This window comes from Stakelama sediminis (assembly GCF_014199335.1).
Lineage (GTDB): Bacteria > Pseudomonadota > Alphaproteobacteria > Sphingomonadales > Sphingomonadaceae > Sphingomonas > Sphingomonas sediminis.
Genome location: NZ_JACIJI010000001.1, coordinates 675302 through 731178, shown reverse-complemented (window position 1 = coordinate 731178; position 55877 = coordinate 675302). Strand labels below are relative to the sequence as shown.

Annotated in this window: 59 protein-coding genes (2 of these 59 running past the window's edge); 33 read left to right on the top strand and 26 right to left on the bottom strand. The window is 62.4% G+C overall.

Annotation, left to right across the window (positions count from 1 at the left end; genetic code table 11):
• Positions 1 to 312: the 5' portion of a JAB domain-containing protein gene (locus tag FHR23_RS03760; protein ID WP_184001564.1), read on the bottom strand. It extends 78 nt beyond the left edge of the window; the window shows 312 of its 390 coding nt (coding positions 1-312); it begins with the start codon at positions 310 to 312; the stop codon falls past the left edge of the window.
• 130 nt (positions 313 to 442) lie between these two features.
• On the opposite strand from FHR23_RS03760, the gene FHR23_RS03755 reads away from it, so the two are divergent.
• The 5 genes from FHR23_RS03755 to FHR23_RS03735 all read left to right on the top strand — a co-directional run bounded on the left by FHR23_RS03755 (position 443) and on the right by FHR23_RS03735 (position 7476).
• Positions 443 to 1237: a thymidylate synthase gene (locus tag FHR23_RS03755; protein ID WP_184002160.1), complete on the top strand. Its 795-nt coding sequence runs from the start codon at positions 443 to 445 to the stop codon at positions 1235 to 1237.
• Between the two features lie 58 nt (positions 1238 to 1295).
• Positions 1296 to 1718, top strand: a complete 423-nt coding sequence (locus tag FHR23_RS03750) for a DUF2946 family protein (protein ID WP_184001563.1) — start codon at positions 1296 to 1298, stop codon at positions 1716 to 1718.
• Between the two features lie 88 nt (positions 1719 to 1806).
• Complete coding sequence (locus FHR23_RS03745; protein ID WP_184001562.1) at positions 1807 to 3975, top strand: TonB-dependent receptor; 2169 nt, start codon at positions 1807 to 1809, stop codon at positions 3973 to 3975.
• Positions 3976 to 3994: 19 nt separating this feature from the next.
• Positions 3995 to 4657: an energy transducer TonB family protein gene (locus FHR23_RS03740; protein ID WP_246359672.1), complete on the top strand. Its 663-nt coding sequence runs from the start codon at positions 3995 to 3997 to the stop codon at positions 4655 to 4657.
• A gap of 92 nt (positions 4658 to 4749) precedes the next feature.
• Entirely contained in the window at positions 4750 to 7476 is a 2727-nt protein-coding gene (locus FHR23_RS03735) for a M16 family metallopeptidase (RefSeq protein WP_184001561.1), read from the top strand.
• A gap of 39 nt (positions 7477 to 7515) precedes the next feature.
• Here the strand turns inward: FHR23_RS03735 and FHR23_RS03730 are convergent, their stop codons facing one another.
• The gene (locus FHR23_RS03730) at positions 7516 to 8598 is read right to left on the bottom strand and encodes a helix-turn-helix transcriptional regulator (protein ID WP_184001560.1); all 1083 of its coding nucleotides are present in this window, start codon (positions 8596 to 8598) and stop codon (positions 7516 to 7518) included.
• A 101-nt stretch (positions 8599 to 8699) separates the two neighbouring features.
• On the opposite strand from FHR23_RS03730, the gene cysD reads away from it, so the two are divergent.
• The 9 genes from cysD to FHR23_RS03685 all read left to right on the top strand — a co-directional run bounded on the left by cysD (position 8700) and on the right by FHR23_RS03685 (position 19031).
• Positions 8700 to 9614, top strand: a complete 915-nt coding sequence (gene cysD, locus FHR23_RS03725; protein WP_184001559.1) for a sulfate adenylyltransferase subunit CysD — start codon at positions 8700 to 8702, stop codon at positions 9612 to 9614.
• Positions 9614 to 11554 (top strand): sulfate adenylyltransferase subunit CysN, encoded by a 1941-nt coding sequence (cysN, locus tag FHR23_RS03720; protein WP_184001558.1) that lies wholly within the window; start codon positions 9614 to 9616, stop codon positions 11552 to 11554. The genes cysD and cysN overlap by 1 nt, the downstream gene beginning before the upstream one ends.
• Positions 11551 to 12303 carry an inositol monophosphatase family protein gene (locus tag FHR23_RS03715; RefSeq protein WP_184001557.1) on the top strand — a complete coding sequence of 251 codons (753 nt, stop codon included), beginning with the start codon at positions 11551 to 11553 and terminating at the stop codon, positions 12301 to 12303. The genes cysN and FHR23_RS03715 overlap by 4 nt, the downstream gene beginning before the upstream one ends.
• Positions 12304 to 12394: 91 nt before the next feature.
• Positions 12395 to 13498 carry an NAD(P)/FAD-dependent oxidoreductase gene (locus tag FHR23_RS03710; RefSeq protein WP_184001556.1) on the top strand — a complete coding sequence of 368 codons (1104 nt, stop codon included), beginning with the start codon at positions 12395 to 12397 and terminating at the stop codon, positions 13496 to 13498.
• 75 nt (positions 13499 to 13573) lie between these two features.
• Positions 13574 to 14065, top strand: a complete 492-nt coding sequence (locus tag FHR23_RS03705) for a dihydrofolate reductase (protein ID WP_184001555.1) — start codon at positions 13574 to 13576, stop codon at positions 14063 to 14065.
• Between the two features lie 36 nt (positions 14066 to 14101).
• Positions 14102 to 15034 carry a bifunctional riboflavin kinase/FAD synthetase gene (locus FHR23_RS03700; RefSeq protein WP_184001554.1) on the top strand — a complete coding sequence of 311 codons (933 nt, stop codon included), beginning with the start codon at positions 14102 to 14104 and terminating at the stop codon, positions 15032 to 15034.
• Between the two features lie 142 nt (positions 15035 to 15176).
• Positions 15177 to 18104, top strand: a complete 2928-nt coding sequence (gene ileS, locus FHR23_RS03695; protein WP_184001553.1) for an isoleucine--tRNA ligase — start codon at positions 15177 to 15179, stop codon at positions 18102 to 18104.
• Complete coding sequence (gene lspA, locus FHR23_RS03690; protein ID WP_184001552.1) at positions 18101 to 18616, top strand: signal peptidase II; 516 nt, start codon at positions 18101 to 18103, stop codon at positions 18614 to 18616. The genes ileS and lspA overlap by 4 nt, the downstream gene beginning before the upstream one ends.
• Positions 18609 to 19031, top strand: coding sequence for a DUF3035 domain-containing protein (locus tag FHR23_RS03685; protein WP_184001551.1), 423 nt, complete (start codon positions 18609 to 18611; stop codon positions 19029 to 19031). The genes lspA and FHR23_RS03685 overlap by 8 nt, the downstream gene beginning before the upstream one ends.
• 278 nt (positions 19032 to 19309) lie before the next feature.
• Here FHR23_RS03685 and FHR23_RS03680 read toward each other — a convergent pair whose 3' ends face one another.
• From FHR23_RS03680 to FHR23_RS03665, 4 genes are all read right to left on the bottom strand, one after another.
• The gene (locus FHR23_RS03680; protein WP_184001550.1) at positions 19310 to 20101 is read right to left on the bottom strand and encodes a TorF family putative porin; all 792 of its coding nucleotides are present in this window, start codon (positions 20099 to 20101) and stop codon (positions 19310 to 19312) included.
• A gap of 203 nt (positions 20102 to 20304) precedes the next feature.
• Positions 20305 to 20766 (bottom strand): RidA family protein, encoded by a 462-nt coding sequence (locus tag FHR23_RS03675; protein WP_184001549.1) that lies wholly within the window; start codon positions 20764 to 20766, stop codon positions 20305 to 20307.
• Positions 20759 to 21421 carry an HAD family hydrolase gene (locus FHR23_RS03670; protein WP_184001548.1) on the bottom strand — a complete coding sequence of 221 codons (663 nt, stop codon included), beginning with the start codon at positions 21419 to 21421 and terminating at the stop codon, positions 20759 to 20761. Before FHR23_RS03670 ends, FHR23_RS03675 begins: the two co-directional genes overlap by 8 nt.
• The gene (locus tag FHR23_RS03665; RefSeq protein ID WP_184001547.1) at positions 21406 to 21693 is read right to left on the bottom strand and encodes a DUF3572 family protein; all 288 of its coding nucleotides are present in this window, start codon (positions 21691 to 21693) and stop codon (positions 21406 to 21408) included. The genes FHR23_RS03670 and FHR23_RS03665 overlap by 16 nt, the downstream gene beginning before the upstream one ends.
• 42 nt (positions 21694 to 21735) lie before the next feature.
• On the opposite strand from FHR23_RS03665, the gene FHR23_RS03660 reads away from it, so the two are divergent.
• A complete protein-coding gene (locus FHR23_RS03660) occupies positions 21736 to 22098 on the top strand; it encodes a response regulator (RefSeq protein ID WP_184002158.1) in 363 nt (120 codons plus the stop codon).
• A 120-nt stretch (positions 22099 to 22218) separates the two neighbouring features.
• Here the strand turns inward: FHR23_RS03660 and rpmG are convergent, their stop codons facing one another.
• A complete protein-coding gene (rpmG, locus tag FHR23_RS03655; RefSeq protein ID WP_184001546.1) occupies positions 22219 to 22386 on the bottom strand; it encodes a 50S ribosomal protein L33 in 168 nt (55 codons plus the stop codon).
• 180 nt (positions 22387 to 22566) lie between these two features.
• Between rpmG and FHR23_RS03650 the strand changes: the two genes are divergently transcribed.
• The 4 genes from FHR23_RS03650 (at position 22567) to FHR23_RS03635 (ending at position 24374) form a co-directional block, all read left to right on the top strand.
• Complete coding sequence (locus FHR23_RS03650; protein WP_184001545.1) at positions 22567 to 22887, top strand: hypothetical protein; 321 nt, start codon at positions 22567 to 22569, stop codon at positions 22885 to 22887.
• Between the two features lie 9 nt (positions 22888 to 22896).
• On the top strand, positions 22897 to 23463 hold the full coding sequence (locus tag FHR23_RS03645; RefSeq protein ID WP_184001544.1) for a TMEM165/GDT1 family protein: 567 nt from the start codon (positions 22897 to 22899) through the stop codon (positions 23461 to 23463).
• A 102-nt stretch (positions 23464 to 23565) separates the two neighbouring features.
• Positions 23566 to 24063 (top strand): Dps family protein, encoded by a 498-nt coding sequence (locus FHR23_RS03640; RefSeq protein ID WP_184001543.1) that lies wholly within the window; start codon positions 23566 to 23568, stop codon positions 24061 to 24063.
• A 125-nt stretch (positions 24064 to 24188) separates the two neighbouring features.
• Positions 24189 to 24374, top strand: coding sequence for a DUF1328 domain-containing protein (locus FHR23_RS03635; RefSeq protein ID WP_184001542.1), 186 nt, complete (start codon positions 24189 to 24191; stop codon positions 24372 to 24374).
• A gap of 278 nt (positions 24375 to 24652) precedes the next feature.
• Here FHR23_RS03635 and FHR23_RS03630 read toward each other — a convergent pair whose 3' ends face one another.
• Positions 24653 to 25351, bottom strand: coding sequence for a DUF4396 domain-containing protein (locus FHR23_RS03630; RefSeq protein WP_184001541.1), 699 nt, complete (start codon positions 25349 to 25351; stop codon positions 24653 to 24655).
• 77 nt (positions 25352 to 25428) lie between these two features.
• Between FHR23_RS03630 and FHR23_RS03625 the strand changes: the two genes are divergently transcribed.
• The gene (locus FHR23_RS03625) at positions 25429 to 26076 is read left to right on the top strand and encodes a hypothetical protein (RefSeq protein WP_184001540.1); all 648 of its coding nucleotides are present in this window, start codon (positions 25429 to 25431) and stop codon (positions 26074 to 26076) included.
• 94 nt (positions 26077 to 26170) lie between these two features.
• The gene (gene topA / locus FHR23_RS03620; RefSeq protein ID WP_184001539.1) at positions 26171 to 28714 is read left to right on the top strand and encodes a type I DNA topoisomerase; all 2544 of its coding nucleotides are present in this window, start codon (positions 26171 to 26173) and stop codon (positions 28712 to 28714) included.
• A gap of 131 nt (positions 28715 to 28845) precedes the next feature.
• On the opposite strand, the gene FHR23_RS03615 is transcribed toward topA, so the two are convergent.
• Together FHR23_RS03615 and panC are read right to left on the bottom strand one after the other, a co-directional pair.
• A complete protein-coding gene (locus FHR23_RS03615; protein WP_184001538.1) occupies positions 28846 to 29142 on the bottom strand; it encodes an SEL1-like repeat protein in 297 nt (98 codons plus the stop codon).
• 87 nt (positions 29143 to 29229) lie between these two features.
• Positions 29230 to 30078 carry a pantoate--beta-alanine ligase gene (gene panC, locus FHR23_RS03610; RefSeq protein WP_184001537.1) on the bottom strand — a complete coding sequence of 283 codons (849 nt, stop codon included), beginning with the start codon at positions 30076 to 30078 and terminating at the stop codon, positions 29230 to 29232.
• 115 nt (positions 30079 to 30193) lie between these two features.
• Between panC and FHR23_RS03605 the strand changes: the two genes are divergently transcribed.
• The 6 genes from FHR23_RS03605 (at position 30194) to FHR23_RS03580 (ending at position 35644) form a co-directional block, all read left to right on the top strand.
• On the top strand, positions 30194 to 30958 hold the full coding sequence (locus FHR23_RS03605; protein WP_343042973.1) for a division plane positioning ATPase MipZ: 765 nt from the start codon (positions 30194 to 30196) through the stop codon (positions 30956 to 30958).
• A 1-nt stretch (position 30959) separates the two neighbouring features.
• Positions 30960 to 31205: a J domain-containing protein gene (locus FHR23_RS03600; RefSeq protein WP_184001535.1), complete on the top strand. Its 246-nt coding sequence runs from the start codon at positions 30960 to 30962 to the stop codon at positions 31203 to 31205.
• A gap of 386 nt (positions 31206 to 31591) precedes the next feature.
• Positions 31592 to 32980, top strand: coding sequence for a phosphoglucomutase/phosphomannomutase PgmG (gene pgmG / locus FHR23_RS03595; protein WP_184001534.1), 1389 nt, complete (start codon positions 31592 to 31594; stop codon positions 32978 to 32980).
• A gap of 355 nt (positions 32981 to 33335) precedes the next feature.
• Positions 33336 to 34091 carry a 3'-5' exonuclease gene (locus tag FHR23_RS03590; RefSeq protein ID WP_184001533.1) on the top strand — a complete coding sequence of 252 codons (756 nt, stop codon included), beginning with the start codon at positions 33336 to 33338 and terminating at the stop codon, positions 34089 to 34091.
• 14 nt (positions 34092 to 34105) lie between these two features.
• Positions 34106 to 34555, top strand: coding sequence for an OsmC family protein (locus tag FHR23_RS03585; RefSeq protein WP_184001532.1), 450 nt, complete (start codon positions 34106 to 34108; stop codon positions 34553 to 34555).
• 78 nt (positions 34556 to 34633) lie between these two features.
• On the top strand, positions 34634 to 35644 hold the full coding sequence (locus tag FHR23_RS03580; protein ID WP_184001531.1) for an asparaginase: 1011 nt from the start codon (positions 34634 to 34636) through the stop codon (positions 35642 to 35644).
• A 134-nt stretch (positions 35645 to 35778) separates the two neighbouring features.
• Here the strand turns inward: FHR23_RS03580 and FHR23_RS03575 are convergent, their stop codons facing one another.
• Positions 35779 to 37089: a cystathionine gamma-synthase family protein gene (locus FHR23_RS03575; RefSeq protein WP_184001530.1), complete on the bottom strand. Its 1311-nt coding sequence runs from the start codon at positions 37087 to 37089 to the stop codon at positions 35779 to 35781.
• Between the two features lie 251 nt (positions 37090 to 37340).
• On the opposite strand from FHR23_RS03575, the gene FHR23_RS03570 reads away from it, so the two are divergent.
• Positions 37341 to 37631 (top strand): hypothetical protein, encoded by a 291-nt coding sequence (locus FHR23_RS03570; RefSeq protein WP_184001529.1) that lies wholly within the window; start codon positions 37341 to 37343, stop codon positions 37629 to 37631.
• A gap of 30 nt (positions 37632 to 37661) precedes the next feature.
• Here FHR23_RS03570 and pgeF read toward each other — a convergent pair whose 3' ends face one another.
• Genes pgeF through lgt form a run of 4 tightly spaced genes read right to left on the bottom strand, consistent with a single transcriptional unit; the run spans position 37662 to position 40924 of the window.
• Positions 37662 to 38429 (bottom strand): peptidoglycan editing factor PgeF, encoded by a 768-nt coding sequence (pgeF, locus tag FHR23_RS03565; RefSeq protein WP_184001528.1) that lies wholly within the window; start codon positions 38427 to 38429, stop codon positions 37662 to 37664.
• On the bottom strand, positions 38426 to 38932 hold the full coding sequence (locus tag FHR23_RS03560) for a GNAT family N-acetyltransferase (protein ID WP_184001527.1): 507 nt from the start codon (positions 38930 to 38932) through the stop codon (positions 38426 to 38428). Before FHR23_RS03560 ends, pgeF begins: the two co-directional genes overlap by 4 nt.
• Complete coding sequence (locus FHR23_RS03555; RefSeq protein WP_343042971.1) at positions 38929 to 39996, bottom strand: class I SAM-dependent methyltransferase; 1068 nt, start codon at positions 39994 to 39996, stop codon at positions 38929 to 38931. The genes FHR23_RS03560 and FHR23_RS03555 overlap by 4 nt, the downstream gene beginning before the upstream one ends.
• 19 nt (positions 39997 to 40015) lie before the next feature.
• Positions 40016 to 40924, bottom strand: a complete 909-nt coding sequence (gene lgt, locus FHR23_RS03550) for a prolipoprotein diacylglyceryl transferase (RefSeq protein WP_343042970.1) — start codon at positions 40922 to 40924, stop codon at positions 40016 to 40018.
• A gap of 126 nt (positions 40925 to 41050) precedes the next feature.
• Between lgt and FHR23_RS03545 the strand changes: the two genes are divergently transcribed.
• The 4 genes from FHR23_RS03545 (at position 41051) to FHR23_RS03530 (ending at position 46273) form a co-directional block, all read left to right on the top strand.
• Positions 41051 to 43303, top strand: a complete 2253-nt coding sequence (locus FHR23_RS03545; RefSeq protein ID WP_184001525.1) for a xanthine dehydrogenase family protein molybdopterin-binding subunit — start codon at positions 41051 to 41053, stop codon at positions 43301 to 43303.
• Positions 43300 to 44307: a ferrochelatase gene (hemH, locus tag FHR23_RS03540; protein WP_184001524.1), complete on the top strand. Its 1008-nt coding sequence runs from the start codon at positions 43300 to 43302 to the stop codon at positions 44305 to 44307. Before FHR23_RS03545 ends, hemH begins: the two co-directional genes overlap by 4 nt.
• 39 nt (positions 44308 to 44346) lie before the next feature.
• The gene (phbB, locus tag FHR23_RS03535) at positions 44347 to 45069 is read left to right on the top strand and encodes an acetoacetyl-CoA reductase (protein WP_184001523.1); all 723 of its coding nucleotides are present in this window, start codon (positions 44347 to 44349) and stop codon (positions 45067 to 45069) included.
• A 202-nt stretch (positions 45070 to 45271) separates the two neighbouring features.
• A complete protein-coding gene (locus FHR23_RS03530) occupies positions 45272 to 46273 on the top strand; it encodes an esterase-like activity of phytase family protein (protein WP_184001522.1) in 1002 nt (333 codons plus the stop codon).
• A gap of 2 nt (positions 46274 to 46275) precedes the next feature.
• Here the strand turns inward: FHR23_RS03530 and rpmB are convergent, their stop codons facing one another.
• Entirely contained in the window at positions 46276 to 46572 is a 297-nt protein-coding gene (gene rpmB, locus FHR23_RS03525) for a 50S ribosomal protein L28 (RefSeq protein ID WP_184001521.1), read from the bottom strand.
• 147 nt (positions 46573 to 46719) lie between these two features.
• Here rpmB and FHR23_RS03520 point away from each other — a divergent pair, with 147 nt between their 5' ends.
• Complete coding sequence (locus FHR23_RS03520; RefSeq protein WP_184001520.1) at positions 46720 to 46941, top strand: hypothetical protein; 222 nt, start codon at positions 46720 to 46722, stop codon at positions 46939 to 46941.
• Positions 46942 to 46979: 38 nt separating this feature from the next.
• Here the strand turns inward: FHR23_RS03520 and FHR23_RS03515 are convergent, their stop codons facing one another.
• The 10 genes from FHR23_RS03515 to FHR23_RS03470 all read right to left on the bottom strand — a co-directional run.
• Positions 46980 to 47150 carry a (2Fe-2S)-binding protein gene (locus tag FHR23_RS03515; RefSeq protein WP_184001519.1) on the bottom strand — a complete coding sequence of 57 codons (171 nt, stop codon included), beginning with the start codon at positions 47148 to 47150 and terminating at the stop codon, positions 46980 to 46982.
• Positions 47151 to 47202: 52 nt separating this feature from the next.
• A complete protein-coding gene (locus FHR23_RS03510; RefSeq protein ID WP_184001518.1) occupies positions 47203 to 48477 on the bottom strand; it encodes a DUF418 domain-containing protein in 1275 nt (424 codons plus the stop codon).
• Between the two features lie 52 nt (positions 48478 to 48529).
• A complete protein-coding gene (locus tag FHR23_RS03505; RefSeq protein WP_184001517.1) occupies positions 48530 to 49204 on the bottom strand; it encodes a nitroreductase family protein in 675 nt (224 codons plus the stop codon).
• 44 nt (positions 49205 to 49248) lie between these two features.
• Positions 49249 to 49659: a group II truncated hemoglobin gene (locus FHR23_RS03500; protein ID WP_184001516.1), complete on the bottom strand. Its 411-nt coding sequence runs from the start codon at positions 49657 to 49659 to the stop codon at positions 49249 to 49251.
• Entirely contained in the window at positions 49656 to 50870 is a 1215-nt protein-coding gene (gene ubiM, locus FHR23_RS03495) for a 5-demethoxyubiquinol-8 5-hydroxylase UbiM (RefSeq protein WP_184001515.1), read from the bottom strand. Before ubiM ends, FHR23_RS03500 begins: the two co-directional genes overlap by 4 nt.
• Positions 50871 to 50974: 104 nt before the next feature.
• Positions 50975 to 53200 (bottom strand): phosphoribosylformylglycinamidine synthase subunit PurL, encoded by a 2226-nt coding sequence (gene purL / locus FHR23_RS03490; RefSeq protein WP_184001514.1) that lies wholly within the window; start codon positions 53198 to 53200, stop codon positions 50975 to 50977.
• A gap of 10 nt (positions 53201 to 53210) precedes the next feature.
• Positions 53211 to 54689 carry a phospholipase D-like domain-containing protein gene (locus FHR23_RS03485; RefSeq protein ID WP_184001513.1) on the bottom strand — a complete coding sequence of 493 codons (1479 nt, stop codon included), beginning with the start codon at positions 54687 to 54689 and terminating at the stop codon, positions 53211 to 53213.
• An 8-nt stretch (positions 54690 to 54697) separates the two neighbouring features.
• Positions 54698 to 55042: an arsenate reductase (glutaredoxin) gene (arsC, locus tag FHR23_RS03480; protein WP_184001512.1), complete on the bottom strand. Its 345-nt coding sequence runs from the start codon at positions 55040 to 55042 to the stop codon at positions 54698 to 54700.
• Positions 55039 to 55404 (bottom strand): hypothetical protein, encoded by a 366-nt coding sequence (locus tag FHR23_RS03475; protein ID WP_184001511.1) that lies wholly within the window; start codon positions 55402 to 55404, stop codon positions 55039 to 55041. The genes arsC and FHR23_RS03475 overlap by 4 nt, the downstream gene beginning before the upstream one ends.
• Before the next feature lie 88 nt (positions 55405 to 55492).
• A protein-coding gene (locus FHR23_RS03470) for an MFS transporter (protein ID WP_184001510.1) crosses the window boundary here: on the bottom strand, positions 55493 to 55877 show its final stretch. The gene runs 851 nt beyond the window's last position; only the last 385 of its 1236 coding nucleotides appear in the window; its start codon lies off the right edge, out of view; the stop codon is at positions 55493 to 55495.

Below are 55877 nucleotides of genomic sequence, written 5' to 3'. Positions count from 1 at the left end.
CGGAGCGAGCAACCGCACCAGTGCGCGCGTTGCGGTGCAGTCGCCGCGGCTAGGTCGGGCGATGCCGCTGGGGTGGTTATGCGCCATGACCATTTTCGTGGCTCCGAAGCCGAGCGCATCGGTGGTGATGTCGCGCAACGGCAGCTCCGCGCGGTCGATTTCGAGGGATCGTATATGTCGCATTCCCAGCAACCGCATCTGCGCATCGCAATAGGCGAACGCCACCATCTCGACCGGGGCGCAGGCAATGCCAGCGAACCACCGGTCGGCGGGATCGGCTGGTGTCGATGGACCGCGAGGGGCACTCGGCATGGCTGAAATGCTGCCATGATGCGCCGGAGTGCGGCAGCCGGAACCGAATCGGTTTTGGCGCGGCTTTCATCCGATATGGAGCAATCATCCGTGCTTGGCGACAACGACGCCGGACGCTAAGCCTGTCGCCATGCGGCAATATCTCGAACTGATGACACGCGCACTGCATGACGGCGTCGAGCAGCAGGACCGGACCGGCGTGGGAACGCGATCGGTGTTCGGTCACCAGATGCGATTCGATCTGGCGGAAGGGTTTCCGGTACTCACCACCAAGAAGCTACATCTGCGCTCGATCATCGTCGAACTGCTGTGGTTTCTGCGCGGCGACACCAATGTCCGCTGGTTGCAGGAACGCAAGGTGTCGATCTGGGACGAATGGGCCGATGAAAACGGCGATCTCGGCCCCGTATACGGCAAGCAATGGCGCGACTGGGAAGCCGCCGACGGGCGCCATGTCGACCAGATTGCGGAACTGATCGACACGATCCGCACCAACCCGGCGTCGCGGCGTCAGGTGGTGACTGCGTGGAACCCCGGCGAACTGCATGCGATGGCACTCAGCCCGTGCCACTGCCTGTTTCAGACGCATGTCGCGAACGGCAGGCTGAGCCTGCAACTCTATCAGCGTTCGGCGGATATCTTTCTGGGCGTACCGTTCAACATCGCCAGCTATGCGTTGCTCACCCACATGCTGGCACAGCAATGCGATCTGGAGCCGGGTGAGTTCATCTGGACCGGCGGCGACTGCCATCTCTATTCCAACCATATCGAACAGGCACGCGAACAACTGACGCGTGTTCCGGGTCCGCTGCCGACGCTGGAAATCCTGCGCAAGCCCGATTCGATCGACGGCTATGCCTATGAGGATTTTGTGCTGCGCGACTATCAGGCGCAACCGCATATCAAGGCGCCTGTCGCGGTCTGATCCTGAACGACATGCGGTACTTGTGAAGCCGCGCCGGGCGCGGTAACCGCAAACCGCTATGGGATTGGGCGCTTTCCGAACCGGGCTGACGCGCGCGGCGATGCTGATCGCAGCGTTGACGGCGCTTGCCTATACGCTCGCCGTGCCGCCGGGATTCATGACCATGCGCGGCGCCGATGGCGGTGTGCAGATCGTGCTGTGTTCGGGTCATGGTCCGATGACCGCGGCCACGATGGCGATGCCGGGGATGGACATGGGCCATCACGGCAAGGGCGATCAGCATGACAAGGGATCGGACATGCAATGTCCCTTTGCCGGACATGCCGCCCCCTCCATGTCGTCCGGTCCGGCACCTGCGCCGTTCGAAGCACGGATCGCTTACACGCCATGGCCGGTTCTGCCGGTAACCGGTGCGGCACCCGGGCGCGGCATGTCCGCGCCGCCGCCGCCAAGCCGTGCGCCGCCCATTCTCACTGCCTGAAAAATTGTCGCGTCGGGGCTGAACCGCTCCGTCTGAAAAATTGACGACCTTTGCCTGTGGCGAGGGTCTGTCCGGCTATGAGAATGCTATGAACCATCTGGTTTCGCGCGCCGTTGCGCGCCGCCTGCCTTTGCTGGCGGGCACTATGTTTGCCTGTATTTCCGTCTCGCCCGCTTTTGCGCAACAACCGACCGCGTTGCCCGGCGTCGATGTTGCATCGGACAGCACGCCATCCGTCGCATCGGATGATGTCCGGACGCTCACCCGCGAGCAGATTGAGCAGCAATCGTCGCAATCGAGCGACCTTGCCGGTATCCTGACCCGGCTGCCGGGTGTCAGTGCCTATGGTGCGGGCGGCTTTTCCAGCCTGCCCAGCATCCGCGGGCTGGATAATCAACGGATCGGTATCCTGGTCGATGGCGTGCCCATCGACAGCGCATGTCCCAACAATATGAACCCGCCCTTGTCCTATACCGATCCCCATACGGTGGGATCGGTCAGCGTGGTGACGGGAGTTTCGCCGGTCAGCCTGGGCGGTGATACGATAGGCGGCGCGATTCTGGTGCAGACCGCGCCGCCCGAATTCGCACGACAGGGCAGCACGCTGTTCACCGGCCGTGCGTCGGGCTTCTATCGCTCGAACGGCAATGCGGCGGGCGCATCGCTGGCGATGACGGCGGCGACGGATACCCTGAGCCTGACCTATGACGGTTCCTATACCCGTTCGGAAAATTATGACGGCGGGGGCAACGACGGGGTGGTCCGGTCGACCGAATATGAAAAGACCGACCACAGCCTGTCCTTTGCCGCGCAGACCTCCGCGGGGCTGTTCCAGCTTCGCGGCGGCATCCAGCGGGCGCCGTATGAGGGCTTTCCCAATCAATATATGGACATGACGGACAACAGGTCATGGTTCCTGAACGGCAGCTACACCAACTATTTCGACTGGGGCGATGTCGACCTGAAGGTTCATTACCGCGACACCGACCATGCAATGAATTTTCTGGCGGACAAGGGCGGGACCGCCGATGGCGGTATGCCGATGAACACCGAAGATCATGGCGCGGGCTATGTCCTGAAGCTCAGCCTGCTCGCCACGTCGCGCGACACGATCAATATCGGCAGCGAATATCAGCATCAGTGGCTGAACGATTACTGGCCGCCGGTCGCAGGGTCGATGATGATGGGCCCCGACACCTTCATCAACGTCAACCGTGCGCATCGCGACCGGCTGGGCACCTATGCCGAATGGCATGCCGACTGGTCGTCCGCACTGACCACAACGATCGGCGTTCGCAACGATCAGGTGTGGATGAACACCGGCGATGTGCAGCCCTATGGCACAGGCATGATGCAGATGGCCGATGTCGCCGCCGCCAAGGCGTTCAATGCGGTCGGGCACCACCGGCATGACAGCAACTGGAGCGGTAGTGCGCTGATGCGCTATCAGGCCGGGCCGGGCGTCGCGATCGACTTCGGCTATGCGCACAAAGTTCATTCGCCGACGCTGTATGAGCGCTACACCTGGGGTCGCGGATCGATGGCAAGCCGGATGATCGGCTGGTTCGGGGACGGCAACGGCTATGTCGGCAATCTGGACCTGAAACCCGAACGTGCCGATACGATCAGCGGAGCGCTGACCTTCACCAGCGCGAAAAAGGGCGACTGGTCGCTGAAGGTCGCGCCCTACTGGACGCATGTCGCCGACTATATCGACGTGCGCAAGCTGCAGGATCTGACCGATATGATGGGGATGCCCAGCGGGTTCGTGCAGTTGCAGTTCACTAATCGGGAGGCACGTTTTTATGGCGTCGACGTGTCGGGCGACCTGATGCTGTGGCGTGGAATGCATGGGGCGGCAGCGCGTCTGGCCACACAGGCAAGCTGGGTGCATGGCGAAAATCTGAGCGATCACGATGCGCTTTATCACCAGATGCCGGTCCATGCCTCGGTGACGCTGGATTATGCCGACAAGTCCTGGGACGGGCATCTCGGACTGCAGGCGGTGGCTGCCAAAACGCGTGTGGACCTGACCCGAAACGAGCCGGAGACCAGTGGCTATGCGCTGGTTAATCTGGGCGGCGGCTATAGCTGGCACGGGCTTCGGCTGGGCGTCGATGTCACCAACCTGTTCGATACCGCCTATTATCTGCCGCTCGGCGGGATGTCGCTGGGCGATTATGACGCGACGGGCGTGTTGCGACCGGTGCCGGGACGCGGGCGCAGTTTCAATGTCGATCTGAGCGCCAAATTCTGATGGCGATACGGCGGCGCACATGAATGGGTACCGGCCTCCCGCCCGAACCCGCATCGGCGGCATTGCGGTTGCATTGCCGGCGGTCCTGTGCGTCGCCGGCGTGCTGTGGCTGGGGCTGATGCCGCCCCGTCACCGGCTGCACCCGGAATCGGCAATTCTTGCCTATGACATTGCTGTGCCCGCGGCTTCGGACCATGCGGATACGCAGCGCGAGCCGGTCCGCAAGCCGCGTCCGCATAAAAGAACGCCTATGCTGCAATCCGCACCATCCCCGGCACCAGAATCGCCCGTGCCGGATGCGGTTGTTGCGCCAATACCGGTGGTACGCACAGCCCCGCCGGTGAAAACATCAGCGGTTCAAGTGCAGAAACCGGCTCCTGCACCGACACCTGCCGCGCCGGTTCAATCGACGGAGCAACGCCGCAACGCCTATGCCGCCTTGCTGTGGCAACGGATTGCGGCGCGACGGCCGGGAGGAATCCATATGCCCGGCACCGCGACCATTGCGTTCAAGCTCAATGCGGCCGGTGGGATAGTGAGAGCGAACGTGGTGCAGGGCAGCGGTAACCGCATGCTCGACCGTCTGGCATTGCGCACAGTTCGCCGCGCCGCGCCGTTTCCGAAACCGCCGCAGACGCTTGACGGCGCGCTCGATTTCACCATCGCATTTCATTTCGACTGAAGCGCCTGACTGCGACCAGCCGTGCTTCGTCATGGACAAAATGGTGATGATATACCATTGTGGCGAACCACAGGGGCAGCACAGGAGATAATATGCGATCCGGGCGAACGAACAACCCTTCCTTCAAACGCACCATCAGGATCGCGGGCGCCGCAGCGCTTGCGCTTGCTACGGTAACAGGCGGTCCGGCCCTTGCCGCGTCGCCTGCCGCCGCTCCCGCCGTGCATCAGGACGTGACGCGCGCGACGCTGAAAAACGGGCTGCGTGTGGTCATCGTCCGCGACCCGCTGGCGCCGGTGGTGACGACGGAGATGAACTATCTCGCCGGTTCGGACGAAGTGCCGCAGGGCTTTCCCGGCACCGCCCATGCCGTCGAACATATGATGTTTCGCGGCAGCCCCGGCCTGAACAAGGATCAGATTGCGGCGCTCGCTGCCAATATGGGCGGTCAGTTCAACGCTGACACGACCGAGGGCGTGACGCAATATTTCTTCACCGTGCCGGTGCAGGATCTCGGCATCGCGCTGCATATCCATGCGCTGCGGATGCGCGGTGTCGATATGCAGCAGGCGCAATGGGCCAAGGAACGTGGCGCGATAGAGCAGGAAGTGTCGCGCGACATGTCCAACCCGACGTTCAAATTCTATACCCAGTTGCGCGATCGGATGTTCAAGGGCTCCCCCTATGCGCATACGCCGCTGGGGACGCGCGATTCGTTCAACAAGACGACGGCCGCCGCGCTCAAGAAATTCCACGACACCTGGTATGCGCCGAACAACGCGATTCTGGTGATCGCGGGCGATGTCGATCCGCAGACGACGCTGAAGGAAGTGCGGAGCATGTTTTCCGCGATCCCGCGCAAGCAACTGCCGACGCGACCCGATTTCAAATTTCAGCCGGTACAGGCCCATACGATCCAGTTGCCGTCCGACCTGCCCTATGGGCTGGCGCTGATTTCCTATCGCATGCCCAGCCTGCGCGCGAAGGACTATGCGACCGCGCTCGTCCTGTCGCAGGCAATGGGGTCGAAGCGTGGCAAGCTGTTCGAAATGGGGTTGAGCGGCAAAGCGCTTTATGGGGGCTTTTCCGGCGACTTCCTGCCGCATAGCGGCCTTGCCTATGCCGAGGGGGTGTTTCCGCGCGGCGGCAAGTCGGACGGCGTGTTGCAGACGATGCAGGCCATCATGGCCGACACCGCTGCGAATGGCATACCCGCCGATCTGGTCGAAGCGGCCAAGCGTCGTGCGATCGCCGATCTGGAATATCAGAAAAACTCGGTGTCGGGCCTCGCCAACGCCTGGTCGCAAGCGCTTGCATTCGCCGATGCGCAATCGCCCGACAGTGTGAAGGCGGCGATCGAGGCGGTGACGCCTGCACAGGTCGACGCGCTCGCCAAACAGGTCTTCAATCCCGATCACGCCATCACCGCGATCCTGACCCCGCAGGATTCGGGCAAGCCGGTCAGCAGCAAGGGCTTTGGCGGTGCCGAGAATTTCGGTGGTCAGCCCAATGGTCCGGTGACGCTGCCGAGTTGGGCCAGGGCGCAGTTTGCGACCCTGCCGCAGCCGCAATCGGCCATTCACCCGACTGCCTTCACGCTGCCCAACGGGTTGCGGGTGATCGTCCAGCCGGAAAAGGTCAGCAAGACGGTCGAGGTTTTTGGTCGGGTGAAGACCAATCAGGACATGCAGGCGGCGAAGGGGCATGAAGGCGTCGCCGATGTGCTGGACGATATGTTCAGCTTCGGCACCACGCATCTCAACCGGCTGCAATTCCAGGCCGCACTCGATGCAATCAGCGCGCATGAAAGTGCCGGCAAACAGTTCTCGCTGGCAGTGCCGGTGGCCAGCTTTGAAAAAGGCGTTCAGTTGCTGGCGGATAACGAGCTGAACCCGGCCATGCCCGCACAGGCGTTCGCGATCATGCAGAAACGCGAAGCGGCGCAAACCGCAGGTCTGTTGAAGTCACCCGACTTCCTGAACACAATGAGCCTCAACAAGGCACTGCTGCCCGCCGGCGATCCCGAATTGCGCTATCCGACGGTGCAGTCGATCGGTGCGCTGACCCTTGCCGATATCAAATCCTATTACACGCAGACCTATCGCCCCGACATGACCACCATCGTGGTGATCGGGGATGTGACGCCCGAACAGGCGAAACAGGTGATCGGTCAGGCGTTCGGCGGGTGGAAGGCGACGGGACCGAAACCCGAGACCGATTACCCGGCGGTGCCGCTGAACGCATCGGGAAGCCAGTTCAACACTCCGGCGGCGACGGCGGTGCAGGATTCGGTCATGATGGCGCAGCAGGTGGGCATTACCGACCATAGCGAAGCGCGCTATGCGCTGAATGTCGGCAATACCGTGCTGAGCGGCGGCTTTTACGCGGCGCGGCTGACCCGTGACCTGCGCGAAAAGCGCGGGCTGGTCTATACGGTCGGCAGCGGCCTCGACCTCGATCAGAATCGCGGACGCTACAGAGTCTATTTCGGCAGCGACCCCGACAAGGTGGCCGAGGCCCATGACCTGATCGTGCGCGACATGAAGCAGATGCAGGATGCACCGGTGACGGCGGACGAACTGCATCAGGCGAAGGGCATGTTGCTGCGTCAGTTGCCGCTGAGCGAAGCGAGCTTCGGCAGTATCGCCGGGCAGTTGCTGAAACTGTCGCTGGAGAACAAGCCGCTCGACAGCAATCTGATCGCCGCGCAACATTATCGCTCGCTGACCGCGCCGCAGGTGCAGGCGGCGTTCCGGCAGTATATCCGCCCCGATGCTTTTGTGACGGCGGTAAAAGGCCCCGCGCCCAAGGGCGGCTGATCCTGTTGCAGGGCCGGGCGGAGGTGACTCCGTCCGGCCTTATGACAGCCAGGCCGTACTGTTCAGGATCGCGTGGACCAGTTGCGCTTGCCCGCTCACACCGGTTTTTGCATAGATTTTCTTCGAATAATTGCGTGCGGTTTCGATGGTGAGTGACAGGGTTTCGGCGGCTTGTGCGATGGTCGCGCCGGTCGCCAGTTCCATGGCCAGCCGCGCTTCGCTGGGCAGCAGACCGAAACGCTGTGCCAGTTGCGTTGAGCGGTCATGCGTGACGGACCCGGTGCGGATATAGGCAATGACGGTATCGCTGTCGTCCGCCTCTTTTGGTCGGATCAGCAGCATATCCGGCAACACCCCCTGACCCATATCGACCGGAACGGCGCTCTGCCTGCCTGCGCTGACGGTGTTCAGCCCTTCGCGTAGGGCAGTGTCTGTTTTTGCGGAAGCGAGCCGTAGTCTTCCGTCACGGGAAATCTGTACGGCCATATTGGGCATGAGCGCAGCATCGGCCCCTGCGCTATGGTCCAGTACGCGGCCCTGATGGTCGAGGCGGAACCAGCACAGATCGGTACGGTTCAGCAGGTCTTCGGCAATGCCGTTGCGCCGATCGAGCCGGGTCATCGCCGCATAGTTGCGCAGCGCGCGCCGGAAATGCGTGGCCATGCGGCCCAGTATCGCTCCGTCGGCGGCTGACAGAGGATGGCTGTCATGCGCGACGGCAAGCAGCGCCTGCGATCCCTCCGCTTCGGTTATGCGTACGATACGCAGGTCGCGCAGGCCCGGAATGCCGCTCTTTTCCAGTTCCGACGCTGATTTTCCGGGCACCAGAAAATCGACCAGCTCGGCAAGCGCATAGACTCTGCCTTCACGCAGAGCGGGCAGGGAAGCGGTTTCGCCCGATCGGCGCGGCGGCAAAAGGTCGATCAGAACAGCCGGGGAGAGGCCGGTTGCCTGTCCGATCAGAACATCGCCCGGTTCTTCGCTGAGGCGCAGCAGCAAGGTCGCGCCGGTCGCGCGAACGCGCAGCCGCAACTGCTCCAGAAAACCGCCCCAGAGCGGCCGTTCGAACAGCCCGTCATGCACGGCGGTGAGCAGTTCGTCCTCGTCACGGATCGTCAGCATGATCGCTATACTCCCATATGGGAGGTTAAGCGTCCAGACCCGGTTTCTACTTTTGGGCTGCAGTTCGAAAACGATTGTACGAGATGATTTCAGGAGCAGGCATGGATTCCACGCTTACCCATCTTCAGCGGCTGGAGGCCGAAGCCATCCATATTCTGCGCGAGGTTGTCGCGGAAGCCGAAAAGCCGGTCATGCTCTATTCGGTGGGCAAGGATTCCGCTGTTATGCTGCATCTGGCGCGTAAGGCATTTTACCCGTCGCCCCCGCCCTTTCCGCTGCTGCATGTCGATACGACCTGGAAGTTCAAGGCGATGTATGCGCTGCGCGACCGCATGGCGCGCGAAAGCGGCATGGAACTGCTCGTTTATCAGAACCCGGAAGCTGCCGAACGCGGCATCAACCCGTTCGACCACGGCCCGCTCCATACCGATATGTGGAAGACCGAGGGGCTGAAACAGGCGCTCGACCAATATGGTTTCGATGCGGCGTTCGGCGGTGCACGGCGCGATGAGGAAAAAAGCCGGGCAAAGGAGCGCGTCTTTTCCTTCCGCACCGCCAGCCACGGCTGGGACCCGAAAAACCAGCGGCCCGAATTGTGGAACCTCTACAACGCCCGCAAGAACAAGGGGGAGAGCATTCGCGTCTTTCCCATCTCCAACTGGACCGAACTGGATGTCTGGCAGTATATCCAGCTTGAGCAGATCGAGATCGTCCCGCTCTATTTCGCGGAGAAGCGCCCGACCTATATCTGGGACGGCGGATTGTTCATGGCGGACGATCCCGAACGGCTGGAAAAGGTTCTCGGCAAACTTCCCGAAATTACCGAGCGTTCCGTGCGGTTTCGCACACTGGGCTGTTTCCCGCTGACGGGTGCGGTGGAAAGCGAGGCATCGACGCTGAGCGAAGTGATTCAGGAAACGCTGCTCACAACCACCAGCGAGCGACAGGGCCGCGTTATCGACAAGGATGCGGGCGGTGCCGGCATGGAGAAGAAGAAGCAGGAGGGATACTTCTGATGGCGGACACCGATATGCAGGAACCGGTTTACAAAACCGACGCGCTGATCGCTCAGGATATCGACGCCTATCTGGAAACGCATCAGCACAAGACGATGCTGCGCTTCATCACCTGCGGCAGCGTCGATGACGGCAAATCCACGCTGATCGGTCGGCTGCTCTATGATTCGAAGATGATCTTCGAGGATCAGCTTGCGGCGCTGGAGGCGGATTCGAAACGCGTCGGTACCCAAGGACAGGATATCGACTTTGCGCTGCTGGTCGACGGACTGGCGGCCGAGCGGGAACAGGGCATCACCATCGACGTCGCCTATCGGTTCTTCTCGACCGAAAAGCGCAAGTTCATCGTCGCCGATACGCCGGGGCACGAACAATATACCCGCAACATGGTAACCGGCGCATCGACCGCCGATCTGGCGGTCATCCTGATCGACGCGCGCAAGGGCGTGCTGACGCAGACGAAGCGCCATTCCTATCTGGCGCATCTGATCGGCATCCGGAACATCGTGCTGGCCGTCAACAAGATGGATCTGGTCGATTATAGTCAGGCGGCGTTCGACAAGATCGTCGCCGACTATCGCGAATTTGCGCATTCCATCGGCATTGAGAATTTCGTCGCCATGCCGATTTCGGGGTTCAGGGGCGACAATATCACGGCGCTGTCCGACAACACGCCCTGGTATCGCGCGCCTGAATATTTCGGCCGGACGCTGGTCGATCATCTGGAAACGGTGGAGGTCGATGCGACGCGCGACATCGCGAAGCCGTTCCGAATGCCGGTGCAATGGGTCAATCGTCCCAATCTCGATTTTCGAGGCTTTTCAGGATTGATCGCCGGGGGGCGGGTAAAGCCGGGCGATCCGGTGCGCGTGCTGCCGTCGGGCAGGACCAGCACCATCCGCCGGATCGTGACGATGGACGGCGATCTGGAAGAGGCGGTTGCCGGTCAGTCGGTGACGCTATGCCTTGCCGACGAGATTGATTGCAGCCGCGGCAATGTGATCGCCGTATCGGGCAACCCGCCGCAGGTGGCCGACCAGTTTGAAGCAACGGTCGTATGGATGGCGGATGATGAACTGATCCCCGGTCGCGCCTATTGGCTGAAGCTGGGAACGCAGATGGTGCAGGCCACGGTGCAGGCACCCAAATATGTCGTCAACGTCAATACGATGGAGCATCTGGCGGCCAAGACGCTGGACCTGAACGCCATCGGCGTTTGCGAACTGACCACGGACAAGCCGATCGTCTTCGAACCCTATACGGATAATCGCACGCTGGGCGGCTTCATTCTGATCGACCGGATCAGCAACGCGACCGTCGCTGCGGGGATGCTGCATTTCAGCCTGCGCCGCTCGCAGAATGTCCATTGGCAGGCGCTGGATATCAGCCGCAAGGAACGCGCGGACCTGAAGAACCAGAAGCCTGCTGTGCTGTGGTTCACCGGTCTGTCGGGATCGGGCAAGTCGACAATCGCCAATCTGGTCGAAAAGCGGCTTTATCGCATGAACCGTCAGACCTTTTTGCTCGACGGCGATAATGTGCGCCATGGCCTGAACAAGGATCTGGGCTTTACCGAGGCGGACAGGATCGAGAATATCCGCCGCGTGGGTGAAGTGGCGCGGCTGATGACCGATGCCGGGCTGATCGTCATCACCGCCTTTATCTCGCCCTTCCGTGCCGAGCGCGAACTGGTGCGTTCGATGATGGAAGAGGGCGAATTTATCGAGGTGTTCATCGATACGCCGCTCAGCGTTGCCGAGGAACGCGATGTGAAGGGCCTCTATGCCAAGGCACGGTCAGGCGACCTCAAGAATTTCACGGGCATCGACAGCCCCTATGAGATGCCGGTGAACCCGGAAATCCGTATCGATACGACGCAGATGGCACCGGAAGAGGCTGCTGACCTGATCGTCAATATGCTGCTGGGAGACATTATGTGAGCAGGACCGATGCCGATCTCGCCGCGCACCTTGCTGCATGTGCCGGGCGCATCCTGCTGGAGGTGCGCGGCAGCGGGATGTGCGCGGGCAAGGCGCTGGGCAAGGTGGGGGATCAGACCGCCAACCAGTTCCTGATCCACGCAATTCGCGAGCAACGCCCCGAGGACGGGCTGTTGTCGGAGGAAAGCAAGGATACCGAAGAGCGGCTGGGGAACTCGCGGGTGTGGATTGTCGACCCGGTCGACGGCACCCGCGAATATGGCGAGGAACGTACCGACTGGGCCGTGCACGTTGCGCTTGCGGTGGACGGGGTGCCGACGATCGGTGCCGTGGCCCTGCCGGGACTCGATCTGGTGTTGCGGACCGACAAGCCCCAACCCCTCGGTCCCGCAGCGGATCGGCCGCGCATGGTGGTCAGCCGGTCGCGTCCGGCACAGGAAGCGGTTGCGGTGGCCGAGGCGCTGGGCGCGGAACTGGTGCCGATGGGATCGGCAGGGGCCAAGGCGATGGCCGTGGTGCGCGGAGAGGCAGAAATCTACCTCCACACCGGCGGGCAATATGAATGGGACAGTTGCGCGCCCGCCGCGGTGGCGCTGGCGCATGGTCTGCACGCCAGCCGTGTGGACGGCAGCCCGCTCGTCTATAACCGCAGCGACACCTATATGCCCGACCTGCTGATCTGCCGCCCGGAACTGGCGCAGCGCGTGCTCGAACTGGTTCGCACCCTGCCCGAATCCGAAAGCGCATAAGGCTATCCCCCAGGAGGGCATTTGCCGTGGCGCCGGTTGACACGGCACTCCCGTTGGTCGTGGATAGCGGTCAGCAAGCGGGGGAGCGGCAATGACCGGGCAGGTCGATGCCATTGTGGTCGGGGCAGGCGTGATCGGGCTGGCGGTTGCGCGCGCGCTGGCGCTTGCCGGGTACGCACCGATGGTGCTGGAGCGGGAGGGGGCGTTCGGCACCGCGACCAGCAGCCGCAATTCCGAAGTCATCCATGCCGGGATCTACTATCCGCCCGGATCGCTGAAGGCTGAACTGTGTGTCGAGGGCAGGCAGCGGCTGTATGATTTTTGTGCGGCAAGGGGCGTGCCGCACCGGCGCACGGGTAAGCTGATCTTTGCGCATGACATCGCGCAGATGACGGGACTGGACACGATCCTGACCCGCGCACAGGCCGCCGGGGTGTACGATCTGCGTCCGCTCGACCGGGACGAAGTGCTGGAACTGGAACCCGAACTCGACTGTGCGGCCGCGCTGTTGTCGCCATCGACCGGGATCATCGACAGCCATGCCTATATGCTGGCGTTGCTGGGGGAGGCGGAGGCGCATGGCGCGATGCTCGTCACCGGCAGTGCGGTGGAACGAATCGGTCGCCGCGACGGGCTGTGGCAGGTGCATGTGCCGGGGGAGGCGGACGCCGTGGTGGCCGCGCCCCTCCTGATCAATGCGGGCGGGCTGGCGGCGCAGGCGCTGGCGCACGCGACCGAGGGGCTGGACAGCATCCATGTCCCGCCCACCCGCTATGCGCGCGGCGTCTATTTCACCTATGCGGGCAAAGTGCCGTTTCGACACCTGATTTACCCGCTGCCCGAACCGGGCGGGCTGGGCACGCATCTGACGCTCGATCTCGCCGGGCAGGCGCGCTTCGGCCCCGATGTCGAGTGGATCGACGCGGTGGACTATACGGTCGATCCCGCGCGCCATGCGAAATTCGCCGCCGCCGCGCAGCGGATATGGCCCGCGCTCGATCCCGAAAAGCTGTACCCCGGCTATGCGGGGGTGCGGCCGAAACTGTCGGGACGGGGCGAACCGGCGGCGGATTTCGTGATTTCCGGTCCCGCCGACCATGGTTGTGACGGGCTGGTCAACCTGTTCGGCATCGAAAGCCCCGGCCTGACGGCATCGCTGGCGATTGCCGACCGGGTGGTCGCGAAACTGAAGTGATGGTTGGGCGGATGCTGCCGCTGCGCAACAAAACCATCTCTGGACTTTCGCGGGCGGAGAATGTGAAAGAACGCCATGATCGTTTTCGTACTGGCGCGGGCGGATAATGGGGTGATCGGCGTGGATGGCGGCCTGCCATGGCACCTTCCCGCCGATCTGAAGCATTTCAAGGCAATGACCATGGGCAAGCCGATGGTGATGGGCCGAAAGACGTTCGAGAGCTTTCCCTCACCGCTGCCGGGCAGGCGGCATATCGTGCTGACGCGCGACACCGCATGGCAGGCCGACGGCGCGGAAGTGGCGCACAGCCCCACAGCCGCGCTGGCAATGGCGGGGGATGCGCCGGAAATCGCGGTGATCGGCGGGGCGGAAGTGTTTGCGCTGTTTCAGGATAAGGCGGATCGCATCGAACTGACCGAGGTTCACGCCGCCCCCGATGGCGATGCCGTGGTGCAGCCCTTCGACCCCGCCATATGGCACGAAACCGCGCGGGAGGATCATGCTGCGGAGGGCACGCGTCCCGCCTTCAGCTTCGTGACGCTAGAACGCCGAAATACAGGCTCCTGATTGGCAGCGCGGCGCAGCTTGCCTATAGCGCCCCGCATGAAGCGGTTAGACGGTGGCTCGACGGTGCCCGCGCCCTTGCGCGGCGGGATCGTTGCGCTGGGTAATTTCGACGGATTTCATCGCGGGCATCAGGCAGTGGCCGGGCGCGCGATCGCGCAGGCGCACGCAGAGGGTAAGCCCGCCATTATCGCGACCTTCGACCCGCATCCCATGCGATTCTTCCGGCCCGCTACGCCGCCCTTCCGCCTGACGACGCTTGACCAGCGCGAGCGCCTGTTCGGCGCGGCGGGTGCGGATGCGATGCTGGTATTTCACTTCGATGCAGCGCTGGCGGGTATGTCGGCACGCGACTTTGCCGAACATCTTGTCCATGCCATCGGCGTGTCGGGCGTAGTGACGGGACAGGACTTCACCTTCGGCAAGGGGCGGCAGGGCGATACGGAAACCCTGCGTACGCTGGGCGAGGAGCTGGGCTTTACCACCGCCACCGTCGCGCCGGTGGCCGATGGCGGAGAGGTGGTGTCCTCCAGCCGTATCCGCACATTGTTGCAGGCAGGCGATCCGCGCGGCGCGGCGGAATTGCTGACCCGCCCCTTCGCTATGGAGGGCGTCGTCGAACAAGGCGCGAAGCTGGGCCGAACCATCGGCTATCCCACCGCCAATCTGGTTCTGGGGCCGTATCTGCGCCCGCGCTATGGCATTTATGCGGTGCGCGGAAGGTTGCCCGACGGGCGACTGCTCGACGGGGTCGCCAATCTGGGTATCCGGCCGAGTTTCGACCCGCCGGTCGAGCTGCTCGAGCCCTATTTCTTTGAGTTTTCGGGCGATCTCTATGACCAGACGATAGAGGTGCAGTTGATCGACTATCTGCGCGAAGAAGCGAAATATGACAGCCTCGACGCGCTGACCGCACAGATTGCGAAGGATTGCGATGCGGCGCGTGCAGCACTGGCACAGAATCCTGCATGACGAGAAGCGATTCAGCCGCTAATGCATCTGGTTCCTGTTCAGCGGTACCAGCCCGCTCCCCCTCCCGGCCATCCATCCAGAATATGCTATCGGGTGGCCGGGAGGGGGAGCGGGCCGGCGCCGAACAAGCAAAAAAGACTCAATGACAGACGAAACCGAAAAAGACTATCGCGACACCGTTTTCCTGCCGAAGACGGATTTCCCCATGAAGGCCGGGCTTGCGGGCAAGGAGCCGGGTATTCTCGACCGCTGGGCGCGGATCGGGGTCTATGACCGCCTGCGCGAGCAGCGCGCCGGGCGCGAACGCTTCATCCTGCATGACGGTCCGCCCTATGCGAATGGCGATATTCACATGGGCCATGCGATGAACAAGATCCTGAAGGATGTCATCGTGCGCTCGCAGTCGCTGATGGGCAAGGATGCGCCCTATGTGCCCGGCTGGGACTGTCACGGCCTGCCGATCGAATGGAAGATCGAGGAAGCCTATCGCAAGAAGAAGCGGAACAAGGACGAGGTTCCGGCGAAGGAATTCCGTGCCGAATGCCGCGAGTACGCGACCAAATGGGTGGGTGTGCAGCGCGAACAGTTCGAGCGGCTGGGCGTCATGGGAGACTGGGACGATCCGTACCTCACCATGAAGTTCGCCAGCGAGGCGGTGATTGCGGGCGAACTGCTCAAATTCGCCGAGCGCGGGCAGCTTTATCGCGGTGCCAAGCCGGTGATGTGGTCGCCGGTCGAAAAGACCGCGCTGGCCGAAGCCGAGGTCGAATATGAGGACATCACCTCGACCCAGATCGACGTGGCGTTCGAGATCACCGAAACGAAATCCGCCGCAATTCAGCGGTTGCTCGACAAAGGTCATCTCAAGCCGTTTGCAGTAATCTGGACCACCACGCCTTGGACCATTCCCGTAAATCAAGCGCTCGCTTATGGGGCGGACATTGATTACGTGCTGATACCGGATGGAGGCACTGTAAAGAGCTATTTGGTCGCTGAGCCGCTTGCGGCTGAATTTCTCAAGCGTTGCGGTGAGAGAAATCCGGGGATCTTCTCAAATCACGAAAGTGAGTGGGAAGTTATTAAGGGATCGGAACTTCTCGGAACGATAGTCCGCCATCCGATGCACCATCTCGGCGGATTCTTCGCCAAGCCGCGCCCGTTCCTCGACGGATCGCATTTCGTTACCACTGATGCGGGCACGGGTCTCGTCCATATGGCGCCCGATCATGGTGAGGACGACTTCCTGCTGTGCAAGGCGAACGGTCTCGATCCCGTCTTCGCGGTCACCGGTGACGGCAAATATCGCGACGACTGGTTGTGGCTGGGCGGTCAGGGCAGCGTCATCAACAAGAAGTTCGTCGCTTCCGACGGGCCGATCTGCACCGACCTGCGCGAAGCGGGCGCGCTGCTGTCGGCCAGCGACGATTTCGAGCACAGCTATCCGCATAGCTGGCGTTCGAAGGCGAAGATCATCTTCCGCTGCACCCCGCAATGGTTCATCCCGATGGATGCAGCGCTCGACCAGCCGCTGCCCGCCAGCGTGCGCGAAGGCGATGTGCCGCCCGAAGAGGCGCTCGACGCCACCGGGATGCACGTCAACGAGGACGCACCCGTTCCAGCCAGCGCGACCGTCAACCACAATGGCGCAACGCTGCGTGGCACGGCGCTCGATGCGATCGAACACACTCGCTGGGTGCCCGAACGGTCGAAAAACCGCATCCGCTCGATGGTGGAGGGACGGCCCGACTGGGTGATCAGCCGCCAGCGTGCATGGGGCGTGCCGATCACGCTCTACGTCCATCGCCAGACTGGTGATTATCTGCGCGACCCGGCGGTCAACGCGCGCATCCTCGAAGCCTTTCGCGAAGGCGGGGCGGATGCGTGGTTCGGTGCCGACCATCAGGCACTGCTCGGCCCCGATTACAGTCTCGACGAGTATGAGGTCGTCACCGACATTCTCGACGTATGGTTCGATTCGGGCAGCACGCACAGCTTCGTCATCGAACAACGCTATGGCGAGGGCGTGCGCGCGAACCTGTACCTCGAAGGGTCGGATCAGCATCGCGGCTGGTTCCAGTCGAGCCTGCTCGAAAGCTGTGGCACGCGCGGGCGCGCGCCTTATGACGCGGTGCTGACACACGGTTTCGCGCTCGACGGCAATGGCCGGAAGATGTCGAAGAGCCTCGGCAACGTCGTCGATCCGCTGAAGGTCATCGGCGAATCGGGTGCGGACATTCTGCGCCTGTGGGTCGCGCAGACCGATTATTTTGAGGATGTGCGCATCGGCAAGCAGGTGCTGGCCGGCACGTCCGATACCTATCGCAAGCTGCGCAACACCTTCCGCTATCTGCTCGGCGCGCTGGAAGGGTTCAGCGAGGACGAGCGGATCGACGTCCGCAAGATGCCGGAGCTGGAGCTGTATATTCTCCACCGGCTCGGCCAGCTCGATGTCGAACTGCGCAGTGCGGCGGAGAATTTCACCTTCACCCGCTATGTCCGCGCGCTGACCGATTTCGCCAGCGAAGACCTGTCGGCCTTCTTTTTCGATATTCGCAAGGATTGCCTCTATTGCGATGCCGCCGACGATCCGAAGCGGCGGGCGTGCCGGACGGTGCTCGATATCCTGTTCCACGCGCTGGTGCGCTATGCCGCGCCGATCCTGTGCTTCACGGCGGAGGAAGTGTGGCAGGCGCGCTATCCCAGCGAGGACGGGTCGGTGCATTTCCTCGAATGGCCCGAACTGCCGCCGCTGCCCGGTGACGATGCGATCAGCACCAACTGGTCGGACGTGCGGGCGCTGCGCGAGCGCGTGACCGAGGCGATCGAGCCGCTGCGCCGGGAAAAGACGGTGCGCTCCAGCCTGGAAGCCAATGTCACCGTGCCCGATCTGCCCTTGTCGGAAGCGGCGCTCGCGGAAATCTTCATCACCGCGAAGGTCAGCCACGCCGAAGGGCCGGTCACGGTTGCGCGTACCGAGTTTCACAAATGCGGCCGCTGCTGGCGTCACCTGCCCGAGGTTGCCGTGGACGGCGCTTTATGCGACCGCTGCGCCGAGGTGCTCAAGGCATGACAAAGTTTCGTTCTCAGGCGCTGTTGCTGGCGCTCATCATCTTTGCCGTCGATCAGGCGGTGAAATATTATGTGACCGGCATCCTCGGCCTGACCGTGGTCGGGGAATATGTCCGCGTGCTGCCGATCTTCGATTTCCGCTATGTGCAGAATGTCGGGGTTTCGCTGGGCCTGTTGCCCGCCGGCAGCGCCGCCATGCGCTGGGCGCTGGTGGGGCTGACCGCCGCGATTGCGCTGGGCGTCCTGTTCTGGATGTTCCGCGAACGCAACCGGCAGGATCTGCTCGCGCTGGGCCTGGTACTGGGCGGAGCGGCGGGAAATATCCTCGATCGCGTGCGGCTGGGCTATGTCGTCGACTATGCCGATCTGCATTTTGGCGCATGGCGCCCCTTTTTGGTCTTCAATGTCGCCGATGCGGCGATTACCATCGGTGTTCTGATCCTGTTGATCCGCGCGCTGCTGGTGCGCGACAAGAAGAAAGAACGCACCCCTGTGGAGAATGCGAATGCGTAAACTGGTACCCCTTGCCGCCGCCCTGACCGCGGTGGCGCTTCTGTCCGGGTGTGCAAAAAACGGTCTCAATCGTAAAAGCCCCGACGAATTTGCTGTCGCGCGCCAGCCGCCGCTGGTGATTCCGCCCGATTTCTCGATGAAGCCGCCGCAGCCCGGTGCCGTGCGTCCGCAGGACGTCAGCGCCGCGCAGCAGGCACTGGAAGCGATGTTCGGCGGCCCCGCGCCGCGCAGCGCCGTCGGGCAGCAGGCGATCAATGCCGCTGCGGCACAAGGCAATACCGCCGATCCGGGCATCCGCTCGGAAGTCGGCGATGCCGATACCAAGGTCGTCGACAAGGGCACGACGACTCGCGACATCGTGGCTGCTCCGCAAGGCGATGGTCGCGATGCGAGCGTCACCACGCCGCAACAGTAACGGCTTCTACAAGAGACAAAGGGGGCGTGGCGGACTATCCGCTGCGCCCCATTTGCGTGGATGGCGAAGGCGGACAACGTCATTACGAGCGTAGCGAAGCAATCCACTGCGTGACGGCTCGACTGGATTGCGTCGCTGCGCTCGCAATGACGGTTGGACTTTTGTTCATATCAGGAAGGCATCGTTCTCCGATCACTTCCTCCAGCCGCACGCCTCACAAAAAAAGGCGCCGCACCCGAAGCCGGGGCGGCGCCTGATTTTTGTGCCGGTTCAAGCGATCAGAAGGATGCGCCGAGGCTGAAGACGACCGCGCCGTCCGCGCCCAGATCTTCCTTCCAGTTGCTGCCGCTGCCCCGATAGGCGTCATTATAGGCAACGTTCGGCTCGTCGGTGTTTACGTAGGAGACGCCGAAGGTCAGCATCTTGTACGTGGCCGAGGCGCCGATCGAATAGTCCCAGACTTCCCCGCTATAGCCGCCGGGGAAGGAGTCCGACCAAGCGTGACCGGCATGACCGCTCAGCGTAATCGGCGTATTGGGAATCGCGACATCCACTTCGCCGTGCATATAGGTGGATGAAGACTTGGCACCGGCCGGGCGGCTGAAATCGCTTTGATTGCCCAGTGCGTCCTGTTTCCATGCGAAATTGACGCCGACCTTGCCGGTAACCGGTCCATAGGTGCCCGACAGGTTCACATAGGGTTCGAAGAAGTCCGTCGCGTAACGGCCTTTCTTCGGATAGAGATAATAGAGCAGCCCGCCGTCGATCGACAGACCGCCGCCCAGATCGTGCGAATAGCCCGCGAACAGATCGACTTCCGTATTGCCCGCGAAATTGATGCTGGAACCCCAGGTGCCGACATACAGGCCGCTTTCATGCGTCACGGTAATGCCGCCCTGAATGGCTGGATTTTCACCGTTCTGCGTAAAGCCGCGGAAACGGTAATCGCTGACCAGCGTGACGCTGCCCGATACCGTAATCGGCGAAGGCGGTGCAGTATCCTGCGCCATGGCAGGTGTAGCAGTAGCAGCAGCCAGCAGCACGCCGGCGGTTAAAATGGAGAAGCGCATCGTATCCCTTTCATACATGGTCGAAGACGATTCGCTCCTGCGGTCGTCCCGGCGGGCCATCTTTGTTGCGGCCTGTCCACGAACAACAGCATAAGAGTGCCTAATACTGCGTTGCAGCGCAATAAAACTTGTCACGGAAGTGAAAAGAAACCAGCCCCCTGTTGCATTGCAGCAACACGGGGGCGGGGGAATGGATCGTGTCGTCAGGATATCTCGACGATTGCGTCGACTTCCACGGCTGCGCCTAGTGGCAGCACCGCCACGCCGACCGCGCTGCGGGCATGGCGCCCGGCCTCTCCGAACAGCGTTTGCATCAGTTCGGACGCGCCGTTGGCGACTTTCGGCTGATCGGTGAAGTGCGGTGCGCTGTTTACGAACACGCCCAGCTTGACGATGCGTTCGACCTGTTCGAGCGACCCCAGCACTCGCTCCATCTGCGCCACCAGCATCAGCGCGCAGCGGCGGGCGGCTTCTTCGCCATAGGCAAGGTCGCGATCCTCCCCCAGCCGCCCGGTCATGATTTCGCCGTCGCGAAACGGAAGCTGCCCGGAAATATGGAGCAGATTGCCCGACCGCACGACCGGGACATAGGATGCTACCGGCGCAGCCGCTTCGGGCAGGGTCAGGCCCATTTCGGCCAGTTTCTTCTCAATCGTTTCAGACATCGGCGTCCTTCCTGTGTTCGGGATATTCAGTTGATGTGCGGTCCGCACGCCCGGTCAGACGGTCGCTAATCCACGGGACAGCGACGCGCCAGTCATCGATTCGCGCATCCGCCGCCGGTGCCGCGGCGACATGCGGAGCCAGCTCCGGTTCGGATACCATGTGGAGACGGAATACCTCGGGCGCATGGCGGGCGACCGAATCGTGATGCACGGGCAGGTCGTCGACAAACACGGTCGGCGGATTGCCGTGTTCGATCACCAGCCGGGCGACGGGATCGCCCTTGCCGCCCTGATTGCATTCGACCCGGTGGTGGATGCCATGCGCGGCAAGCTGGGCAATGCGATGGTCGCGGCAATGATCGCCGAGATTGGTCAGGATGACGATGTCGGCAATGCGCTCCAGCTCGGCCAGCGCTTCAAGAGCATGGGGTACCGGTGTCTGCCGGTCCATTTCGGCCGGGAAGAAGCCGTTGACGAACTGCCATATTTCTTCCTGACTCAGCAGTGTGTCCGTCGAGCGGCGGCGCATCGCGCGGCTGAAATCGCCGCCTTCGACATGGAAGTCGACATCATGTTCCTCATCCAGCCACACACGGAAGTGGCGGACCATGTGCAACAGCACTTCGTCGCAATCGCAGATCAGCAGGGGGCGCATCGATTCTCCAGTTCGCGCCGTGCCGATAGCATTGCCTGCGGGGTGGTTTCCAGCGCTTGCGTGCATGCGATCAGGTCCGGCTCATGCGCTTCCAGAAAGCCGATCGCGGCGGCCAGCAGTGCCGGATCCTCCAGCCGTGCGCGAAGCCCCGCGGCATCCAGGCCGGTAAGCGCGAGGAACCGGGCCGCCCGGTCGGGAACGGCGACGATCCAGCCAATCGCGCCCAGCGCCAGCGCACCGGCATCATCGCCATTTGTTTCGGGGTCGGACATCGCCTAAACACCTTTATGGACCAGGGAATTGAAGAGGCGGGCGTGGCAAAGAAGGTGCTCGTTGTCGAGGATAACGAACTCAACCTGAAACTGTTTTGCGACCTGTTGCGGGCGCATGACTATGAGACGGAGGCCGTGCGCGACGGACGCGATGCGGTGGCGCGGGCGCGGGAATTTCAGCCCGATCTGGTGATTACCGATATTCAGCTGCCGCATGTCAACGGCGTCGAACTGATCGGGCGGCTGCGCGCCGATTCGCGGCTGGCAAAGGTGCCGATCATGGCAGTGACCGCCTATGTCGGGCGCGAGGACGAGGAACGCGTGCGCTCGGCCGGTGCCAACGCCTATGTTTCCAAACCGATCGCGGTGATGCGCTTCATGGAAGAGGTGCGCGCACTCGCCTGAACGCAAAAAACCAGCGGGCAGGGGGTGCCTGCCGCTGGGTGACGACGCTTTCGCGTCGGCGGTATCGGACTGGCCGATACCGCGATCCGCAAGTGAAGGCGGGACGCGCCCGCCCGCAGCTTACTTGATCTTGGCTTCCTTGAACTCGACGTGCTTGCGCACGATCGGATCATATTTGCGGAAGGTCATCTTCTCGGTCTGGTTGCGGGGATTCTTCTTGGTGACGTAGAAAAATCCGGTGTCCGCCGAGCTGACGAGCTTGATCTTGACGGTGGTCGGCTTGGCCATGACCCAATAGTCCTTCGAAGGTTCGATTAAATACGAAAAGCGGCGCGCATCCTTGCGGCCGCTGTCAGACGCGGGCGCATGGGGCAAAACCGCCCCGTTTGTCAAGCATGCAGACGCTTTTACCGGGCATTAACCATATCGGCGCATGGTGTCCTGCGGGGCAATAGGGGGAACGTTCCGATGGCAAGTACGGCGATGCCCAATCCAATGGTGGTCAAGGAGCTGATGGACCGAATCGACGCTGTCAGTGTGCGGATGTCGGCCGCCCGGCCGTGCGAGATCGCACTGGAGGTGGAAACGATGCGCAGAATGGCGCGGGATAACGGCATTCGACCGGCGCTGACGGTGCTCCACGCAATCGATTCGGCACTGGCGCGCGGCGAACGCGGCGTTCTGGTACGGGGATGGCTCGACATTCTTCGCGATGCCGTGGGCTATGGCGACGATCAGGATGCCGAGACGCTGTTCGCGGCCGCCTGTTCCGTCCGCCTGAACGGCTGACGGCTTTTCATGGATGCACTGGTCCCCGCCGTCATCGCGGCATTGCTGGTGCAGGCCGGGGATCGCCCGCCCTGGCTCGCGGCGATTCTGGCGGACCGGTATCGGGCACCGGTAACGATTTTCATTGCGCAGTTCCTGGCAGTAACGCTGGCGACGGCGCTTGCCGTGGCGGCGGCGATGGCGGTGCGGCCGATCCTCAACCCCAATGCCCGCACGCTGATGCTGGCATTGGCGCTGTTATTTGCGGGCAGTGGTGCGATCTGGCGGCTGCCCAAACCGGACCGGCTGAGCGGCTGGCGAATCGGTGCGTTCCCGACGGCCTTTCTCGGCCTCTTCATCCTCGCGTTCGGAGATTCCACCCAGTTTCTTGCCATGGGCTTTGCGATCGCCGGTGCCTATCCGGTGCTGGCGGGCGTGGGAACCGTGATCGGTGCGATGGTGCCATGCACCGCGGCGATCATGCTGGGCGAGGAACAATGGCGCCGCCTGCCGATGCGCTGGTGGCGGATCGGTACAGGCATTGTCCTGCTGTTCGCGGGCGCCATTGCAGCGTTGCAGGCGCTGCGCCTGATCTAAAAATTCGATAAGCCTGATCGGAGGATTTAGGGCGATGGCGCGGAGCCATTTGCGGTACTGTTCGTTGTTATATCGAATCGAAATTCTGGAAGGGAAAAATCCATGGCAGACACTATTTCCGAACTCGACACACCCACCGATATCGCCAGCAACGAGGCGAAGTCCGTAGCGCAAGCACTGAACGGCATTCTGGCCGACTCCTTCGCGCTGTATCTCAAGACGAAGAACTTTCACTGGCATGTATCGGGTCCGCATTTCCGTGATTACCACCTGATGTTCGACGATCAGGCCGCACAGATACTCGGCACCACCGATGCCATCGCCGAACGCGTTCGCAAGACCGGCAACACGACGCTGCGGTCGATCGGCGACATTGCCCGGCATCAGACGCTGACGGATAATGATGCCGAATTCGTGAAGCCGGCGGACATGCTGAAAGAGCTTCGCGAGGATAATCTGAAGCTCGTCGAAACGCTTCGCAAGGCAAAGGACATTGTTGACGAGGCAAAGGACAATGCCACCAGCGGTATTCTGGACGACTGGACCGACGAAGCGGAAGAGCGGGCATGGTTCCTGTTCGAGGCCAGCCGCCGGGACTGAGCGACAGCTAAAACCGAATAAAGAGCGCGTCCGGTCGCTGGCCGGGCGCGTTTTTTATGGGCAAGACAGGGAACGAAAGCCGGGCACGAGCGCTGAAAACAGCATCATCAACCGGGGTTTATATCATGCTGAAACTTGCATTCCTGTTCCTGATCGTCGGCGTCGTATTCGCCGTGCTGGGCTTTGGCGGGATCGCCGGTGCGTTCATCGGGATTGCCAAAATCCTGTTCTTCATCGCGCTTGCACTATTCCTGATCTTCCTCGTGCTCGGCCTGCTGGCAGGCAAGGCGGTCAAGGATGCGATTGATTAGGGGTAGAAGCGCACAAGCGGCTTGGAAATGACCGTCTGGAACCTATGCGCACAGACCGATCAGGGCGCCGATTGCCGCCATCATAACAATCCCTAGGATCATCCGAATTGTGAGGAGCTGTTGTTTTGGGCGAGTATGCCAGGCGGGTGGCTCGAATTCATCCAAAGAGCGAAGACGTTTTCGATCAGGCATAACAAAGATATCTTCGTTTCAATTTCTTAATGACGGGTTTGTCGCAACACCAGGCACCCATAAGCGGGTCAAAGCTTTGTCGCTTCCTACATCTTCTCCTTAACCCCAGCCCTTACCAGCCACCAGTTGGTCGGATAGGCGGTGGCGAAGCCGCCCAGCATCGCCAGTTGCATCAGGAACCAGAATTCCGGCATTTTCACTTCCGCGATATGGCCATAGGCGGGTTTGAACCACAAAAACTGCCCGATCGCCATCAGGCCGTACATGCCGACCTGCCAGCTGGTGATCGACAGCGTATCGGCCTTGATTGCCGCCCATACCCCTTTTCCGAACGACAGGTCGCGCATCGGAGCGATGGTGAAATACTGAAACACCACGCCGATTGCGAAGGCGAGGATGAAGTCGGGTATCCACACCGCAAAGGTCTTTTCCGCGGTCCAGTGGTGCCAGCCGAAAAACACCGCGATGGCCGGGAACGCGAACGCCGCCCATTCGACGATGATGTCGCCCAGCGTACAGCCAGCGCCGCAATGCGACGCCCCCTTGGCGACCGCGATATGCATCGGCGTCTCGTCGGGCTGTTCGCCGACATTCCTCCCGAAGCGCAGATAGAAGGCCAGCCACAGGACGCTGCCGAACAATGCGGTCAGCGGCCACACCCAGTTCATGATCGGCATCTTCTGCGGATGGCGGATTTCATCTGCCACGATCCACGCCGCACACGCGAATCCCACCGCGATAGAAACAATCGCAACGCTATGGAGCCAAAGGGGAAAATGGGCCATGCTGTCCTCCTGTGCATCGACGAACGCATCGGATGGGGATGAGGTCCGGGCAGAAGGCGGCGCGAAAAGGGGGCTTAATGGAAACGGATTTCGATGCGCGGACACTATTGACGCGGACGTTTGATATGCTGGCGGAGAAGATGGCGCCGGGGTTGGTTGCACTCATCGCCTTGCTGGCTTTGGGGGTGGCGGGGGATTTGTATCGCCCTGATTCCTTTTCGTCCCTGCCGTTCAGTATGGGCGCTATCGCAGCCCAATATTTTGTGGTGCGGCGACTGCTGCCGATGCAGCCCGATTTTCTTTCACATCCGGGAGGATTCGGGACATTTTTCGGTGTCGCGTTGCTTGTCGGGATAGGAACGGCATTGGGAGTGGTTCTGCTGATCCTGCCCGGCCTCTACCTGTGGGTACGCTGGTCCATCGCCGTTCCCGTGGCTATTGCTGAGAGGGAACCCGTCGGCGCAGCGATAGGCGAAAGCTGGCGTCGAACCAATGGGCATGTGATTCCTATCGCGCTCTGCGGTCTGTTGATCTGGGGGCCGATGTTGGTGGGAGCAGGGTTGGTCGGATATTGGGAGGGGCTTGGCCGGGGCGTTTCCATACCGCTGGTGCTGCTGGCCAACATCCTGGCGGTTACGCCGACCGTTCTGGGCTGGTATTTGTCCGTGGCGGTTTACGAACTGCTGAGCGGCCGGACATCGGAACTTGCGGAGGTTTTTGCCTGAAATCGACGCATGGCCGGTTTGCATCGGCTTGACGATTGACTAGATCGCTCTTCATCCTCGCGCGTACGCACATGTAAGGAACGCACGGCACCCCATGCAGCTTGTCATCGTCGAATCGCCCGCCAAGGCGAAAACCATCGAGAAATATCTCGGCAAGGACTTCAAGGTTCTGGCGAGCTATGGCCATGTCCGCGACCTGCCGCCCAAGGACGGGTCGGTCGATCCCGAACACGGCTTCGCGATGGAGTGGGAGCCCTATGCCGACAAGTCGAAGCAGCTCAAGGCGATTGCGGACGCCGCGAAACAGGCCGACCGCCTGATCCTCGCCACCGACCCCGACCGTGAAGGCGAAGCGATTTCCTGGCACGTGCAGGAGGTGCTGGCGAAGAAAAAGGCGCTGCCCGCCGATGTCGAGCGCGTCACCTTCAACGCGATCACCAAAAAGGCCGTGACCGACGCGATGGCGCATCCGCGCGGGCTGGATACCGACCTGATCGACGCATACCGAGCGCGGCGTGCGCTCGACTATCTGGTCGGCTTCACCCTGTCGCCGGTGCTGTGGCGCAAGCTGCCGGGTGCCAAATCGGCGGGACGCGTGCAGTCGGTGGCATTGCGCCTGATCGTTGAGCGGGAGCGCGAGATCGAATCCTTCGTCGCGACCGAATACTGGTCGGTCATCGCGCGCATGGAGCAGGACGGCACGCTGTTCGATGCGCGGCTGGTACGCTTCGACGGCGAAAAGCTAGATCGTCTGTCGATCGGCGATGAAGGCATGGCGATGCGTGCGAAGGAAGCGGTCGAGGCCGGGCGCTTCAGCGTCGTGTCGGTCGAGACCAAGCCGGCGATGCGTAACCCGCCGCCCCCCTTCACCACCTCCACCCTGCAACAGGAAGCGGCGCGCAAGCTGGGCTTTGCCGCCAGCCATACGATGCGGATCGCGCAGGCGCTGTATGAGGATGGCGCGATCACCTATATGCGTACCGACGGCGTGCAGATGGACGGCGGCGCCATTGCGGATGCGCGCAAGGCGATTCAGACGCGTTATGACGGCGGCTATGTCCCCGAAAAACCGCGCCAGTATCAGACCAAGGCGAAGAATGCGCAGGAAGCGCACGAAGCGATTCGCCCCACCGACTTTTCAAAGGATCGCGCCGGGTCGGGCGATCATGCCAGACTGTATGACCTGATCTTCAAGCGCGCGCTGGCGAGCCAGATGGCGTCCGCACGGATGGAGCGCACCACGGTCGAGATGGAGGACGGCACCGGTCGTCACGCGCTGCGCGCGACCGGTCAGGTGGTGCTCTTTCCCGGCTTTCTTGCACTGTACGAGGAAGGGCGCGACGATGCCGATGATGAGGATTCGCGGCGCCTGCCGATGCTGCGCGAGGGCGATTCGCCCGCCAAAAAGGCGGTCGACGCCGAACAGCATTTCACCCAGCCGCCGCCGCGCTTTTCGGAAGCGTCGCTGGTCAAGCGGTTGGAGGAACTGGGCATCGGACGGCCGTCCACCTATGCCTCGATCATTCAGGTGCTCAAGGATCGCGCCTATGTGCGCACCGAAAAGAACCGTTTTTTTGCCGAAGAGACCGGACGCCTGCTGACCGCGTTCCTCGAACGCTTCTTCCAGAAATATGTGAATTACGATTTCACCGCCGGGCTGGAGGAGGAACTGGACGACGTGTCCGGGGGCCGTGCCGCGTGGCAGGCGGTGCTCGAAGACTTTTGGAAGGATTTCAAACCGCGCACCAGCGAGGTGATGGAGTTCAAGCCGTCTGAAGTGACGGCAGAACTGGACAAATTCCTCGAACCCTATCTGTTTCCGCCCAATGCCGACGGGTCCGACCCGCGCCTGTGCCCCAATTGCGGGGAAGGGCGCCTTGCGCTGCGTGGCGGGCGATTCGGCGCGTTCGTGGCCTGCTCCAACTATCCGGAGTGCAAATATACCCGTCGGTTCGCGCAGCCGGGTGGCGATGCGGGAGAGGATACGGGGCCGGAATCGCTGGGTAAAGACCCCGAAACCGGGCTGGAGGTCGAACGCAAATCAGGGCGCTTCGGCCCCTATATCCAGCTTGGTGAGGGCAAGGAGGCGAAGCGCGCTTCGATCCCCAAGGACTTACCGGGCGACCTCGACCTCGAATGGGCACTGAAACTGCTCAGCCTGCCGCGCATGATCGGCAATCATCCCGAAACCGGCGAGCCGATCGAGGCTGCGATCGGGCGCTATGGCCCGTATCTGAAGCATAACGGCAAATATGCCCGACTGGGTTCGACGGAGGAAGTGTTCGAAACCGGCATGAATGCGGCTGTGGTCAAGCTGGCCGAAGCGGCGGAAAAGGGGCCGCGCGCACGCGCCAGTCGTGAACCACTGAAAATCCTCGGCAAGCATCCGCGCACCGACGAAGAAATCAAGCTGATGGAAGGGCGCTACGGCCCTTATGTCACCGACGGCACGACCAATGCGACGCTGCCTAAGACAATCGAGCAGGACAAGCTGTCGCTGGAGGAAGCGGCGCAGCTGATCGACGAAAAGGCCGCCAAGGGCCCGGCGAAAAAGAAAGGCCGCAAAACCGCGGTCAAGAAGCCGGCGGCGAAAAAGAAAGCGCCTGCGAAGAAAAAGGCGGCGGCGAAGAAGGACTGACCTTGCCTTGCCTGGCGCAAGCTACGCGGTAAACGCAGTTTTAACGACCAGCCGGTGCGGTGCGGACACTGTCCGCTTTTTGGCAACGGACAGGGCGGGGCAAAGCTCGCAACGGCCTGTGCCGGGGCGCTTCACGCCGCGCGCGGTTGCGCCATGTGCAGCCAGGCACGCGCCTGTTTCTGCGCTTCGGCGATTTCCGCCGCAGTCATGTCCTCGGCAATTTCCGCGCGCCATTCCTGGGCACGAACGTCACCGTTGACGGCCGCCAGATTGAACCATTTATGCGCTTCGATCAGGTCGATCAGCGCGCCCTGCGCACCGCTCGAATAGATCACGCCCAGTTCGAAACAGGCTTCCATGTCCCCACGTGCCGCGTCGTCGATGCGGCTTTCAATCAGAAATCGTGCGCTCTTGAGGCTGTTCGCCATGACGGATCCCCTTTTGCTGTTCCATCACAGACAGGGTTTGACGTCAGAGCTTCAACAAATGGTTAACGTGGTTAACAGGATTAACCTCTACGCATCATCCCTGACCTCAACGACCACATTGTCGATCAGCCGCGCCGCGCCCATTTTTGCAGCCGCGATGATGCGGGAGGGCTTTTCGGGATTGTGCGGACCGAACGTGTCTTCTTCGACGATATCGACATAATCGACATCGAATCCCGCTTTGGTCAGCGTCTCGCGCGCCTGTTCCAGCGCCGCCGCCACCTCGCCGCCACGCGCAATGTCGCGCGCCGCCACGCCCAGCGCGCGGGGCAGCGTCACCGCCTTGGCGCGTTCCTCCTCCGTCAGATAGATGTTGCGCGACGACAGCGCGAGGCCGTCATCCGCGCGCTGGGTCGGCACGCCCTGGATGGCGATGTCGAAATCCAGATCCTGCGTCATCCGGCGGATCACGCAAAGCTGCTGGTAATCCTTTTCCCCGAACAGTGCCACATCGGGACGGACCTGATTGAACAGCTTGGCCACCACCGTCGCCACGCCATCGAAATGGGTGGGCCGTGATGCGCCGTCATGCGTGGCGGTAATGCCGGCAACATGGATCGAGGTGGCGAAGCCGTCGGGGTACATTGCCTCCACCGCAGGCATCCACAAAATGTCCGTGCCCGCTTCGGTCAACAGCCGCGAATCGGCCTGTTCGCGGCGCGGATACTGATCCAGATCCTCATTCGGGCCGAACTGTGTAGGATTGACGAAGATGGAAACCACCACTTTGTCGGCTGCCCGCTTCGCCGCTTCGACCAGCGCGATGTGGCCTTCATGCAACGCTCCCATGGTCGGGACGAGCGCAATGCGGGCGCCTTCGCCGCGCAATGCGGCGATTGCATCACACAGTGCGGATGGTTGACGGATCGTTTGCACGCTTAAACTGCCTCGGATAAGTAACCTGTGTCGCGCCTTCTATGGTTGGGGGGCGCGGTGATCAACAAGGGAAGTGTGCGTTTTGGGCAACGGATCGAACCGATTGCACGTTATCGTGTTCGCGAACGAAAAGGGGGGCACCGGCAAATCGACGACGGCGGTGCATGTCGCGATTGCGCTTGCGGCCAGAGGGGCACGGGTTTCCGCGCTCGACCTCGATCATCGTCAGCGTACGCTGGGGCGGTATCTCGATAACCGGCAGGCGACGATCCGGCGTACCGGCCATGCCCTGCCGATGCCGCGATACGAAACCCATGACGGCGAAAGCATGGACCGGTTTTCCGAACTGCTGGAGCAGTTGAGCGCCGGTGCTGATTTTCTGGTCATCGATACGCCGGGTCGCGACGATCCGTTTGCACGGATCGCGGTGACCAATGCCGACACGCTGGTCACGCCGATGAACGACAGTTTCGTCGATTTCGACCTGATAGGGCAGGTCGATCCCGATACCTATCGCGTCGTGCGCCCCAGCTTTTACTCCGAACTGATCTGGGATTCGCGCAAGACCCGCGCGAAGGCGGACGGCAGTACCATCGACTGGATCGTGCTGCGGAACCGGATGCAACATATCGAGGCACGAAACATGCGCCGGGTTTCGTCCGCAATCGAACAATTGTCGAAACGTGTCGGATTTCGGGTGATTCCCGGCCTGTCGGAGCGGGTTATCTATCGCGAACTGTTTCCCAAGGGGCTGACCATGCTCGATTCGCGCGAATTCGGCGGTATGGCGCTGGCCCATGTCGCCGCGCGTCAGGAATTACGGGAAATGATGACGGGACTGGCGCTCCCGATGCAGGAGGATGCGCAGATCAGCGCCTGACATGTTCAAACTTCTGCTCCTCGTGGTGATCGGATTTCTCGTCTGGCGCTATCTGCGCAAGGTCGCACGCCCGACCATGCCCAGGGATGAGGCACAGGCTATTTTGGGGGTGAGCGCCGATGCGGATACGGAGACGATTCGCGCCGCCCATCGTCGTCTGGTTTCCGCGGTCCATCCCGACCGTGGGGGATCGGCGGAACTGACCCGGCGCATCAATATTGCCCGCGATACGCTGTTGCGCCGGTAGAGTCTCACGATGACACGCATGCTGATTTTTTGGAACATTATGCCTAAAATGAAGTAGTGTTGCCCGGGCAGGGGAGGAATCCGTCTTTCGGAGTAACCGGCATGGACATGCTGCAATACCCCTTGTGCCTGATCGGCAGGCACAAGCGTTCGGGACACAAGGCGCATTATGAAGCGGATGATGCTGCCCATAGTGTATGCAAAGGCTGTGGTCGGCCCATGGTGAAGCGCAACGGTCGGTGGAAGATTGACGAAACGGCCGAATAACAGGCCGGCGTCGTCAATTTGCTTTCGGACCAACCCTTTCCGGACGCATATCATCCGATTGCGGCATTGAAATTTCACAAATGTTGAACGATGGAACGGTCAACTGAACAGGAGGCTTGCTTGACCCATCGTTTCGATCCGACCTCACTTCGCGAATATGATATCCGGGGAATCGTCGGGCAGACGCTCGGCCCCGATGATGCGCGGGCGATCGGCAAGGGGTTTGCCACCCTGCTGCGGCGTGCGGGCGGCCATCGGGTTGCGGTAGGCCGCGATGGCCGGCTCTCTTCGCCTGAACTGGAAGCGGCACTGGTCGAAGGGTTGACCGCATGCGGTGTCGATGTCGTGAAGACCGGCATGGGGCCGACACCGATGCTCTATTATGCCGAGGCCACCCTAGAGGTGGATGGCGGCATACAGATAACCGGCAGCCATAATCCCGGTAATTATAACGGCTTCAAGATGGTGTTTCAGCACCGGCCCTTTTTTGGCGAGGATATTCAGACCATCGGCACAATGGCGGCCGAGGGGGACTGGGACATTGCCGGGGAAGCCGGGCAGGTCACCGAAGCCGACATCCTCGACGATTATGTCGGCCGGTTGATGGCGGGTTATGCCGGAGGTGCCTATCGCATCGGCTGGGACGCCGGAAACGGTGCCGCCGGCCCGGTGATCGAGAAACTCGTCAAGCTGCTGCCGGGTGAGCACCATACGCTGTTCACCGATGTGGACGGTAATTTTCCCAACCATCATCCCGATCCTACCGAAGAGAAGAATCTGGCCGATCTTCAGCGGCTGGTCGCGGAGAAGAACCTCGATTTCGGACTGGCTTTCGACGGAGACGGCGACCGGATCGGCGCCATTGACGGTCAGGGACGCGTGATCTGGGGCGATCAGCTTTTGTCCATTCTGGCGGAACCTGTTCTGCGTGAGGAGCCGGGGGCGACGATCATCGCGGATGTGAAGGCGTCGCAGATGCTCTATGACCGCATCGCCGAACTGGGCGGCAACCCGGTGATGTGGAAGACCGGCCACAGCCTCATCAAGACGAAGATGAAGGAAACGCATGCGCCGCTGGCTGGTGAAATGTCGGGCCATATCTTCTTCGCCCATGACTATTACGGCTTTGACGATGCGCAATATGCCGCCGTCCGGCTGATCCGTGCGGTGCATATGATCGGCAAGTCACTGACCGAAATCCGCGAAGCGATGCCCGAACTGATCAATACGCCGGAAATGCGCTTTCAGGTCGATGAAAGCCGCAAGTTCGCAATTGTCGAGGAAGTGCTCGATCGGCTGGAAGCCGATGGTGCGGAGGTCAACCGTACCGATGGCGCGCGCGTGAATACGCCTGACGGCTGGTGGCTGTTGCGCGCATCGAATACGCAGGACGTGCTGGTTGCGCGCGCGGAATCGCATAGTCAGGAAGGGCTGGACCGGCTGGTTGCGCAGATCGACGACCAGCTTGCCAAGAGCGGCGTGCAACGCGGGCCGCAGGCCGGTCATTGAGTGGCGTTGCGGTCATTTTACCGCAACCCGCTTTTCATGAACGGATATTTAGCTAAAACCCATCGCGAACGGGAATCCTGCGCGGAAGGCGTGCAGAAGAACGACGACGGGGCGATTGGTGTCATTTCGGTTGAAGTGTCTGATGGGGAAACATGAACGCTCGATGGAGAATGTCCGCAGGATTGACGGCATTCTTCACGGGATATGCGAGCATTGCGGTACGCCGATGCGTCGTGTTTCGCGCGGCAACTGGGTCAAAGCCAAACTTCGGTGAAATCGGTCCGAAGCCCACAAAAACCCGGTTGAGCGCATTTGGGGCTGGCTATTCCTGCCGGCGATGCCCAGTTTAAGGGCCATGTCAGCCCCGCCGATCGTCCGAGTCATCGACCTTGAAACCACAGGTGCCAATCCCGCCACGCACGGGGTGTGCGAAATCGGCTGGCAGGATGTTGCGCTGGCACAGGATGGCCGCTGGGCGCTGACCGACGAATGCGGCTCGATTCTGGTCAATCCGGGTCGTCCGATTCCGCCGGTGACGCAGGCTGTGCATCATATCCTCGATGAACAGGTGGCCGATGCGCCCTGGTGGCACGATGTCGCGCGGCAGGTGCTTGACCCCTGGCCGCGTCGGGTGGCGCTGGCGGCACATCGCGCGGATTTCGAACAGCAATTCTGTACGCCTGCCCTGACCCGCGGGGCCGACTGGATCTGCACCTGGAAATGCGCGATGCGGCTCTGGCCCGATTCACCCGGATTCTCGAACCAGTTGCTGCGATACTGGCGTAAGCCGGACGGGATGATTCACGAACGCGGCCTGCCGGTACATCGCGCCTTTCCCGACGCCTATGTCACTGCCTTCCACCTGCGCGACATGCTGAATGAGGCGAGCATTGCGCAATTAATCGAATGGTCGAACCTGCCGGGACTGTTGCCGCGTGTGCGCACCGGCCCCGATCGCGGCAAGGAATGGCATGAGATCGATGATGAGGTGCTGGCGGGGTTTCTCCACGACCGCGATGTCGATGTGCGCTATACCGCCGGGCAGGAGGTTGCACGGCGGCAGCAGGGCGGTCCGGTCACTCGTACGACCGAGGAATGGCTGCTGCTCTGACATAAGAGGCTTGCATGGAAACGCTGGAAGAACCGCTCGCAGGCGAAGTGATCGCAACCGCGCTGCCGGGCAAATTCGCGACCTTGCTGCGCACTGCCGGACATCGCTGGATCGGGGACGAGGCGGTGGCGCTGGGCGGGCAGGATGACGGGCCGGACCCCTATGCCATGCTGCTGGGCGCGCTGGGGGCGTGTACCGGTATGACCATCCGGTTGGTCGCCGAGCGCGAAGGCATGGCGCTGGACGATGTCGAGGTGCGGCTGCGCCATGATCGCAACCATGCGAAGGATTGCGATCATTGTCTGGAGGAAAAGACCCGTGTCGAGGCGATTTTCCGTACCATCCGTCTGACCGGCGATCTGAACGCGGCGGAACGGGCCCGGCTGATGGAGGTGGCCGATCGCTGTCCGGTGCATCGCACGCTTACCGGTACGCTGCACGTTCATACTACCGTCGAGGAATAGAGCGGCAGCGCTTTGCTTGGGGCTGTGCCTCGCCTATGGCGCGCTACAGGACAGGGTAGGCTGCAGAAGGCAAGGCATATGAACGGCGTGGCTGTGATCACCACCGGCGGGACCATCGGCTCTTTACTGGGAACCGACAAAATCGCCATCGATCCGGGCGGGGAAGCGTTGCAGGCGCGGTTGAAAGCGATGGCACAGGAAACCGGTGTCGATATCCGCCTTTTCCCCGCCGCCAATATGGGGTCGAGCAATTTCGAGCCCGAAGACTGGATCGGCTTTGTCGCACAGATTGAGGCGTGCATGGCGGACGGCTTCGACCGGATCGTGCTGACTCATGGCACCGATACGCTGCATTTCACCGCAGCGTTTCTGGCGCTCCTCTTTCACGACCGCCCGGTGACGCTGTGCCTGACCGGGGCCTTTTATCCGCTGGGGCATCCCGATTCTGACGCCGACCGCAATGTGCGCGCGGCCTTGCGCGCTGCGATCGAGCCGACGTTGCAGCGGGGCGTCTATACCGCCTTTTACGATCCCGACTGTGAAGGGCCGGGGGTCATTCCCGCCACCGATCTGGTGCCGCCGCGTTTTGACGAAGATCGCTTCCGCACGCTGTATTCGGGCCTGCCTGAAGTAACCCATTCGGTTGCAGAGGCGCATTCTATTTTTACCAAGATTGAATGGGGTGCACTGTCGCCCGAGGTGACGGCGGATGGCCTGCGCAATGCCAAGACGCGGATTGCCAGCGCGCTGCTGTTTCCCGGCATCGACATGCGGCTGTATGATGCATTGCCGCAGGGTGGGGTGTTGCTGATCGAGGGGTATCACAGCGGCACCGCGACCGTGCGGGAAGGCGAAACCGGGCTGCTGGCGCTGCACCGGCGGCGGCCGGACCTGACCATCGGGCTGATTTCGGTGCCTTCGCCCAACGTTCCGATTCCCTATGAAGAGTCGGTGACGCTGAAACAGGCAGGGATTCTGGTCTATCGCGACCTGCCGTTGCATCTGTTGCTGGCGGCGGAGCTGATCGGTCTGGCGCAGGGCAAGAGTGGGCGTGAGGCCGTTGCCGCGTTCGACGCCTATCTGATTTAGTCTTTGCGAAGAGCGAAGCGACGCGGCCATCCGGCTTTGGTGTTGCCGCTCTGGATGGGTACCCCCTGCTTTCGCCGGGGTTGCAATGACGATGCGGGCGCGGGGGCAGGCAATCCGCCCCCGCGCCTCGCGCCTCAAACCGCCTTCAGCGCGGCGTCGAAATCGGCGATCAGGTCGTCGGCATCCTCGACGCCGATGGAGATACGCACCAGATTGTCGGTGATGCCCAGCGCCTTTTTACGCGCGTCGGGGACCGAGATATGCGTCATCGCGGCGGGTGCGGACGCCAGCGTTTCGGTGCCGCCCAGACTGACCGCCAGCTTGGCGATCTTCAGCGCATCGAGAAACGCAAACGCCTCCTTCTCGCCCCCCTTCAGATAGAGCGAGAAGGTCGATCCCGCGCCGGTGCAATGGCGCTTGTAGATGTCGTACTGCGCATCGTCCTTCAGAAAGCCCAGATAACCGACCTTCTCCACCTTGGGGTGATCCTTCAGGAAGGCGCACACTTTTGCGGCGTTTTCGCCCGCGCGGCTCATGCGCAGTTCCAGCGTCTCCAGACTGCGGCACAGCATCCACGCTGTGTTGGGATCGCAGATCGTGCCGATGGTGTTGCGCATCGCGCGGATCGGATCGAGCGCCTTGCGCGTGCCCAGCACGCCGCCCGCGACCAGATCCGAATGCCCGCCGGCATATTTGGTCAGCGAATAGACGACGATGTCTGCGCCATGATGCAGCGGCTTTTGCCACAGCGGCCCAAGAAAGGTGTTGTCGATGGCAATCGGCGGTTTTTCTTCCTTGTCCGCGAACACGCTGTCGCGCAGCTTCGCCACCGCCTCGACATCGACCAGTGCGTTGGTCGGGTTGGCCGGGCTTTCGAGATAGATCAGCGCGACACGGCTGTCGCCCGCCTGACGCATGACCTTTTCGATTTCCTCGGGGCTGGCATCGGCGGGGAAGTCGAGGAACTTCACCCCGAACTTGCCGAGGATGCGCGCAATCAGGGTTTCGGTCGCGGCATAGAGCGGCCCGGAATGGATAATCGTGTCGCCGGGATTGACCATGGCGAGGAACAGCGTCGCAATCGCCGACATGCCGGAGGAAAAGGCCAGTGCCTCTTCGGCTTCTTCCCATACGCCGAGACGGTCTTCGAGGATTTCCTGATTCGGCCCATTGAAGCGCGAATAGACCAGACCTTCCGCACCGCCCGGACGCTTGCCGGTAATGCCTTCGAAATGGCGCTTGCCCGCGGCCGCGTTGGGGAAAACAAAGGTGGAGGTGGCGAAGATCGGCTGTTTCAGCGATCCTTCGGACAGCGAGGGGTCGAATCCATGCCCCATCATCAGCGTCGATGGTTTCAGTTTGCGGCCGCCAATCTCCTCGATGTTCGGCTTGGGGCGACGGCGCGGGCTGATGCCGGTCATATCGGCTTCGGTTTCGTCGGTCATGCGCTCTCCTGTGCTATGAATGTACGTCCGGTCTGTCGCCGGACGAGATGGGCAGGTGGTATCAAATGAAACCAGTTGCCGCCAGCGTCGGTTCCCCTTTGCGGCGCGGTTTTTGCCGAATAATCGTCCGCCCGCGAGGTGTATGCTTTGCAAGCGCCCCGCATCATGGGATAGTTCCGATCCCGGTCCTGAGGGAGCGTGCCACCGCCATGCAGTTTGCCTTGCTATGCATAGCCGTCCTTGCGGTTGTCGTGAAACTCGCGGCAACGATCTGGCTGGTACGCCAGCCCGATGCCACCACCGTCACGGCGACCCGTTTCGGCCATGCGATGTATCTGGCGGGAAAGGTCACGCCCGCCCTGTTCGTCGCGGCACTGCTGGCGCGCAGTTGGTTACAGGGCGCACCGTCCGGCTATTTATTGTTCCTCGCCATCGCGCTGGTGGTCGCGATTGTTATGGCCGCCATCGTCATGCGCCAGCGCGCAAGAGGCGAGTGGTACGGTCTGGCACACGATATTCACCAGAAGCGGTGGCGGGATTGAGTGGACTACTATTTTGAAATGGAATTTCAGTCAGTCCTGCAACCCGATAATCGAAATCTGCCTGCCGTAATCGGGTTCGTGCGCATGGGTGCTGCGGCGATAGCTGTAGAAGCGGTCGGCGTCGGTATAGGTGTCTAGCCCCATTGCCTCGACGCGGCCGATGCCCGCCGCGGCCAGCCGGGCGGCGACATAGGCTTCCAGATCGAATTGCGCATGTCCGGGCTTGCCGTCCGCGAAGAAATGCTCATTCGCCGGATCGCTGGCGAGGAAGCGGTGGACGAAGCCGGTATCGACTTCATAGCTGGCGCGCGCGATGCACGGGCCGATGGCAGCGTAGATATGGTCGCGCCGCGCACCCAGCGCGACCATCGCGGCGATGGCCGAATCGGTGACGCCCGCAATCGCGCCCTTCCATCCGGCATGGGCGGCCCCGACCACGCCCGCTTCCCGGTCGGCGAGCAGTACCGGCGCGCAATCGGCGGTCAGGATGCCCAGCGCCAGGCCGGGCCGGTTGGTGACCAGCGCGTCTGCATGGGGGCGCAGCATTTCGGCAAAGGGTTCGGCCACCGTCACTGCATCCGCCGAATGCACCTGATACAGCGTCACCAGCTTTGCACCCGGCAACACCGCTTCGGTCGCACGGACACGGTTTTCGGCCACCACTTCCGGCGCGTCGTCGGAACCGGTGCCGACATTCAGCCCGGCATGGACACCGTTGGAAACCCCGCCGCGCCTGCCCAGAAAGCCATGCGCGACCCCCGCCAGCGTTTCGGCGCGGATGACCTCCACGTCGTTCATAAGGTACATGCCCAGATACGGTCGTCGTCGATCGTCTCACCCACCCGGAATGCATATGTGCCGACTTCGGCAAAGTCATGCCGGGCGTAGAAACGCTGGGCACGGATATTGTCGACGAAAACGCTAAGCACCATCCGGGTAAAGCCTGCTTCGCGCGCGCTGTCCATCGCCCAGCGCATCAATTCGGGTGCGACGCCCGTGCCCTGCCATGGGCCGAGGATGTACAGCTGGTGCAGTTCGATGGTCTGCGCATCCCAGTCACCGGGAAAGAAAACGGGTCCGGTCTTGGCAAAACCGACAATCGCGTCATCCTCGACCGCCAGTTGCACCCGATAGTCGGGATCGCAGAGATGCGAAGGCAGATGCTCGCCGAAGGTTTCGTCGAGAAAAGCGCGCAGATCCTCCATCCGGTACATGCTGCCGAAGGTGTCGGTGAAACAGCGCGCGGCCATGGCGGACAGAGCGGGCCCGTCGGCGGGCACTGCGTCGCGATACACGATCATGCGGTGAAACCGGCAGGCACCGGCCAGCCGGGCGCGGTCACCACGATTGCCTTGAACAACTCGCCCATTTTCTGCGCCCCGATCAGCCGGTCGCGATCCTCGCGGATCATATCGGCGCGCTCGGGGGCTGCCTGCATCAGCGCGTCGGCACGCGGTTCGATGCCCAGCGCGGTCAGCAACGCGCCCTGCGTAATCGGACCGTACACCACCGCTTCTTCCGCGCGCGCGGCTTCCGCCAGCGTGCCGAAATCGACATGCGCGGTCAGGTCCTGCTCGCCGGGCTGATCGAAGGGGTTGGCATAGGCATGACCGCGCACCGCCTGTAATGTGTCGCCGACCGCCGGGCCTTCATAGCCGTAATCGATGATGATCGCCGCGCCGCCCTGTGCCACCAGCCGCTTCGCCAGCGCGCGCATCACCGCCACCGATGCGGGCGAGGTTTCGAGGATCGAGCCGACAGGCGCGCTTGCCAGATGCGGCGGGATCACCGCGTCGAAATTATTGCCGCCCGCTATCGGCAGGAACAGCGTATCCTGACACGCGACCAGCCGCTCGCGCCAGCCTTCGCCGGTTTTCACAAGCTGACGGATGGGCAGTGCATCGAAAAATTCATTGGCGACGGTCAGCAGCGCGCCATCCTCCGGCACGCCGACCAGATCGAGGCACCAGTCGGCGTCGGGCACGCGCTTTTCCTGCTCTTCGCGCAGTCGCGGGCTGGTTTCGACGAAATGCACCGGCGGTTGCAGCCCCACCGTTACCATCGCGCGCAGCGCGTCGGACGCCAGCGTGCCGCGCCCCGGCCCCAGTTCGACATAACGTGCGCGCGGTTGTTCGGCACGGTGCCACAGATCGGTCAGCGCTAGCCCGATCAGTTCGCCGAACATCTGGCTGACTTCTGGCGCGGTGGTGAAATCGCCGCGCGCGCCCAGCGGATCGCGGGTGGCGTAATAATGCGCATTGGCGGCGCCCATGAACTGCGACAGCGGAATCGGCCCGGCCAGCGTGATCGCACGCGCCAGCCGCTCGGCAAGCAGGGGTTCTGCCGGATCGGTCGGTTCTGTCACACTGCCTCCCGCGGGTGGTTCATGCCTCGGCGGCGTCGGTCTCGCTGATCTTGATACCGGCGCGTTCCTGCCGCCCCTTCGCGGTGCGGATCAGGTAAATGCCGCCGATAATCATCGGAATCGTCAGCAACTGGCCCATATGCGTTCCCGGCGTGCCGAGAATGGGGTTGTTGAGATACTGTTCATCCGCCTGACGGAAAAATTCGACAAAATAGCGCGCACAGCCATAGCCGAGCAGGAATGCGCCGACCAGCTTGCCGGGCTGATACCGCGCCTTGGTCCGCCAGAAGAGGAACCACAGAATCGCGAACAGCAACAGCCCTTCCAGCCCCGCCTCATACAACTGGCTGGGATGGCGCGGCGGATTAGGACCGAAGGCAACGGTGTTGGGAAAGATGATCGCCCAGGGGACCGTGGTCGGGCGGCCCCACAGCTCACCGTTGATGAAATTGGCGATACGCCCGAAAAACAGGCCGAACGGCGCGCAGCAGGCGACGTAATCGTGAATGCGCAGCCAGTTCAGTCCGTTCTTGCGCGCGAGATAGATGATCGCGATGCTGACGCCCGCCGCACCGCCATGGAACGACATGCCGCCGTCCCACAGCCGGAACATCTGCAGCGGATGGAGGATCATTTCCGGCGCGTAGAACAGGATATAGCCGATCCGCCCGCCCAGAATGATCCCGATGGTCGCATAAAAGACCAGATCGTCGGCATGGCGCCGTGCCATCGGCGCACCCGGCTGAGCCAGCAGCTTCATCAGATACCACCAGCCAAGCAGGATGCCGGTGATATAAGCGAGCGAATACCAGCGAATATCAAGCTGATGCCCGAAAATATGGAAGGAATAGAGGACGGGGTGCAGGCCGAGTTGCGTAAAGTGCAGATAGTGATGGCCGGCCGCTGCGGCTGCTTGGGAGAGGATCACGGTTTCAGGTCGCTCCGGATGAACTGCGACCGCCTTACCGGCATGATGCGACAAACCCAAGACTTTACTGGCGGGTCGACATGATCGCGCTGGCATGGCGGCGACAGGCGCGATAGAGCAGGCGCGATGGCGGATACCCAAACATCCGGTCGCGGGATCGACCGGCGGAAATTGCTGATCGGGGGCGGGGCCGGGGTCGGCCTGATCGTCGCCTATGCGCTGTGGCCGCGCCACTATATGCCCAACCTGACCGCTGCGCCGGGTGAGACGATCTTCGGCGCATGGCTGAAAATCGGCAAGGACGGCGAAGTGACGGTCGCGGTCCCGCAGGCTGAACTGGGACAGGGGGTCTATACCGCGCTGCCGCAGATTCTGGCCGACGAACTGGGCGCGGACTGGCGTACCGTCGGGGTGGAGGCTGCCCCGCTCAATGCGCTCTACGCCAATGCGCTGGCCGCCGACATTCTGTTTCGCGATGCCTTTGCCAATCTGCCGGAAGGCTTTCGCCGCTCGCATGCGGAACGTACCGCACTGATGCTGACCGCTGCGTCGACCTCGATTCGCGCGTTCGAACCCGATTTGCGGCAGGCGGGGGCCTCGGCCCGTGTGTTGCTGTGCAAGGCGGCGGCGAAGCGGTGGAAGGTCGACTGGCGGTCGTGCAATACGGCTGAAGGCTTCGTCATCCACGGCAACGACCGGCTGCGCTTTGCCGATCTGGCTGCGGATGCCGCGCACCAGTCGCTGCCGCAGGAAATTCCGCTGCGGCAGGAAACGTCGAATCGCCTGTCGGGCAGTTCCGTGCAGCGCCTCGATACTCCGGCAAAGGTTGACGGATCGGCCAATTTCGCTGCCGATGTCCGTCTGCCCGATATGGTGTTCGCGTCGGTGCGGCAGGGCCCGGTGGGCGATACCCGGCTGCTGAGTTCGAATCACGCGGCGGCGAAGAAGGTTCGCGGCGTCCTGAGTATCGTCGAAAACGCTAACTGGGTCGCGGTCGTTGCGGAAAACTGGTGGGCCGCGAACAAGGGGCTCGATGCGCTGGCGCCGCGCTTCGAAACGCGCGGCGCGATCGTCGACAGCGATTCGATCGACGCCGGGCTGAAAGCCGCGATCGACGGCAAGGGCGAGCGCATGGCCAGCGTCGGCAATCTGGAACCGGTGTTCAGGGATGCGCAGATCGTCGCCGCCGATTACAGCGTCGGGCTGGCGCTGCACGCGGCGATAGAGCCGATGACCGCCACCGCGCACTGGACCGACGGACGGCTGCGGCTGTGGGTGCCGACGCAGGCGCCCGGACTGGCGCGTGCGGCGGCGGCAAAGGCCGCGAATGTCTCGGAGGACGCGGTGATCGTCTATCCGATGATGGCGGGCGGTTCGTTCGGCGCGAAGCTGGAAACCGTGGCTGCGGCACAGGCGGCGTTACTGACCCGGAAATTCGGACGGCCGGTGCAACTCACCTGGTCGCGCAGCGAGGAATGTCTGCACGACCGTTATCGTCCGGCAGCGCTTGGCCGGATGAGCGCGCGGCTGGGCCCTGACGGTGCGATACAGGGCTGGCTGTGCAAGATCGCAGCGCCACCGGTCGGGCATGAAGTGGCAAAGCGGCTGCTGGGCGGAGATGTTGCGGCGGCGCTGTCGCAGGCGATTCCCGGCACCGGCATCGGCGATCATGCCGCGGTGGCCGGGGCGACGCCCTTTTACGCCATTCCCAATTATGCGCTCGATCATCACCCTGCGGATATCGGCGTGCCCGTGGGGGAATGGCGTTCCGGCGCGCACAGCTATAGCTGTTTTTTCACCGAATGCTTTCTCGACGAACTGGCGCATGTCGCGGGTGTGGAGGCGCATTCGTTCCGCATTTCGATGCTCGGCGGTCATCCCCGGCTCGCACGCTGCCTGACCACGGTGGCGTCGCTGGGCGCCTGGCAGGGCGGCATCGCGGGCAGCGGGCAGGGCATGGCCTGCCACATGTTTCGCGGCTCCTATATCGCGGTGATGGCCGAAGCGCACGTCGATGAGGATCAGCAGATCCGGGTCGACCGACTGGTGGCGGCGGTCGATTGCGGCCGGATGATCAATCCCGATCTGGTCCGCCAGCAGATAGAGGGCGGGCTGATCTTCGGCGTTGCCGGCGCGCTGGGGGGCAGTACCGGCTTTACCGACAATCTGGCGGATGCCCGAGGGTTTGCCGATCTCAACCTGCCGACGCTTGCCGACAGCCCGGAAATACAGGTTGAGATTATTGAAAGCGGAGCGGACCCCGGCGGTGTCGGCGAACTCGCGGTGCCACCGGTCGCCCCGGCGATCGCCAACGCCATTCAATCGGCGACGGGCGTGCGGCTGCGCGATCTGCCCCTGACAGTTGGAGACGATTCATGAACCGTCCGGCCGATCATCCGCCGATCCCGGCACCGCGTATCGGCGTGCTGCTCATCAATCTCGGTACGCCGGACGCGCCGGAGCCGAAGGCGGTGAAGCGCTATCTTGCCGAATTTCTGTCCGACCGCCGTGTCGTCGAGATTCCGCCGATTGCCTGGCAACCGATCCTGCGCGGCATCATCCTGACCACGCGCCCCAAAAAGTCCGCGCACGCTTATGCGCAGGTCTGGGGCGAGGACGGCTCCCCGCTTGCCGCGATCACGCGCGCACAGGCGGGAGGGTTAAAGGACGCGTTCGGGCCGGACGTGCTGGTCGACTGGGCAATGCGCTACGGTAGTCCGGCAATCGGCGACCGTCTGCGCGCGATGAAGGAAGCCGGATGCGAGCGTATCCTGTTCGCGCCGCTCTATCCGCAATATTGCGCGGCGACGACGGCGACCGCCAACGATGCTGCCTTTGCCGCGCTGGCCGATATGCGCTGGCAACCCGCCATCCGCACCCTGCCGCCTTATTATGACCATCCCGCCTATATCGAGGCATTGCGCGCATCGGTGGAGGCCGGGCTGGCGGCGCTCGACTTCACGCCCGATACGATTGTCGCGAGCTTTCACGGGATGCCGCAGCGGACGCTGGAACTGGGCGATCCCTATCACTGTCATTGCCGGAAGACCGCACGCCTGTTGAGCGAAGCGCTGGGCCGTGAACTGGTGGTCGCATTTCAGTCCCGCTTCGGCCGGGCCAAATGGCTCGAGCCTGCAACCGACAAAGTGCTCGCGGCACTTCCCGGCAAGGGGGGAAAGCGCGTGGCGGTGCTGACCCCCGGTTTTTCCGCCGATTGCGTTGAAACGCTGGAGGAAATCGCGCTGCGCGGGCGGGAGACGTTCATGGAAGCGGGCGGAACCGACTTTGCCTGTCTGCCGTGCCTCAACACCAGCGCACCGGGCATGGAAATGCTGCGCAAAATTCTCGCACAAGAGCTTGCGGGCTGGCTGCCGGATGCGTAGCCTAAGCCTCGCAATTCCCGGCTAATAGGAGAGTCATGCATGGCACGCGTAGCGATCGTCACCGGCGGAACCCGCGGTATTGGAGAGGCGATCAGCCTCGCGCTTAAAGAGGCCGGCATGACGGTTGCCGCCAACTATGCCGGCAATGAAGAGCGCGCCCGTGCTTTTACCGAAAAAACCGGTATCGCCAGCTATAAATGGGACGTCGGCGATTTCGACGCCTGTCAGGAAGGTGTGGCGAAGGTGGAGGCCGAGCTTGGCCCCGTCGACATCATCGTCAACAATGCCGGTGTGACCCGCGACGGTACCATGTCGAAAATGACTCGCGACATGTGGGAAGATGTGATCCGCATCAATCTGGGCGGATGCTTCAACATGGCGAAGGCTGCGTTCGGCGGAATGCGTGAACGTAAATGGGGGCGTATCGTCAATATCGGCTCGATCAACGGGCAGGCCGGACAATATGGTCAGGTCAACTATGCCGCCGCGAAATCGGGCATTCACGGCTTTACCAAGGCATTGGCGCAAGAGGGCGCGCGCCTTGGCATCACCGTCAACGCCATCGCGCCGGGCTATATCGACACCGATATGGTGGCCGCGGTGCCGTCCGAAGTGCTCGAAAAGATCGTTGCGCGCATTCCCGTCGGGCGGCTGGGACAGGCCAGCGAGATCGCCCGCGGCGTTGCATTTCTCTGCTCGGAAGATGCCGGTTTCGTCACCGGGTCGACATTGTCGATCAACGGCGGCCAGCATATGTACTGACCGGCAAAGGGCCGGTCTCCCATACAGAAGACCGGCCCCGCCTTTCGATACGCTACGCGAAAGGACTTGCCGAAGCGGCTCGGCCAGCCGCGGTCGGTCGGTGCAAGTATAAGGACCGGGCTTTAGGTCAGTCTGAACGCGGCCGTCAGCTATTGTTCAGTCGGGGTTTTACCGGAATGCCGCAGCGCCTACAGCGATAGCGATGCGTATCCTGTTGTCGATCCTGCTGATTGTCCTGTTCGTACCGTGCTATTCGGGCGAGGCGCATCGCGACGTTTTCACCTCCCGCCCGCAATTGCGCGCAACCCCGGTTCCGCTTTCGACTGCCGATCCGACCCTGAAGCGGACGGGTGCGCTGACCTATCTCGGCGGTGTCCATCTGACCGACCCCGATCCGGCATTCGGCGGGTTCTCCTCGCTGTATGTACAGGCTGACCGGTTCACGCTGCTGTCCGACTTCGGCACCTTGTTGCGATTTCGTATGGGAGCAGACTGGCGACCGACGGACGTTCGCTTTTCGGAACTGCCGGGTGGGCCGGGGACCGGCTGGACGAAGATTGATCGCGACAGCGAATCGATGGTGCGCGACCCCGGAACCGGGGATTTCCGGGTTGGCTTTGAACAGCATAACGCCATCTGGCGCTATGATGCCGGGTTCGAGCATGTTCGCGGTCATGCCGAACCCGCGGCAATGCGGGACTGGCCCGAAAATGGCGGGCCGGAGGCGATGGCCGATTTGCCCGATGGCAGGTTCGTCGTATTTTCGGAAACCGGCAACTGGCCCCATCACAAGGGACACGCGGCGATCTGCTTCGCAGGCGATCCGATTAAGGCCCCCGACCAAGGCTTTCGCTTTATCTACATGCCGCCTGCGGGAGGATATAATCCTTCAGACGCATTGGCGCTGGCGGACGGGCGCGTACTGGTGCTCAACCGCTCCTTCAGCCTGCGTAAAGGGTTCCGGGCAAAGCTGACCCTGATCCCGGCGGGAGCGATCCGGCCCGGTGCCACGGTACGCGGCAGGGAACTCGCCACGCTGGCCGCGCCGTTGATCCACGACAATTTCGAAGGAATCGCGCTGACGCACGAAAGCGCCGGCACGATCCTGTGGATCGTGTCCGACGACAATCAAAGCTGGTTCGAACGAACGCTGCTGCTCAAATTCCGTATCGATCTGCCGCCCGTGAAGGCGGCAGCGAATTGAAATCAGGCGGCGGCGCTGTCGGCCAGTTTCTTACGAATTTCGCGCTTCAGGCGGCGGGCGCGCAGCGACAGGTCGTCGTCGCGGGTCTTCAGCAGCCAGTTGTCGAGACCGCCGACATGTTCAACCGAGCGCAGGCCGTGGGTCGACACGCGCAGGCGCACCGAACGCTCCAGCGCTTCGGAGATCAGCGTCACATTCTGCAGGTTGGGCAGAAAGGTACGCTTGGTCTTGTTATTGGCGTGGGAAACATTGTGTCCCACCTGCCGGCCCTTGCCGGTCAGCTCGCAAATGCGCGACATGGCTATCAATCCTGGTTTCGGAAGTTTCCGGAAAGTCCGCGCCGATACCGGCTAAGCGGCGTTGCGTCAACCGATTCTGCTATCGGCCGTGCAACTTCCTGTGCGGATGGTACGTTATTACGCTATCGTTTCAAAAGGGAGAGACCTATGCGCGGCCTGCTGGTGCTGATCGGACTGGCGATCATTATCTTTATCATTCTCGTTTCGGTCGGCTGGATCAACATCACCCAGACCCGGCCCGCTCAGGCGCCTGCTTATCAGATGGAAACCGGAACCGTCGATGTCGGCACCGTCAACAAGACGATCAGCGTGCCGACGATTTCCGCGCACAAACCCGCCGACAATCAGGCGGTGACCAACCAGCAATAAGGATGCTATGCACCGTCTGACCGTCTGTGGGCGACGGTTCAGGCGGCGCTGTGTTCCCGGGCGATGATTTCACGCGCAAACGGTGTGCACTGACCGCATTTGGCCTGACGCCCCAGCGCGCGATAGGCCTGGCAAGCGCTGCGTGCGCCGTTGCGAGCCGCATCGCGGACCTGTTCCTCGCGAATAGCATTGCACACGCAAACGACCATAAACGCTCTCCTCGACAGCGTTTATGGAGATAATGAGAACCGTTTGCAATAGTTATTGCGTGTCAGTCGCAACTTTTTGAGTGGCTGACAGGGCTCCGCCGCGCATCGGTTGCCATTGCCGTCGGGCAAGGCTGCGCCACAGCCATTCGAGCGGGCCGTAGCGAAAATGTTCCAGCCAGGGTTTCGACCACAGCAGGATCAGCACCCAGACCGCCAGCACCACCCCGTAAATCTGCGCGCGCGACCAATAGCCGAACCAGCCGAAGCCATAGCCGTAAAACAATGTCGTGCAGATCAGGCTGGTACCGAGATAATTGCTGAACGCCATCCGCCCGGCAGCCGCGAGCCGCTGCGTCAGGGCACCACCGGGGCGCAGGGCAAGTATGATGAGCGCCGCCCAGCCGACGATCATCACGGAGCGGACGGGAACGCTGGCCGCCATCACCGCAATGGCCACCGACATCATGCTGAACTGCTGCGCGACCATCCATGCGCCCAGCGCAGCATAGACCGGGACTCCGATCCCGAAGCCGACCGCCACCCAGCGCCAGTAGCGCCGTCGTTCCCATGCGCCGGTCAGGAAGCCGCTTTTCAGGGCCGCCATGCCGAACAGCATATAGGCAAGCGTTTCCGCGCCGACGAACAACAGGCTGTTGAGCGGCGTGGTGATATTGTTGGCCAGCCGGTCGCTCAGAATGCCCCAATAGCCGCCACGCATCAGCGCCAGTTGCCCGGCAATCCATTGCGCCGACGGCACGCCGAACCCCTGCTGCAACTGTTCCAGCCCGTGACGCGCATCGGCGGTCGCGTCCGGTCGCGCGGCGGCCAGTTCGGTGGCATGCATTCCGATCGGCATCAGAATCATCAGCAGCCATTGGAAACAGAGCAGCAGAATGCCGTGGCCGATCAGGCTGTGCGCGTCCTTGTTGCGAAATGCCCAGGCGATCATGCCGACCATCGCATAGAGCGTCAGAATATCGCCCCACCAGATCAGCCACAGGTGGATCAGGCCGAATATCAGCAACCAGATCATGCGCGAAAAATGCACGCGCGCGGGCGACTGGCCGCTCAGTTCGGCACGTTCGATGACCATCAGCATCGATGCGCCGAACAGAAAGGAGAATAATCCCCGCATCTTGCCGTCGAACAGCACGAAGTTGATCAGATAAGCAGCAAGGTCGGCGCCATGCCAGCCGCCATAGGCGCGCGGGTTCATATAGGCGGTCTGCGGCATCGCAAAGGCGACGATGTTGAGCAACAGGATGCCCAGCACCGCGACTCCGCGAATGGTGTCCAGCGTTCCGATTCGCTCTGGCAGGGTTGCCATGCCCGTTCCCCCAAACCGACGATCGCCGATGCGTCGATCTATTGCGGCGGTGCTACAGCCAGCTTGTGATCGCGTCGAGCGGTTTGCGCAGCGTGGCGTGCACGGGGATGGTTGCATCGGTTGCAGGATGACCCGCCACCACGATCATCACGGGCTTTTCTGTCGCCGGACGTTCGCACAGCGTATTGAGGAACTTCATCGGGTTGGGCGTATGGGTGAGTGTCGCCAGCCCGGCCTGATGCAGGGAAGCGAGCAGCAAGCCGGTCGCCAGCCCGACGCTTTCGGTAACATAATAATTCTGTCGGTCGTCACCCGGTTCGGGACCACCGCGGCGCTGCTCGAAAATGACGATCAGCCAGGGTGCGATTTCCAGATATCCCTTGTCCGCATCGGTGCCGAGCGGTGCGAGCGACTCCAGCCATTCCTGCCCCGCCTTGCCTTCGTAAAAGGCGCGTTCTTCGGCTTCCGCTCCTTCGCGGATCGCCCGCTTTTTATCGGCAGAGGCGACCACCGCGAAATACCAGGGCTGATGATTGGCACCGCTGGGCGCGGTCCCGGCGGTGCGGATTGCCGTTTCGATGATCGCGCGCGGCACCGGCGTATCGGCAAATGCCCGGCACGTCCGCCGCGTCGCCATGGTTTCGTAAAAGCGTTCGGCCGCCGTCAGCCGTTCGGCGTCGGTCATTGCGGGATAGGGGCGCCAGGGCAGGGTGGGATGGGGTTGCATGCGCGCAGGCTAGCATAGCGCCGCCGACACGTCTCCGATCCGTCCTAGCGTTCCTCGCGGTTGATCATCGCGCCGGACATGCGGATGAACGCGCCAAGCATCTGTCGCGCCAGATCGCGGTCGACGCGGGTATCGATCATCGCGCGGCGCATTGCATCGACCCATTGGGCGGCCAGCGGCGCATCAAACTGCATCGCGCGATGCATCGACATGATGCAGGTGCCCTGTCGCTGATCGAACCAGTCGCGCGGGCCGCCCAGCCAGCCGCATAGAAAGCGCGTCAGCGCGACCCGCGTGGGGAACAGGTCGGGGGCGTGAATGGCCCGCAATGCGGTATAGGCGGGATCGAGCGCCATCAGGTCGTAAAATCGCTCGACCAGCGTTCGCACACCTTCTTCACCACCGATCCGGTCGTACATGGACAGGGCGGGAATTTCGGCAAAAGCGGTGCTCATGACAATTCTCTTCCGGGATTGGGGCGGGACAGGCGTGGCGCGCGCCCCGGTTGCATCAACATGCGGCTGACGGTGTTGCGAACGAAGGGCAGGTGCGCGCCCGCGCGCAATACCCGGCGGCGCACCAGTCGCGCGGCAGGGTGGTGATCGGTATAGAGACCGACCAGCATGTTGGTGGCGGTATAGAGCGGACGGCTCGCCAGCCGGTGCCGCATTTCATAGCGGCGCAGCAGCATGGGTGCGGCAATGTCGCGGCCATGCGCCGCTGCGCGTACAATCAGACCGGCGAGTACCGCCTGACTTTGCAGGCCCAGATTGAATCCATGTGCGGTCACGGGGTGCATTCCCACCGCTGCATCGCCGATCAGCGCGGCCCGCTCCGCCGCGAAATGGTGCGACCAGGTGGTTGCCAGCGGATAAGCATGGGGTTCCCCGACGACGCGCATCGCGCCCAGCCGTCCTTCGAATCGCTGCGTCAGTTCTTCGCTCAGCGTTCCGCTATCCGCGGCCATCAGTCGTTCGATCTGTGCCGTCGGCAGCGTCAGTACGGCAGAAGACATCCGGCCGTTGAGCGGCAGCATGGCGATGGTCTGGTCATAGCCGAACCATTCGGTCGCGATGCCGTGATGATCGAGCGGGTGTTCGACCCGGCACACCAGCATCGATTTGCCCAGCCGATTGATCTCCGCCGCGATACCAAGCTGATCTCGTACGGCGGAAAAGCGTGAATCGGCGGCGACCAGCAGGCGTGCCCGCAACGTTCGCCCATCGGTCAGCATCACCTGTGCGTGATCGCGGCCGGTTCGGACGGAACGCATTGCTGTTTCGGTATAGAAATGCAGTTTCGGCTGTTCTTCCACCGCTGTGAACAGCGCGCGGCGGATATAGTGGTTGGGCACCAGATAGCCCAGTTCGGCTTCGCTACCGCCCTTCGGATCGAACGACAGGGCAAAGCGCGACCGCCCATTATAAACCTTCGCCTCGCGCAGGGGCGCAACCTCTTCCGGCGCGATCAGCGACCAGGCACCAAGTTGCTTCAGCGTCGCAACCGACCGGTGCGTCAGCGCAATTTCCCGCCCGTCCGGGGCGGGGTCGGCCAGCGCTGCGTGGGACTGGCGCTCGATAATCGCAATGTCCAGCCCGGTTCCGGCTAGCGATCGGGCAAAGGCCAACCCTGCCGGTCCACCCCCTACGATCAGGACATCGTGCATCGTCGCATCTCCCGCACCCGGAGCGAACGCCCCGATGCAGGATGCTGTGACACGATGTTGACCAGCGCGGTTTGAGCCGGGTCAAACCGACGCGATTCGTCCGGTCAGGCGAGGACGCCGTCGCTGCCGCCCATCAGCTCTGCGAAAAAGCCTTCATGCACGCTGCGTAGTTCGTCGAGCGGGATCACCGCGTCGCTGTCTTCCAGTTCGAACACGATGCGGTCGCGGATCGTCCGGCCCAGCAGGTCGACCACGACATCCGCCGCATCCGCCGCCGCCATGAAGCCCGGCAGCGCGTCGTCGCGCAGGGTGACGACATACAGCCCCTGATCCTCGCCGAAATAGGAACCGGCGACGCCGAAGGGCTGCGGCTCGTTAAGCAGCGCGCCGATACCCGATGCCAGCGCCATTTCGGCAACCGCGACCGCGATGCCGCCATCCGCCACGTCATGGCAGGCAGTGACGCAGCCGTTTTCGATTGCCTTGCGAACGAAATCGCCCGCCTTGCGTTCGGCGCGCAGATCGACGGGCGGCGGCGGTCCTTCCTCGCGCCCATGCACTTCGCGCAGCCACAGCGACTGGCCGAGATGGCCGACCCGGTCGCCGATCACCAGTATCGCGTCGCCCGTCTGCTTGAAGCCGATGGTGCAGCTCTTGCGCCAGTCCTGCATCAGCCCGATCGCGCCGATTGCCGGGGTCGGCAGGATCGCCGAACCGCTGCCGTCGTCATTCTTCGTTTCGTTATACAGGCTGACATTGCCTGACACGATCGGCATGTCGAGCGCTTCGCAGGCCTCCGCCATCCCTTCGATACAGCCGACGAACTGGCCCATGATTTCCGGGCGTTGCGGGTTGCCGAAATTCATGCAGTCGGTGGTGGCCAGCGGCTTAGCACCGACCGCGGAGAGGTTGCGGAACGCCTCGGCAATCGCCTGCTTGCCGCCCTCATGCGGATCGGCATGGCAATAGCGCGGGGTACAGTCGGTGGTGATCGCCAGCGCCTTGTCGGTGCCGTGGACGCGCACCACCGCCGCATCGCCGCCGGGGCGCTGCACCGTGTCGGCGCCGACCATGTGGTCATACTGCTCCCAGATCCAGCGGCGGCTGGCCAGGTCGGGCGATCCCATCAGCTTCAGCAGGTCGGCCCCGATGTCGCTCGATTCGGGAATGTCGCCGGGCATTTCGGGCGGGGTGGTGCGGGTGAACGGCCGGTCATAGCTGGGCGCTTCGTCCGCCAGCGGGCCGAGCGGAATATCGCACACCGTATCGCCCTGCCATTTCAGGACCATCCGCCCGGTATCGGTGACACGGCCGATAACGGCGAAATCCAGTTCCCATTTGCGGAAAATCGCCTCTGCCTCCGCCTCCCGGCCGGGCTTCAGCACCATCAGCATGCGCTCCTGCGATTCGGAGAGCATCATTTCATAGGGCGTCATGCCCTCTTCGCGCTGGGGAACGTCATCCATGACGAGTTCGATGCCGACACCGCCCTTCGACGCCATCTCGACCGAAGAGGAGGTGAGACCGGCGGCACCCATATCCTGAATCGCAACGATCGCGTCGGACGCCATCAATTCCAGACACGCCTCGATCAGCAGTTTTTCGGTGAACGGGTCGCCGACCTGAACGGTGGGACGTTTTTCTTCCGAATCCTCGTCGAAATCGGCGCTGGCCATGGTCGCGCCGTGAATGCCGTCGCGGCCCGTCTTGGAACCGACATAGACGATCGGATTGCCGATGCCCGACGCGGCGGAATAGAATATCTTCGCGGTTTCCGCCACGCCGACGGTCATCGCATTGACCAGGATATTGCCGTCATAGGCGGCGTGGAAATTGGTCTCGCCGCCCACGGTCGGCACGCCGACGCAATTGCCGTACCCGCCGATGCCGTGCACCACGCCGGAAATCAGGTGGCGCATCTTCGGATGGTCGGGCCGTCCGAAGCGCAGTGCGTTCATGTTCGCGACCGGGCGCGCGCCCATGGTGAACACGTCGCGCAGGATGCCGCCGACGCCCGTCGCCGCGCCCTGATAGGGTTCGATGTAGGACGGGTGGTTGTGCGACTCCATCTTGAAGATCGCGGCCTGTCCGTCGCCGATATCGACCACGCCCGCATTCTCGCCGGGGCCGCAAATCACCTGCGGGCCGGTGGTCGGCAGCTTCTTCAGGTGGATACGGCTGGATTTATAGGAACAATGTTCCGACCACATGACCGAAAAGATGCCGAGTTCGGTCAGATTGGGTTCGCGCCCCATGCTGGCGAGGACGCGCTCATATTCCTCGGGGCTCAGGCCGTGTTCGGCGACGATCTGCGGGGTGATCTCACTCATGGCACGGCCTTTAGCGGCGTGTCTTGCGCGATGCTAGGCGCAACCGAACACGAAGGCGATGCAGCAGGCCGGGATTGTGCATCGGTTCGAACATGTCCTGCGGATTTTCGGGGTCCAGCACCTCGTTGTCGGCCAGCCATTGCTCCGCTTCGTTCAGCTCCGGAAAGCGATAGGGGCGCATCCGCCGTCCCGTAGAGCGCAGCGATTCGATGGTGCGGATCAGCGAACCGGTCGCCGCGAATCGCTCGGCTACCAGTGCGGCTTCACACCCCAGATGCTCGGCGATCAGATCATGGGCGATGGCTTCGATTCGGTTGGCGCAAGGGCCGTTGCCGGGATGCTCGGCGTCGATCGTTACATCGCATTCGGTATCGAGGCGCATCGAACGGTTGTTGAAATTCGACGATCCCACGCGCAGTACCCTGCCGTCGATAATGGTGACTTTCGCATGAATATAAATCGGCGTGCCGCCCGCGGTTTCGGCGTGATAGACGCGCAGGCGGTTATGCGTGTCGAGCTTTTGCAATGTCTTCAACAATTGCGCGCGCGCTGAATCCATCGCTTCCTGTTCCAGCCAGCCATCGGCGACCACAGGATTGAGGATGACGATTTCCGGGCCGTTTTCTTCCTGCAATCGCCGGGCAATCGCTTCGGCAATGCGGCGCGAGGCGAAATACTGGCTTTCGGCATAGATCCAGCGTTCGGCACGTTCGATCGCGTCGAGATAGAGCTGCTCGATCTCATGCACCGGCGGCTGGTCGGTCATTGCCGGATAGGTGCGTGAAATCGCAATCGAGCAATCGGTAAACTGCCGGTCGAGGCCGTCGGGCCAGCACGCTGCGGTTTCCGGCGGGGCAGCGATGTGCCGACCCCCGGCACGGTGCCACCGGTCGCGACACAATTCGCCCAGGGCGGCGGCGACCGGCCCGCTCAGCGCGGTGGTGGCATCGTGCCAGGGGGCATAAGGCGCACCGTTCGGCTCCGTCCGGCGCGGATCGTCATCCAGATGCCCGCGCGTGTCCCAGCGGTCGACGGTCATGTCGATGCCGCCGCAAAAAGCGATGCAGTCGTCGATAACGACGATCTTTTGATGATGCGATGCACCCGCCGGGTGAAAACGGTCGAGCTTCAGGTGAATGCGCCGGTGCCGCCACCAGCGCAGCAGCGTGACAAGATTGCGGCCCCGAAACAGCGCTTTCAGCGCCCCCATATCCCAGCGCAGCAGATAGATCTGTAATTCCGGCGTGCGGCGCACCAGCCAGTCGATATAGTTGCCTATGTGTGTCGGGGCGTCATCCGTATCGTCATCGACCAGCTTTATCCGCGCGTCGAAGTCCCAGCCGATCAGCAGAATCTGATGCTTTGCCGTTCGCATCGCCGCGCGCGCGAGGCGAAAATAGTCTTCCGCATCGACGATGACGCTGGCGGCATCGGCGCGTTCGATCCGCCAGCAATTCCGGCCGGGCGTGAGCAATGACGAGTCGGACACGCCGCGCGCTACAGGATTTCGCGTATTTTTTCGGGCGGACGGCCCAGCCGCACGCCCTTTTCGGTTTCGACCAGCGGCCGTTCGATCAGGATCGGATGCTCGGCCATCGCGTCGAGTATTTTGGCATCGTCGGCGTCCTTCAGCCCAAGTTCGACCGCCTGTTTCTCCTTCGAACGCAATCCTTCGCGCGGGGTCATACCGGCGCGCTGATACAGTTTTGCCAGCGTTTCCCGGCTGGGCGGCGTCTTCAGATATTCGATGATCTCGACCGCGATACCGGGCGTATCCTGCACCAGTTTCAGCGTTTCGCGCGATTTCGAACAGCGCGGATTATGCCAGATAGTGGCCTTCATTCGGGTGCATCTCCACAAGTCAGGGTGCCGCGGCTGGCGGCGTTATAATCGTAGTTCGAAGCGCGCAGGCGGTCTGCATCGATTACCCGTACACGCGTATGCGGACCCGCCACGCCGCTTTCGGCAAGCTGATAACAGACATAGTGCGCGAAGTCTTTCGCATCGGCGCTGGCAAAGGCGGGGGTGGCATTCCATTCGTCCAGATGGGCGACATAGACGATGTCGGTAATGCTGGGGTCGCGGCGAAACCGTTGCCTGGCCGCCTGTACCAACATCGCCTGGTCATAGGGGTTTGGTTGCGTGTTTTGTGGCGCGGTCCAGTAGCGATAGCCGAAATATCCCGCGATCAGCACGACCGCCACGATCAGTACCCATGCCCATCGCGGCAGGTGCGGCCACCATCGATTGCGGCGTCGCAGATGAGAAGCGCGAGGGCGGGCAACCGGGGGCCTATGTCCGGATCGCACGCGCCTGCTCTGTGAAATCGACATCGGTGCGTTCGGGGCCAATCCCTGTCCATATCGCGATGAGGATCGCCATCACGCCAGCGACGATCGCCAGCGCCACGCCGTAATTGCCGCCGAAGGATTTGGCGATATCGGCCTGCATCGGCGCATTGATCGACGCGATCAGATTACCCGCCTGATAGGCAAAGCCGGGAAACATGCCGCGGATCAGGCCGGGGGACAGTTCATTGAGGTGTACCGGCACGATACCCCATGCCCCCTGCACCGCGATCTGCACCAGAAACGCGCCCAGCCCCAGCAGCAGCGGGGTCGCGGAAAAAGCCCAGAGCGGAATGAAGGGTAGCGCCAGTAGCGCCGCAACGATAATC

Bases quoted from the DNA above. Each gene is read 5' to 3' on its own strand.
- FHR23_RS03755 (WP_184002160.1), top strand. From the start codon at position 443: ATGCGGCAATATCTCGAACTGATGACACGCGCACTGCATGACGGCGTC.
- FHR23_RS03750 (WP_184001563.1), top strand. From the start codon at position 1,296: ATGGGATTGGGCGCTTTCCGAACCGGGCTGACGCGCGCGGCGATGCTG.
- FHR23_RS03745 (WP_184001562.1), top strand. From the start codon at position 1,807: ATGAACCATCTGGTTTCGCGCGCCGTTGCGCGCCGCCTGCCTTTGCTG.
- FHR23_RS03740 (WP_246359672.1), top strand. From the start codon at position 3,995: ATGAATGGGTACCGGCCTCCCGCCCGAACCCGCATCGGCGGCATTGCG.
- FHR23_RS03735 (WP_184001561.1), top strand. From the start codon at position 4,750: ATGCGATCCGGGCGAACGAACAACCCTTCCTTCAAACGCACCATCAGG.
- FHR23_RS03730 (WP_184001560.1), bottom strand. From the start codon at position 8,598: ATGCTGACGATCCGTGACGAGGACGAACTGCTCACCGCCGTGCATGAC.
- cysD (WP_184001559.1), top strand. From the start codon at position 8,700: ATGGATTCCACGCTTACCCATCTTCAGCGGCTGGAGGCCGAAGCCATC.
- cysN (WP_184001558.1), top strand. From the start codon at position 9,614: ATGGCGGACACCGATATGCAGGAACCGGTTTACAAAACCGACGCGCTG.
- FHR23_RS03710 (WP_184001556.1), top strand. From the start codon at position 12,395: ATGACCGGGCAGGTCGATGCCATTGTGGTCGGGGCAGGCGTGATCGGG.
- FHR23_RS03705 (WP_184001555.1), top strand. From the start codon at position 13,574: ATGATCGTTTTCGTACTGGCGCGGGCGGATAATGGGGTGATCGGCGTG.
- FHR23_RS03700 (WP_184001554.1), top strand. From the start codon at position 14,102: ATGAAGCGGTTAGACGGTGGCTCGACGGTGCCCGCGCCCTTGCGCGGC.
- ileS (WP_184001553.1), top strand. From the start codon at position 15,177: ATGACAGACGAAACCGAAAAAGACTATCGCGACACCGTTTTCCTGCCG.
- lspA (WP_184001552.1), top strand. From the start codon at position 18,101: ATGACAAAGTTTCGTTCTCAGGCGCTGTTGCTGGCGCTCATCATCTTT.
- FHR23_RS03685 (WP_184001551.1), top strand. From the start codon at position 18,609: ATGCGTAAACTGGTACCCCTTGCCGCCGCCCTGACCGCGGTGGCGCTT.
- FHR23_RS03680 (WP_184001550.1), bottom strand. From the start codon at position 20,101: ATGCGCTTCTCCATTTTAACCGCCGGCGTGCTGCTGGCTGCTGCTACT.
- FHR23_RS03675 (WP_184001549.1), bottom strand. From the start codon at position 20,766: ATGTCTGAAACGATTGAGAAGAAACTGGCCGAAATGGGCCTGACCCTG.
- FHR23_RS03670 (WP_184001548.1), bottom strand. From the start codon at position 21,421: ATGCGCCCCCTGCTGATCTGCGATTGCGACGAAGTGCTGTTGCACATG.
- FHR23_RS03665 (WP_184001547.1), bottom strand. From the start codon at position 21,693: ATGTCCGACCCCGAAACAAATGGCGATGATGCCGGTGCGCTGGCGCTG.
- rpmG (WP_184001546.1), bottom strand. From the start codon at position 22,386: ATGGCCAAGCCGACCACCGTCAAGATCAAGCTCGTCAGCTCGGCGGAC.
- FHR23_RS03650 (WP_184001545.1), top strand. From the start codon at position 22,567: ATGGCAAGTACGGCGATGCCCAATCCAATGGTGGTCAAGGAGCTGATG.
- FHR23_RS03645 (WP_184001544.1), top strand. From the start codon at position 22,897: ATGGATGCACTGGTCCCCGCCGTCATCGCGGCATTGCTGGTGCAGGCC.
- FHR23_RS03640 (WP_184001543.1), top strand. From the start codon at position 23,566: ATGGCAGACACTATTTCCGAACTCGACACACCCACCGATATCGCCAGC.
- FHR23_RS03635 (WP_184001542.1), top strand. From the start codon at position 24,189: ATGCTGAAACTTGCATTCCTGTTCCTGATCGTCGGCGTCGTATTCGCC.
- FHR23_RS03630 (WP_184001541.1), bottom strand. From the start codon at position 25,351: ATGGCCCATTTTCCCCTTTGGCTCCATAGCGTTGCGATTGTTTCTATC.
- FHR23_RS03625 (WP_184001540.1), top strand. From the start codon at position 25,429: ATGGAAACGGATTTCGATGCGCGGACACTATTGACGCGGACGTTTGAT.
- topA (WP_184001539.1), top strand. From the start codon at position 26,171: ATGCAGCTTGTCATCGTCGAATCGCCCGCCAAGGCGAAAACCATCGAG.
- FHR23_RS03615 (WP_184001538.1), bottom strand. From the start codon at position 29,142: ATGGCGAACAGCCTCAAGAGCGCACGATTTCTGATTGAAAGCCGCATC.
- FHR23_RS03600 (WP_184001535.1), top strand. From the start codon at position 30,960: ATGTTCAAACTTCTGCTCCTCGTGGTGATCGGATTTCTCGTCTGGCGC.
- FHR23_RS03590 (WP_184001533.1), top strand. From the start codon at position 33,336: ATGTCAGCCCCGCCGATCGTCCGAGTCATCGACCTTGAAACCACAGGT.
- FHR23_RS03585 (WP_184001532.1), top strand. From the start codon at position 34,106: ATGGAAACGCTGGAAGAACCGCTCGCAGGCGAAGTGATCGCAACCGCG.
- FHR23_RS03580 (WP_184001531.1), top strand. From the start codon at position 34,634: ATGAACGGCGTGGCTGTGATCACCACCGGCGGGACCATCGGCTCTTTA.
- FHR23_RS03575 (WP_184001530.1), bottom strand. From the start codon at position 37,089: ATGACCGACGAAACCGAAGCCGATATGACCGGCATCAGCCCGCGCCGT.
- pgeF (WP_184001528.1), bottom strand. From the start codon at position 38,429: ATGAACGACGTGGAGGTCATCCGCGCCGAAACGCTGGCGGGGGTCGCG.
- FHR23_RS03560 (WP_184001527.1), bottom strand. From the start codon at position 38,932: ATGATCGTGTATCGCGACGCAGTGCCCGCCGACGGGCCCGCTCTGTCC.
- FHR23_RS03545 (WP_184001525.1), top strand. From the start codon at position 41,051: ATGGCGGATACCCAAACATCCGGTCGCGGGATCGACCGGCGGAAATTG.
- hemH (WP_184001524.1), top strand. From the start codon at position 43,300: ATGAACCGTCCGGCCGATCATCCGCCGATCCCGGCACCGCGTATCGGC.
- phbB (WP_184001523.1), top strand. From the start codon at position 44,347: ATGGCACGCGTAGCGATCGTCACCGGCGGAACCCGCGGTATTGGAGAG.
- FHR23_RS03530 (WP_184001522.1), top strand. From the start codon at position 45,272: ATGCGTATCCTGTTGTCGATCCTGCTGATTGTCCTGTTCGTACCGTGC.
- rpmB (WP_184001521.1), bottom strand. From the start codon at position 46,572: ATGTCGCGCATTTGCGAGCTGACCGGCAAGGGCCGGCAGGTGGGACAC.
- FHR23_RS03520 (WP_184001520.1), top strand. From the start codon at position 46,720: ATGCGCGGCCTGCTGGTGCTGATCGGACTGGCGATCATTATCTTTATC.
- FHR23_RS03515 (WP_184001519.1), bottom strand. From the start codon at position 47,150: ATGGTCGTTTGCGTGTGCAATGCTATTCGCGAGGAACAGGTCCGCGAT.
- FHR23_RS03510 (WP_184001518.1), bottom strand. From the start codon at position 48,477: ATGGCAACCCTGCCAGAGCGAATCGGAACGCTGGACACCATTCGCGGA.
- FHR23_RS03505 (WP_184001517.1), bottom strand. From the start codon at position 49,204: ATGCAACCCCATCCCACCCTGCCCTGGCGCCCCTATCCCGCAATGACC.
- FHR23_RS03500 (WP_184001516.1), bottom strand. From the start codon at position 49,659: ATGAGCACCGCTTTTGCCGAAATTCCCGCCCTGTCCATGTACGACCGG.
- ubiM (WP_184001515.1), bottom strand. From the start codon at position 50,870: ATGCACGATGTCCTGATCGTAGGGGGTGGACCGGCAGGGTTGGCCTTT.
- purL (WP_184001514.1), bottom strand. From the start codon at position 53,200: ATGAGTGAGATCACCCCGCAGATCGTCGCCGAACACGGCCTGAGCCCC.
- arsC (WP_184001512.1), bottom strand. From the start codon at position 55,042: ATGAAGGCCACTATCTGGCATAATCCGCGCTGTTCGAAATCGCGCGAA.